Origin of the sequence: Marinobacter sp. AN1, assembly GCF_026013985.1 — a bacterium.
GTDB classification, from domain to species: domain Bacteria; phylum Pseudomonadota; class Gammaproteobacteria; order Pseudomonadales; family Oleiphilaceae; genus Marinobacter; species Marinobacter segnicrescens.
Genome location: NZ_CP110342.1, coordinates 1,380,316 through 1,436,174, shown reverse-complemented (window position 1 = coordinate 1,436,174; position 55,859 = coordinate 1,380,316). Strand labels below are relative to the sequence as shown.

Sequence of the window (55,859 nt, the reverse complement as noted above, 5' to 3'; positions counted from 1 at the left end):
TGCCACACCACGACTGGCGTCGAGCCCGGAAGGTACGTCGACGGCCAGCACCGGACAGCCGCTGGCATTGACCTGGCGAACCACTTCGTCGAACGGTGTCCTAGGTTGACCCCGCACACCGGTTCCCAGCATGGCATCCACCACCACCGGTGATCCGGCGAAAAGCCGGACCCGCTCGTCACCCGCGAGGGCCTGCCACTGACGGATGGCCACGCCAGCCTCTTCCGCATCCCGACAGGCTCGACGGGCATCACCGGACAGTTTTTGCGGGTCCGCAACGGCGATACAGTCAACGGCAAGTCCCTGGCGCAGGGCATTGAGGGCCACCAGGTACCCATCGCCACCATTATTGCCAGCCCCACAAAGCACCAGCACAGACGCTGCACCTGACCAGTGCCGCACCAGTTGTCGGAAAGCGGCACGGGCGGCTTTCTGCATCAGCTCATACCCATCAACACCTTGATCTTCAATAAGAAAGCGATCAATGGCCTGCACACCATCTGCAGTGAAGAGCGATTCTGTTAAGCTGTGGGTTGTCGGCATAACGGGCCAGAACCTGTCAGGTTTCAAGAATCCAGTTTAACTGTTTTTGCCAGCTATCTGTTAAGCATAGCAAAATTCAGGCATAGACCACACTTTAACCAATAGTAACTCCGATCCATGACCTCTGCACTCGAAGATTTCCCTGCCCGTATCCGCGAATGGGCCCGGGAGCTGGGCTTCAGCGATATCGGCATCACCAGGCCGGAAACCGGCGTGCACGCCCAGCGCTTACAGCAATGGCTGGAACAGGGCCTGCAGGGAGAGATGGAATGGATGGGCCACCACGGCGACAAACGCTATACGCCCACCGCACTGGTGCCCGGCACCGAAAGGGTCATCTCGGTTCGCATGGACTACCGCAACGCACCAGATAACCCTCAGCAGGTGCTGCAAGACCCGGAGAAGGCCTACGTCACCCGCTACGCCCTGGGCCGGGATTACCACAAACTGATCCGCAAGCGCCTGACCCACCTGGCCAAACGCATTGACTCGGAATTGCACGGGTACGACTATCGGGCCTTTACCGACAGCGCCCCGGTGATGGAAAAAGCCCTGGCCCAGCGGGCCGGCCTGGGCTGGATCGGCAAGAACACCCTGGTACTGAACCCAAAGGCCGGCTCGTATTTCTTCCTGGGGGAGATATTCACGTCAGCACCGCTGCCGGTTACGCCGGCCTTTGAGAAAGACCATTGCGGCAGCTGCACAGCTTGCCTGGATACCTGCCCCACCAATGCCTTTGCCGGGCCTTACGTGTTGGATGCCCGGCGCTGCATCAGCTATCTGACCATCGAACTGAAAGGCGCCATACCCGAAGATTTGCGTCCATTGATGGGCAACCGGGTATTTGGCTGCGACGACTGCCAGCTGGCTTGCCCCTGGAACCGCTTCAGCAAGCCAACCAGGGAAGAAGACTTCAGCCCCCGGCACAACCTCGACAACAGTACCCTGGCCGAGCTGTTCCGCTGGACCGAAGACGAATTCCTCAAGCGCACCGAGGGCTCTGCCATTCGCCGCACCGGCTACGAAGGCTGGCTACGCAACCTGGCGGTGGGCCTGGGTAATGCGCCGTCCACCATTCCGGTGATTGAGGCATTGAAATCAAGGGTTGACCACCCCTCGGAACTGGTCCGCGAACATGTTCACTGGGCCCTGGCGCGCCACGGCATCGAATAGCCCGGCCATCCGTGGCAAAATCCGCCCCTCACTTCCCGGAATCATCAGCAGGAACATCCGTACCATGGCCATCAAGCACCTGAGAACCGCCTTTGCCAGCCAGTACCAGCCCGGGCAGCCTGCCCGGCTGCAAGCCGGCGACCCCTTGCAGGAACCCGGCGGCGACTACGAGATGCTGCACAAGCAGATGAAACGCCTGTTCAACAGCAAGCCGGGCAAGAAGTACGGCCGCTTCTCCGAAGACATCGGCGAACATCCCTTCAGCGCCTGGCTGAAAGACTATATGGAAGAGAAGCAATCCTTCGCCTCCCTGACCGACCGGCTGTTCGGCCAGTTCAAGGAATTGCTCGACAGCGCCCAGGAGGAGTTCTCCGGCCACCTGATGCTGGTCCACGAGGCGCTGGCCGATGGTGAAGTGGCCTACCTGCTGGTACTGGAGAGTGACAGTGCCATGCGCTTTGACAGCAACCAGGCCCTGGACGCCACTGACGTACTCAGCCTGTCGCGCCTGAACCTGGCGCTGCGCATCGAACTGGACGACTGGCTGGGCGACAACGGCAGCGACAACCACCTGACCCTGGTCCATGGCCGTGGCACGGGCGAAGGCGGTGACCTGTTCATCCGCCTTTGTGGTTTCACCAACCAGGTGGATGTGGAGAAAGAAACCATGACCTTCCTGGACGCGGTGGAAGCTTTCGCCAAGTCCGCGGAACCGGAGAAAGCCGGCGAAGTACGGGCGAAGGCCTACGAATTCTGCAAGGAGCAGCACGCCCTGGGCGAGCCGGTAGAGATTGGCGCCCTGTCCGGCTACCTGGACGAGAGCCAGCCAGAGCGTTTCCGGGAATTCGCCTCGCAGAATGCCGAGGTCCCCGAAAGCGGTGTACTCCACCCGGACCACCGCAAGGTGAAGAAACTGGTGCGCATCGCCGGCTCCGGTGGCGGCATGAGCCTGTCGTTCTCGTCGGACCTGGTCAACCAGGCGGTCTACTACGACCGTGACAGGGACGCCCTGACCATCACCCGCCTGCCCAAGGCCTTGCGGGAGCAGTTGCAGCGGTACCTGGAAGGCCGGGACGGCGAATAATAAAGTCGCTCAGTCCTCCGCCAGCTCCGGATGCCGCTGCTTGCGGACCTGGTTCATCCACCCTACCCCGTCAATCAGCTCCCCGGTTTCCGGATCGATCGGCGGGTACGCCAGGTTACGGTCGTCGCAATAGCGTTTGACCGTGGGCTGGCACCATTGGAACAGCAGGCGCATGTAGTCCTCATCCGGCAGCCGTCGCTGGTCGAACAGGCCCGCCAGTTTTCGCTGCCGCTGGGCCTCGGCCAGAATAATCGCGCAGGCAGAGGACACATTCAGGGACTCCACCATGCCCATCATCGGAATGATGATGTGCTCGTCCGCCTGGTCGGAGGCGTTGGCGCTGACCCCATCCACTTCGTTGCCCATGATCACGGTACAGGGCACGGTATAGTCCACCTCCCGGTAATCCACCGCCCGGTCGGACAGTTGGGCCGCATACAGCCTGTGGCCCCTGGCTTTCAGAGAGGCAACCGCCTCGTCCATGGTCGGGTGGGTATGGGTACGAACCCAGTGATAGCTGCCCCCGGCGGTCTTGCGGAACGCCCTGAAACCCTCTTTCGGCCACACCACGTGCATATTGGCCAGGCCAAAGGCATCGCAGGAGCGGATAATGGCGGACAGGTTGCGGGGCTTGTGGACCTGGTCGGTCAGTACACTGAGATCAGGCTGGCGGGTGTCCAGGATCTGCTTGATACGGGCGAGGCGTTCGGGAGTCATAGTCAGGTCTTCTACTGCGGTCGGAGAGCATCAGGGCCGTAAAAGCCCGGCATTTTACCATAACTGACTACCAACTAACCGAGACAACGGTGGTTGATGAATAGCCACACCGTTATAATACGCGGTCCGATTCTGCCAGCGTCCCGCAGGCGCCGAATTCACCAGGTTAGTTGAGACCCATGGCCAAGAAGCTTTACATCAAGACCCACGGCTGCCAGATGAACGAGTACGACTCCGCCCGCATGGCGGACCTGCTCAAGACCGGCGAAGCGGTGGAAATGACCGACACCCCGGAAGACGCCGACATCCTGTTGCTGAACACCTGTTCCATCCGGGAAAAGGCCCAGGAAAAGGTCTTCCACCAACTCGGCCGCTGGAAGGGTCTCAAAAAGCACAAGCCGGAACTGATCATCGGCGTCGGCGGTTGTGTTGCGAGCCAGGAAGGCCAGGCGATTATCGACCGGGCGCCCTACGTGGACATGGTGTTCGGCCCCCAGACCCTGCACCGCCTGCCGGACATGATCACCGAAATCAGGACCAAGGGTAATGGTGTCGGCGTAGTGGATGTCAGCTTCCCGGAAATTGAGAAGTTCGACAACCTCCCGGAGCCCGGCGCCAATGGCCCCTCCGCCTTCGTGTCGATCATGGAAGGCTGCAGCAAGTACTGCACCTTCTGCGTGGTGCCCTACACCCGTGGCGAAGAAGTCAGCCGACCTGTGGACGACGTCATCGTGGAAGTCGCCCACCTGGCCAGCCAGGGCGTGCGTGAGGTAAACCTGCTGGGCCAGAACGTCAACGCTTACCGGGGCGAAACCCACGACGGCGACACCATGGACCTGGCGGAACTCATCGAAGTGATCGCCACCATCGACGGCATCGATCGCATCCGCTACACCACCTCGCACCCGGTGGAGTTCTCGGACGCGCTGATCGACGTCTACCAACGCGTGCCGGAGTTGGTCAGCCACCTGCACCTGCCGGTGCAGAGCGGCTCCGACCGCATCCTGGCAGCCATGAAACGCGGCCATACGGCGATCGAATACAAATCGAAGCTGCGCCGCCTGCGCAAGATCCGCCCGGACATCAGCTTCTCGTCCGACTTCATCATCGGCTTCCCCGGGGAGACCGACAAGGACTTCGAAGACACCATGAAGCTGATCAATGACATCGGCTTCGACGTGTCCTTCAGCTTCATCTACAGCGCCCGTCCCGGCACCCCGGCCTCCGACCTGCCGGACGATACCCCGATGGACGTCAAGAAACAGCGCCTGGCCATCCTGCAGCAGCGAATCAACCAGCAGGCCATGGACATCAGCCGCAAGATGGTGGGCACCACCCAGCGCATCCTGGTCACTGGCCTGTCCAAAAAAGACCCGGGCGAGTACGCCGGCCGCACCGAGAACAACCGCATCGTGAACTTCCGCCACGACAACCCCGAGGTGGTTGGCCACTTTATCGAAGTGGAAATCAAGGAAGCGTTACCGAATTCCCTTCGCGGCATCCCGGTCAACGCGGAGCTATACTGAGAGGCAGTAAGGCCCAACGTCCGATCGGTCGTGATGCGGAGTTATAAGTGAGATTCGCACTAACGCTGGGAAGGCCGTGGGGTGGGGAGGCTTTTCTGCAGGAAAAAGGTGTCTGAGCGAAGCGAGTTCTTTTTCCGAAAGAAAAGCCTCCCCCGCCCCGCGGCCCAACCCCCAAACCGAAACAGAGGAAAGATTGACTACAACCACCGAAGCAAGACAATTTGATCTGAGCCCGGCCGACCAGCGCCGGCTAACCGTCCTGTGCGGCCAGTTTGACGAACACCTCAAACACATCGAGCGTCGCATGAACGTGCGCATCGGCCGCCGCGGCCACCACTTCCGCATCGAAGGCGCCCCGGAGAACGCCACCGCCGCCACCGAAGTCATTCGCCACCTCTACCGGGAAACCGAAGCCACCGACGACATCAGCCCGGAAACCGTCCACCTGTTCATCCGGGAATCCGGCTTCGAGCGCATGCCCGAAGCCTCCGAGTGGGACGGCAACCAGATCGTCATCAAGACACCCAAGCTCCAGGCCCGGCCCAGAGGCAAGAACCAGCAAAAGTACGTCCATAATATCCGCAGCCACGACGTCAACTTCGGCATTGGCCCGGCCGGTACCGGCAAGACCTGGCTCGCTGTCGCCTGCGCTGTGGAAGCCCTCAAGGACGAACAGGTCAAACGCATACTGCTGGTACGCCCGGCAGTGGAAGCCGGCGAAAAACTCGGCTTCCTGCCCGGCGACCTGGCCCAGAAGGTAGACCCCTACCTGCGCCCTCTTTACGACGCCCTCTACGAAATGCTGGGCTTTGAACAGGTGACCCGCCTGATCGAGAAAAGTGTCATCGAAATCGCACCACTGGCCTTCATGCGCGGACGCACACTGAACAACTCGTTCATCATCCTCGACGAGAGCCAGAACACCACCCGCGAGCAAATGAAGATGTTCCTGACCCGCATCGGCTTTGGCTCCACCGCTGTGATCACCGGTGATACCACCCAGGTGGACCTGCCCCGAGGACAGAACTCCGGGCTTATCCATGCCGCCAGCGTACTCAGTAAGGTTTCAGGCATCGGCTTTACGCGCTTCGAGTCCGCCGACGTGGTCCGCCACCCCCTTGTTCAGCGCATCGTGGAAGCCTACGACAACTTCGGTGACGGCGACCCGGTATGAGCCAGCTGACCGTTGATATCCAGCGGATTATCGAAGACGAGACCCTGCCTGGCGATAACGACCTCATTCGCTGGGCACGGGCCGGCTGGCGGCAGGACCACGATTCAGAAGTCACCGTGCGGCTGGTGGACGAAAATGAGAGCCGGCAACTCAACCACCAGTATCGGGGCAAGGACAAACCCACCAACGTGCTGTCCTTCCCATTTGAAGCGCCACCCGGTATAACAGTGCCTCTGGCCGGTGACCTGGTAATCTGTGCACCCGTGGTGGCGCGGGAAGCCGCCGAACAGAACAAGACTCCCGAAGAACACTGGGCCCATATGATCATCCATGGCATGTTGCACCTTCAGGGTTACGACCATATTGAAGATGCCGACGCCGAGGTCATGGAAGCCCTGGAAATCCGGTTGCTGGCCGAACTTGGCTATAACAACCCCTATGAGACAGAGGAATCGGAACCACACCCATGAGCGACGATCAGTCGAGTCGCGGCCAGGACCGCAAGTCCTGGCTGGAGCGAATATCCCAGGCTTTCTCCAGCGAGCCTGAGTCCGTCGAGGACGTGCTGGAGATCCTTCGCGACGCCGAAGAACACAACATTATCGACACTGATGCCATGAGCATCATCGAAGGCGCCATGCAAGTGATTGACATGCGCGTCGACGAGATCATGATTCCCCGCTCCCAGATGGTGACCGTGAAGGCCTCCCAGGAACCAAAGGCCTTCCTCAAGGAAATCATCGACTCTGCCCACAGCCGCTTCCCCGTGATTGGCGACAGCCAGGATGACGTGATCGGCGTGCTGCTTGCCAAGGACCTGCTGCCTCTGGCCCTGAACAACGAGCTCAACTGGAACCGGATTCGCGAGATCCTGCGTCCGCCCACCTTTGTACCCGAGAGCAAGCGCCTGAACCAGTTGCTCAAGGAATTCAAGGAAACCCGCAACCACATGGCCATTGTGGTGGACGAGTATGGCGGCACTGCCGGCCTGATCACCATCGAGGATGTGCTGGAACAGATTGTTGGCGAGATCGAGGACGAGCACGACTTTGACGAGGAAACCAACATAAAGCCCCACGGAGATGGCTCGTGGGCGGTCAAGGCGGTGACCTCCGTAGAGGACTTCAACGAATTCTTCGGCACGGATATCGACGAACAGGAGTTCGATACCATTGGCGGTGTCGTCCTCAAGGAATTCGGCCATCTGCCCCGCCGGGGTGAAATCATCAGCTTCTACGGTTTTACCTTCACCATTGCCAACGCCGACAACCGGGTCATCCGGTTACTGCAGGTAACCCGGGACGATGTTGAGTAACCCGCTGGCCCGCGCACCCCGCTGGGCCGCGGCGCTGGTGCTGCTGGTTGCCGGTGCGCTGCAGACGCTGACCTTCTCCCCCTGGGAATGGTGGTGGCTGGGGCCGCTATCTGTTGCCCTGATACTTTCCGTTACCCTGTTCCAGACCGGCCGGCAGCTTTTCCTGTCGGGCTGGCTGACTGGTCTTGGCCTGTTTGCATCCGGTGTCACCTGGATCTACGTCAGCATCAGCGAACACGGCAACACATCCATTCCCGTCGCCGCATTGCTGATGACGCTGTTCGTGGCCGGCCTGGCGCTGGTCCACGGCATTGCCTTCTGGGGCTGGGGCAAGCTGGCAAAGGAGAGCCCGGTTCGCCGGCTGATCCTGTTTCCGGCGGTATGGGTGCTGACCGACTGGATCCGCGGCTGGCTGCTCACCGGCTTTCCCTGGCTGTACCTGGGCACCGCCCACGTGGACGGCCCGCTGGCAGGCTGGGCACCACTGGCCGGCGTTCATGCCATCACGCTGATCATTACCGGCACCGGCGCTGCACTCTATGGGCTCTATAGCCTCGCCCGCAGTCGCAGATACGCACCTGCAGCCATTCTGGGTGTTTGCACGCTGGCGCTCTGGCTGGCCGGTCCGGCCCTGAACCGCTTTCCCTGGACCGAAGTCAGCAATAAGCCCCTCACCTTTGCCACCATGCAAGGCAACATCCCCCAGCAGATCAAGTGGGATCCGGATTTTCTCCGGGACCAGCTAATGGTTTACCTGGGCCTGACGGAAGAGGACTGGGACCGGGACATTATACTTTGGCCGGAAACCGCCATCCCCATCACCCAGGACGAAGCCGGGCCCATCATCGAGCATATCCGCTCGAAGCTTGGTGAGGAGAGCGTGCTGATCAGTGGCATCCCCTGGTACACCTACAGTACCAACCGGGAAGACTACACTTACCACAACTCCATACTTGCCATTGGCGACGAAGGCGGCGGTGTTTACCACAAGCAGAAACTGGTGCCATTCGGAGAGTACGTGCCCCTGGAGCAGTGGCTACGGGGTATTATCGGTTTCTTTGACCTGCCCATGTCCAGTTTCAGCCCCGGACCGAAATACCAGGACCCGCTGATAGCCGGGGAGGCCAGGCTAATGCCCGCTATCTGTTATGAGGTGGCCTACCCGGACTTTGTAGCCATGAACGCACGCCGGGGCAACCTGCTGGTGACCATCAGTAATGATGGCTGGTTCGGCGATTCGATCGGCCCTCACCAGCACCTGCAGATGGCAAGGATGCGCGCCCTCGAAACCGGGCGCTATATGTTGCGGGGCACCAACAACGGGGTAACGGCGGTGATCGACAATAAAGGCCAGATACGTGGCGATATTCCCCAGTTCGAGCGGGAAGTGCTCACCGGCGAGCTGCGCACCGTCAGTGGCAATACCCCCTTCATGCTCACCGGTTCCTGGCCGGTACTGACCCTGGCGGCCATCCTGGTCGTCTTCGTGCGGGAGCGGGTGATTCCGAAGAACCGTTGACCACCGAACCGGAACCCGGCTGGTCAGCGGCTAGTGTCCCGTCTGGGTTCCAGGTAATCGATCAGAAGTTGCAGGCTGGTGCGCCCGCGAAAGGTGTTGGCGTCCGGCTTGTACACCACCCGGGCACCGCAACGGGTAAAATCTGGCACTTCCGGGCCGGTGTTGAACGCGATTCCATCTACCGCCACCTGTCCATCCACCGGCTGCAATACCATCTTCAGATGGTTCTCCCCCACAATCCGCTGGCTGATGACCCGGAATTCGCCGTCGAACAGGGGTTCCGGGAAGTGCTGCCCCCATGGACCTGCTTTCTTGAGCAATTGCGCCGTTTCAAGGCTCATTTCCGACGGGCTCAGTGGCCCGTCGGTGACAATGGCTGCCTCCAGGTCTTCCGATGTCAGCGTATCGCGAACGGCCCGGTCAAAGGCCTGGCTAAAGCGCTCCAGCTGGTCCCGCTCGATGGTCATTCCCGCGGCCATGGCGTGACCACCAAACTTTTTCAGCAGGCCAGGATGGCGGGTGTCCACAACCGCCAGGGCGTCCCGGATATGGAGGCCTGGAATAGACCGGGCCGACCCCTTGATATGAATCCCGTCATCATCCGGCGCGAAGGCAATCGTAGGTCGGTGAGTCTGCTCGCGGATCCGCGCAGCAAGGATGCCGATTACCCCCTGGTGCCAGTCCGGATCGAACAGCGCCAGCCCCCAGGGCAGTCCTTCCAGGTCCAGCGACATGGAAGCCAACAGTTCCTGGGCCTGGGCCTTCATTTCCCGCTCGATGGTCCGGCGTTCCCGGTTAAAGCTGTCCAGCTCAGTGGCCAGTCGCCTCGCTTCACCGGGATTGTCCGCCAGCAGGCATGCAATACCGATACTCATATCATCCAGGCGGCCGGCCGCATTCAGGCGGGGACCCACCACAAAGCCAAGGTCGGTGGAGCTGATCGCGGTGTGGTCCCGGCCCGCCACTTCCAGCAGCGCAAGGATGCCCGGCCTTGCCAGGCCCTGGCGGATGCGGCGCAAACCCTGCTCCACGAATATCCGGTTATTGTGATCCAGGGGCACCACATCGGCCACGGTACCCAGGGCCACCAGGTCCAGCAGACTGCCAAGGTTGGGTTCCGGGCTTGGCAGCCGACCCGATTCTCTCAGATATTTTCGCAACGCCGTCAGCACATAGAACATGACGCCCACGCCGGCGGCATTCTTACTCAGGAAAGGACACCCCGGCTGATTGGGGTTAACGATGGCATCGGCGTCGGGCAGGCTGTCCCCGGCGAGGTGGTGGTCCGTGACCACCACCTTCATGCCAGCGGCCCGCGCGGCGGCGATCCCTTCGTGGGCGGAAATGCCGTTATCGACGGTCACCAGAAGGTCGGGAGCCGCGCCCTCCTCCACCAGGCGGTGGATAATACCGGGTGTCAGGCCATAGCCGTCGGCGAAGCGGCTGGGTACGCGGAAATCCACGTCACCCAGGCCGAGCATGGACAGCCCCAGCATGGCAACGGCGGTACTGGTGGCGCCATCGGCGTCGAAATCGCCGAGAATCAACACCGATTGCTGCCCTTCGATGGCCTCAGCCAGCAGGGTGACAGCACGATCGATACCTCTGAGCGACATCGGCGAGGCAAGGTGCTTCAGCGTGTAAGCCAGTTCATCATCCGAGGTAACACCACGAACGGCGTAAAGGCGGCGCAGCAAAGGGGGCAGGTCCCGCCCCCAGTCCGTCACGGTTGACGGACCGGAGCGTCTCAGGATTTTTCTGGGGGTCATAGGAACTCCGGGCGCCCGGAGGGGCGCCCCAAAGACTCAGGTCAGGCATGTTTCCAGTGCTTGGCCATGAAGTCCTGAACGTCGGTCAGGTTGTTGCCCAGCACGGTATAACGCTCTTCCCGCTCGAACAGATCCGCCATATGGGCGGGCAGCTGCGGCTTAACTGTCAGGCCGGCCTCGGCAATCGCATCCGGGAACTTGGCCGGGTGCGCGGTGCCCAGGGTGATCATGGGCACGGCCGGGTCGCGGCGACAGCTACGGGCTGCCTTGACCCCGATGGCGGTGTGGGGATCCAGCAGGTACTCGTTCTCTTCATACACCTGGCGAATTGTCTCGCAGGTGGTCTTGTCATCCACCGCATCACTGTCAAACAGCTTGCGGGCATGGCGCCAGCGGTAGTCCTCGATGCTGACCGGCCCCTTGGCCGCGTTTTCCAGCAGCAGTTTCACAGCCGCACCATCACGACCGTGAAGATCAAACAGCAGGCGCTCGAAGTTACTGGACACCATGATGTCCATACTCGGAGACAAGGTGTGCTCCAACTGATGCTGCTCGTAGCGATTACCACTCATGAACCGATGCAGGATATCGTTACGATTGGTGGCAATTACCAGCTGGGAGACGGGCAGCCCCATCTTCTTCGCCAGGTAACCCGCGAAAATATCCCCGAAGTTACCGGTAGGAACGGAAAACGCCATGGAGCGATCCGGCCCGCCCAGTGCCAGCGATGCCTGGAAGTAGTACACAATCTGGGCCATGATCCGCGCCCAGTTGATGGAGTTCACTGCTGCCAGTCTCGCCTTGCCGCCGAGGAAGGACTGGTCGCCAAAGCTGGCTTTCACCATCCGCTGGCAGTCGTCGAAGTTACCCTCGATGGCCAGGTTATGGATGTTGTCGCCCGGCACCGTCGTCATCTGACGGCGCTGCACCTCCGAGACCCGCTGGTGCGGATGGAGAATGAAGATGTCCACATGCTCGCAGCGACGACAGCCCTCTATCGCCGCCGAACCGGTATCTCCGGAGGTAGCACCCATGATCACCGCGTGCTCATTACGCTTCGCCAGCACATAGTCCAGCAAGCGGCCCAGCAGCTGAAGAGCGAAGTCCTTGAACGCCAGGGTCGGCCCCCGGAACAGTTCCAGCACCCACTCATTGGTATCCAGCTGAACCAGCGGCGCTACCGCCTTGTGGGTAAACACGCCGTAGGTTTCGTCCAGCATTTTCCGGAAATCCTCCTCCGGAATTGCATCGTCAACAAACGGGTACATGATGTTGAATGCCAGTTCGCTGTAGGGCAAACCCCGCCAGCTGCGAATTTCCTCGAGGCCGAAATGAGGAAGGGACTCGGGCACATAGAGCCCGCCGTCAGTGGCCAGGCCGGTCAGCAGGACGTCCTCGAAGCCCAGCGCGGGTGCTTCACCCCGTGTACTGATGTATCTCACGTGCTTACCTGTCAGTTGAAATTTTCTGCGCGGATGCGGACAACCTGGTCATCCACCTCGTCCAGGGCTTCCAGCTCCTCGATGGCCTGGTTGACCTGGCGCTCCTGTACGGTGTGGGTGAGGATGATCACCGGAATCCGGCCATCGTAGACCTCGGATTCCTTCTGCATGATGGATTCAATATTGATGCCGTGTTCACTGAGGATCGACGCCACCTTGGCCAGCACACCCGGACGATCCAGGGCCTGGATACGGAGGTAGTAAGCCGACTGGGTGTACTCCATGGGCAACACTTCCAGGTCCTCAATGGCCTCCGGTGCGAAGCCAAGATAGGGTACCCTCCCCTGGCCTCCAGCCTGGATGGTTCGAGCCACATCAACAATGTCAGCAATCACGGCAGAGGCAGTGGCTTCATCGCCGGCACCCGGGCCGTAGTACATGGTCTGGCCCACGGCATCACCATCCACCAGCACGGCGTTCAGGACACCATCTACCTGGGCGATCAGGTGGCTCTGGGGCACCAGCGTGGGATGGACCCGAAGTTCAATGCCACCTTCACGGCGGCGGGCGATACCAAGGTGCTTGACCCGGTAACCCAGCAGCTCTGCATGGGCAATGTCGTAGGGAGTCAGGCGGGAGATACCTTCGGTGTAGGCGCGATCAAACTGCAGTGGCACACCGAAACTGGCCGAAGCCATGATCGTGAGTTTGTGGGCGGCGTCGACACCCTCCACGTCGAAGGTCGGATCAGCTTCCGCGTAACCCAGGTCCTGGGCCTCCTGCAGCACTTCGTTGAAGGGACGTCCCTTGCGCATCTCGGTCAGGATGTAGTTGCCGGTACCATTGATGATACCTGCCAGCCAGTCGATCCGGTTGGCCGCCATGCCCTCACGGATCGCCTTGATCACCGGAATACCACCGGCCACACCAGCCTCATAGGTAACCGCAACACCAGCCTCGGCGGCCGCTTCAAAGATCTCATTGCCATGGACGGCAATCAGCGCCTTGTTCGCAGTGACCACATGCTTGCCGTTGGCAATGGCGGCGAGGACCAGCTCACGAGCTGTTTCATAACCGCCGATCAGTTCCACGACCACATCCACATCGGGATCGTTGACCACGTCCATGATGTCGGTGCTGAATGGAATATCACCAAGGTCAATGTCATCACGCCAGGTACGTGTAGCCACTCGTACCGTGCGGATAGCGCAACCAGCACGGCCGGCGATCAGACCGGCATTCCTGGCCAGCACATTGAATGTTCCGCCACCGACGGTCCCCAAGCCGCAGATTCCGACCCTGACTTCTTTCAAGCTTCACCTCAATGCCCGATGGATGATAATCGTGGGGCACTAGTATACCGATTAGCCGGGCTCAGAACAGCACCGCCCGGCCAATATCGGGCATGGGCTCAGAGCAGGCCGAGACCCTCTGCCAGCTTGTCTGCCGGTACGTAGCCGCGAATCATGTTGCCATCTTCTGTCAGGATGGCAGGGGTTCCGGTTACACCCACTTCGCGGCCCAGCTGATACTGGTCTGCCACCGGGTTATCACAACTGGCCTGCGACACCTTTTCTCCCGCCTTGGCCCTGTTCATGGCTTCGAGCTGATTGTCAGCGCACCATACTGACTCATACTTGGTGAAGGACGGCGTACCAGGGCCGGAACGGGGAAAGGCATAGTAATTCACGGTGATGCCCAGCTCGTTGAGTCGGTCCATTTCGTCGTGGAGTTTGCGGCAGTATGGGCAGTCAATATCGGTGAATACGTCAATCTCGGCTTTCTGTTCACCAGTGGCCGGATAGGTAATCAGACCCTCATCGCCAAACGCCGCCATGGTGTCTGCACGCTCCCCTGAACGCGCCTTTTCAGTGACGTTGACAACCCCCTGGTCGGTCAGTTGCAGCAGCTCGCCGGCCAGGATGTACTCACCATCCCCGGTAGCGTAGATCATGTCACGGTTGTTCGTCCGCACCTCATACAGGCCAGGCACGGCGGACTCTTTCACCGCATCGACCCGAAGGCCCGGGACCGCCTCGCTCAGTCGCTTGGTAATGGCTTCTTCCGGAGTTTCCGCTACTGCCTGGGGAGCCGCCAGAAACAGGCTCAGCACCAGGGCGGCTACCAGGCCAGTGGACTCGCCACGAACGAAACGGGATAACAGTTGCTTCATGGATAACCCTGCTTTATCAAAAGGGATGGATTAAGGTTTCGGCGCACAGTAGATCAAAGCCCTGCCCCGGGGGCAATTGCTCACTGACTGGTTTGTGACTGACCCGCAGTGAAAAAGTTCAGCCTCGGGGGTGATGGGTTTGATGCAGGTCTTGCAGGCGCTGGCGGGCAACATGGGTATATATCTGGGTTGTCGACAGGTCGGCGTGCCCCAGCAACATCTGCACCACCCTCAGGTCCGCGCCATGGTTCAGCAGGTGGGTCGCGAATGCATGGCGCAGGGTATGGGGTGACAGCTTATTGCTGATACCGGCCCGGCCGGCATAGTGTCGAATGCGGTACCAGAAAGCCTGGCGGCTCATGGCGCTGCCCCGATTGCCGGGAAACAGGTCATCCGAGACCTTTCCGCGCAACAGGTCACCCCGAGCCTCATTCATATACCGAAGCAGCCAGTCGATTGCCTCCTCCCCCATCGGCACCAGTCGCTCCTTGTCGCCCTTGCCGGTAACCCGGATAACACCCTGGCGCAGATTCACCTGGTCCACCCGCAGGGAAACCAGTTCACTCACCCGCAGGCCGCAGCCGTAAAGGATCTCAAGCATGGCCCGGTCTCGCAGCTCCAGTCGCTCGTCCTGTGCCTTTTCGTTCAGCGGCTCGTTGAGCAGGGCCTCGACATCAGCCTCTGTCAGGGTATCTGGTAATCGGCGAGCAAGGCGTGGACTTTCAATGCGCAGGGTGGGATCTTCCGATATCAGCTGCTCCCTCAGGAGATAACGATAGAACCGGCGCAAGCCGGACAGGCGCCTGGCCGCTGTGGCATTCTTGCGCCCCTGAACAAACGCTGAGGATATCCAGTCCAGCAGATGCTGGCGACTTACCCCGTCCAAGGCAGGGGCACCGGGACGCTCAACAAGCCACCGCGAGAGCTGACACAGGTCGCTGCCATAGGCGGATCGGGTTTTCTCCCCCAGCCCGTCCTCCAGCCAGAGCGCATCAAGAAAACGCTGGATGAGACGCTCATCGTCTTCGCGAAGGGCTTGCCTGCGACCTCGCTCTGCCATTCTGGAGCCCCCTAAACGGCGCACTCAAACCCCAAACATGAAAAAGGGCAGCCGAAGCCACCCTTTTTCACTCCTGCAAACAGCATACAACCCTGCCCGCAGTGATACCCGCCAGGCTGATACTCAGCCCAGCTTCTCCTTGATCCGCGCAGCCTTGCCGGACAGTTCACGGAGGTAGTAGAGCTTGGCCTGACGCACGTCACCGCGACGCTTCACGGAGATGCTGTCGATCAGCCTGGAGAACGTCTGGAATGTACGCTCAACGCCAACACCGTAGGAAACCTTGCGTACGGTGAAGGAAGAGTTCATACCACGGTTACGCTTACCGATAACCACGCCTTCAAAGGCCTGCAGACGCTCACGGTTACCCTCGGTTACGCGAACCTGGACAACCACGGTGTCACCCGGTGCAAACTCGGGAATTTCCCGGTTCATCTGCTCCGTTTCAATCTGACTGATGATGTCGTTCTTGCCACTCATCGTTATGTGCTCCTGATACCCAATCTCATAATGCCCTGATTCAATCAGAGGCACCCGGTTCGTTTAAAATCTCGTCCAGCAGCTCACGCTCTTCGTCCGTCAGCACCCGCTGCTCCAGCAGGTCGGGGCGTCGCTCCCGGGTTCGCCTCAGCGACTCTTTGAGTCGCCAGCGCCGGATCTGTTCGTGGTGACCGCCTAACAACACATCCGGCACTACCTGACCCTCGTAGACTTCGGGCCGGGTGTAGTGCGGACAATCCAGCAGACCGTCAGCAAAGGAATCCTGCTCCGCTGACTGCGCATGACCCAGCGCTCCGGGGATGAGGCGTGTAACCGCATCAATGACGGCCATGGCCGCCAGTTCGCCACCGGAAAGAACAAAGTCTCCCAGCGACACTTCCCGATCGACTTCCGTCGAGATCAGGCGCTCGTCCACACCCTCGTAACGACCCGCCACGAGGATCAGACTGTCCTGTGAAGCCAGGGACTCCACCACCTGCTGATCCAGCCTTTCACCCTGGGGTGAGAGGTAAACCACACAGGCGTTCCCCGGTGCCTCCTCGCGAGCGGCGTGGATAGCATCCCGCAGGGGCTGGATTTTCATCAGCATGCCGGGGCCACCGCCGTATGGCCGGTCGTCCACGGTGCGATGCCGGTCATGGGTAAATTCCCGCGGGTTCCAGCTGTGAAAGGTCAGCAGACCTTCACGAACTGCCCTGCCAGTAATGCCATAGTCAGTGACCGCACCAAACATTTCCGGGAACAGACTGACTGCGCCAATCCACACCCTCAGAACTCCGGATCCCAGTCGACAACGAGCTTGTCAGCCGCCAGGTCCACTTCCGTGACCACCTGGCCCGAAAGATAGGGAATCAGCCGCTCACGCTGGTCAATGGAGGCGTCGTCTGCCCGCACAACCAAGACATCGTTGGCACCGGTTTCCATAAGGTGATGCACCCTGCCAAGGCGCTCACCCTCTGTCGTGACCACACTGAGTCCCTCCAGCTGATGCCAGTAGTACTCACCTTCCGGCAGCGGCGGCAGTTCCGATAACGGAACCCGTATTTCGGCCCCGCCGTAGGTCTGCGCCAGGTCACGGTCATCAATACCCTTGAGCTTCACCACAATGCCGGGGCCATGGCGCCGGCCGGTTTCAAGCTCTGCCGGGATTCGCCTGCCTTCGTGGAGCAGTGTCCAGTGCCGGTAGTTTAGAATCCCGTCCACGGGGTCTGTGTAGGAGTAGACTTTCAGCCACCCCTTGACCCCGAAAACCGAGGTAATCCGGCCGATCACAGTTTCCTGTGGATGCTGTGTCATGCCAGGTCCCCGGTGAAACGCTTACTTGGCAGCAGCCTTCAGCAGCTGTGCAACACGCTCGGAAGGCTGCGCACCCTGGTTGATCCAGTACTGCACGCGTTCCTGGTCAACACGCAGACGCTCTTCCTGACCACGAGCTACCGGGTTGAAGAAGCCTACACGCTCGATAAAACGACCATCACGGGCGTTACGGCTGTCGGTTACTGCCAAGTGGTAAAAAGGACGCTTCTTGGCGCCGCCACGAGCCAAACGGATTGTTACCATTTCGACCAATATCCTGTTCAGTTGTACGAACTTTGTACGATGCGTACGGTATGCCTTGGCAGCCGCACGTCGACCCATACTCGAAAGGGGCGCTATTCTATGCTAATTCCCCGGTAAAGAAAACAGGCAACACGTCCCGATTTCTACATACGCCCAAATGGCGGCATACCCCCTCCACCAGGGGGCATCATACCCTTCATTCCGCGCATCATGTTCTGCATGCCGCCCTTCTTGCCGAACTTCTTCATCATCTTCTGCATCTGCTTATGCTGCTTCAACAGGCGATTGATGTCCTGGATCTGGGTGCCAGAGCCAGCCGCAATACGGCGCTTGCGGGAATTATTGATGGTATCCGGGTAACGACGCTCTTTCGGCGTCATGGAACAAATGATGGCTTCCATCTGACCGAAGGTCTTGTCGTTGACCTGGCTCTGGGCCATCTGGGCCATTTGCCCCATGCCCGGCAGCTTGTCCAGCAAACCGGCCATACCACCCATATTCTTCATCTGCTGAAGCTGGTCGCGGAAGTCCTCGAGATCAAAGCCCTTACCCTTCTTGATCTTCTTGGTGAGCTTTTCTGCCTTTTGCTTGTCCAGCTTGCGCTCGGCCTCCTCAATAAGGGAGAGCACATCCCCCATACCGAGGATCCGCGACGCCACCCGATCAGGATGGAATGGCTCCAGGGCGTCAGATTTCTCACCCACACCCATAAACTTGATGGGCTTACCGGTAATATGGCGCACAGACAGGGCGGCACCACCGCGGGCGTCGCCATCCGTCTTGGTAAGCACCACACCGGTGAGCGGCAGGGCGTCACTGAAGGCCTTGGCGGTATTGGCGGCATCCTGGCCGGTCATGGCGTCCACCACGAACAGCGTTTCCGCCGGGTTGACTGCCTTATGGAGGCGGCCAATCTCACCCATCATCTGCTCATCAACGTGGAGCCGGCCGGCAGTATCCAGAATGACCACATCCACATGCTTCTTGCGGGCCGCGTCAATGGCACCCTCGGCGATGGCAACCGGGTCCTGGTCTGCCGAGCTGGGGAAGAAGTCCACACCAACTTCGCCGGCGAGGGTTTCCAGCTGACGGATAGCGGCGGGCCGATAGATGTCGGCACTGACCACCATTACGGACTTCTTCTCACGCTCCCTCAGCAGGCGCGCCAGCTTGGCAACGGTAGTGGTCTTACCGGCACCCTGCAGGCCTGCCATCATGATGACGGCGGGCGGGCGCACGGCGAGGTTCAGCTTTTCATCACCGGACCCCATTACATGCTCCAGCTCCTGCTGGACCACTTTCACAAACACCTGGCCCGGAGTCAGGCTGCGCTGGACCTCCTGCCCAAGAGCCCGCTGCCGAACCCCCTCAACAAAGGATTTGACCACTGGCAGGGCAACGTCGGCCTCAAGCAGGGCCATGCGAACTTCCCGCAGGGTTTCCTTTATATTGTCATCGGTCAGCCTGGCCTGGCCGGAAATTTTCCTGAGACTCCCCGAGAGTCGGTCTGTCAGGTTTTCAAACATGGTGGTATCCGTAGCCCTGAGAATGAATCGCTGAAACGGCAGCGCCCTGTTTGCCGGACACTGGTGACCGGGCAATTCCGTGTAGTTGTGCCGGGACATGACGCCGCACGCAAACCGGTTGATTCCGGTTGCACAATCACGACATTATAACCAGACTAACGCGCTGAAACGACCAGCCCGGTCATTTCGGTATGCCGAAACCCGAAAGCCCGGACCCTATCACATAACCACCAACCAGGAATGCCATGGGAACGCTGATTCTCGCTGTAACCACCCTGTTCCTCTATAGCATTGGCACTGCCCTCCAGGCGCTTGGCTTCAGGGGTCGCATCAGCGTCAACAAGAACATCCTTACCGTCATCGGCGCCCTGGGCCTGGTTGCCCACGGCCTGCTGGTGTGGCGCACCCTGTTTCAGGACGGTGCCCTGAACCTTGGTTTTTTCCAGAGCTCGCTATTGATCTCCTGGCTGATGGTTGCACTGCTGCTAATCATGAACCTGCGAAAGCCCCTCGATGGCCTGTTTCTCGGGGTTTATCCATTGGCCTGCATCACGGTGGTTTTCGCGCTGCTGACCCACGCACCACCCCGTTTTATCCAGCGGGATGATTGGGGCATTCTGTCCCACATTGCGCTCTCGGTCACCGCCTACAGCCTGTTTGCGCTGGCAGCGGGTCAGGCATTGTTACTCTACTTTCAGAACCGCCAACTCAAGCAAAACTACAACAGCCCGCTGGTCCGTAACCTGCCACCCCTTCAAACCATGGAGTCGTTGCTGTTCGAGCTGGTGTGGGCCGGCGTGATCCTGCTGGTACTGGCTATTGTCACCGGCGCAATCTTTGTCAGTGACCTGTTCGCCCAGGACCTGGCCCACAAAACCGTATTCTCCCTTATTTCACTGGCGGTTTTTGCCGCCCTGCTGATCGGGCGCCAGACCCAGGGCTGGCGAGGCATCACGGCAAGCCGCTGGACCCTTGCCGGCTGCGCCCTTTTGGCCCTCGCCTATTACGGCAGCAAGTTCGTGCTCGAGCTGGTCTTCCACCGGGCAGGTTGACACCCGGCTTGCCGGACCCTATTTTTCCCCTTCGTACGCAACACAAGGACCTCCTCTCTTGAACGAGGCATCGCTAACGGCGCTGTTCTTCCTGCTTGCTGGCCTGATCGTTCTATCGGCTTTTTTTTCCAGCTCCGAAACCGGGATGATGTCCCTCAACCGGTACCGCCTCAAGCACATGGCCAAGACCGGCCATCGTGGTGCGCGCCGGGCACAGTCCCTGCTGCAGCGTACCGACCAGTTGATCGGGGTCATCCTGATCGGCAATAACTTTGTCAACATCCTGGCCTCATCCATTGCCACGGTTATTGCGATCCGCCTTTGGGGAGATGCCGGCATTGCCATTGCCACGATAGCCCTGACCATCGTAATCCTGATTTTCGCCGAGGTAACACCGAAGACCCTGGCCGCTCTTTTCCCCGAAAAGATCGCCTTCCCTGCCAGCCACGTGCTCGGCCCCCTGCTGAAGATCCTTTATCCGGTGGTCTGGGCCGTTAACCTGTTTACCGGCCTCATCCTGCGGATGCTCAGAGTGTCTCCTGATGACGCCAACTCTGAACACCTGTCGCGGGAGGAGCTGCGCACCCTGGTAAACGAGGCCGGGGCCCTCATCCCCTCGAAGCACAAGGATATGCTGGTCAGCATCCTTGACCTGGAAAAGGTCACGGTGAACGACATTATCGTGCCCCGCAATGAAATCGTGGGCGTTGACCTGGAAGATGACATCGAAACCATCCTGCGACAGCTACGCACCAGCCAGCATACCCGCCTGCCCATCTACAAGGGCGACATCAACAACATTCAGGGCGTGCTGCACCTGCGTAACGTATCCCGCCTGCTGATGCAGGACAACGTCAACAAGGCCATGCTGATGCAGCTTTCCCGGGAACCCTACTTCATTCCCGAGAGCACCCCGCTAAACACCCAGCTGATCAATTTCCAGAAGGCGAGGCGTCGTTTCGGCATCGTAGTGGACGAATACGGTGACGTACTCGGCATCGCCACCCTGGAAGATATCCTGGAAGAGATTGTCGGTGATTTCACGACGGACTACTCGGAAACCAGTCCGGACATAATCCCCCAGGACGACGGCACCTTCATCATTGACGGCAGTGCTGCAGTGCGCACCATCAACAAGAACCTGAACTGGAAGCTTCCCACCGACGGCCCCAAAACCCTTAACGGACTGATCACCGAGACCCTGGAGTCCATCCCGGAAACCAATGTTTGCCTGGTCATCCACGGCCACCGGGCCGAAGTACTGCAGATCAAGGACAACGTAGTCAAGGCCGCCATCGTGCACCCCATGCCAAGGAAGAAATCCTTCATCCGCAAACGCGCCACCTGATGATATATTCAAACGTTCTAATAATTGACTTTTAACAAGATCATGATTTAAACGATTCCTTGACCGTCATAGCTCCTCTACCCAAAACTGAATCTGTGCGACAGATTGACGCGCAAGCAACTTGCAGGGCGAAGGTTTGCCTCAGCCACTGCAGGTTGCCCGACAACAATAAGAGGAGAAGGTCCATGAGCCTTTCACATACCGTAGGTCTGCTCACTCATCCTGACGAAGAGTGGGAAGCTATTCGTAATGAATCTGAATCTGTTTCGAAGCTCTATTTTGGCCATATTTTGCTATTGGCCCTTATTCCAGCGGCAGCCGCATTCTACGGAACCACCCAGGTCGGCTGGCAGGTTGGAGGCAGCCAGGTCATAAAACTGACAATGGGCAGCGCACTCCAGCTCTGCGCCCTGGCCTATTTCGCAATGCTTGCGGGCATCTACATCATCGGCAAGTTCATCGACTTCTTTGCGGCCACCTACGACGTCAAGGAAACCACTCCCCGGGGCGTAACCCTCGCGGCCTATACCGCCACACCCATCTTCCTGCTCGGCGTTATAGCCGTATATCCCAACATCTGGGTGAACATGGCGGTCGGCATTGCGGCCATCGCCTATGCGGTCTATCTTCTCTATCAAGGCTTGCCAATCCTGATGAAGATCCCGGAAGAGCGTGGCTTCATGTTTGCCTCGTCAGTGCTGACAGTGGGCCTGGTAATGTTCGTAGGCCTGCTCGCCATCAGCGTGGTGATCTGGAGCATGGGCATTGGCCCCCAGTACGTCAGCTGAGCCTGACGGTAATGCGCCAGCAGGACCGAGAGGCCGGCCCGAAAGGGCCGGCCTCTCTGCGCAATAAGCCTGTCCAAGAAAATGCTTATATCGCTTTTCGGGACAGGGCCATATTGTTACTAATAATTAATCGTGTAACCTCGGTATATTTTGCGATAGATTACGCAGATAACTAACGATCTCAGAGTAAGCTCGGTAACGTATCCGGTTGAGGCGTATCAGGAGTCAGCCATGAACAGACAATCCGGCATACATTACCTGCACGACAGACCCAGTGCAGGAGGGCCGGTTACCGTTCCTCCGGAAGTGTCCCGGATTCGGGATACCGTGGTAGCAGGGTTAGGCGACCTTCTGCAGGGCGCATTCGATGCCGTGGATGACTCCCTCTTCGAGCTTGCCAATAACGCCCGCAGCAACAACGAGCAAAACCGCTATTTCGAGGCGATGCGGGAAATCCGCATCAAGCGCAAAGGTGTGGAGAAGCAGTTCCAGCACTCCGTTGGCGCCCTCTTTGATCATCCGCCACTGGCCGATGCGGACCAGAATTCCCAGGACCAACCGCGACAGCAGGACTCCACATCTGCCGACAGCCTCTCGCTGGTACAGGACGATGAACTGGAAGAACAGGTCGCCCTCAGTGCGATGATTTCCAAGGCCCGGGCCTATTTTCAGGGCCCCCTCCTGCAACTCCAGACCCGCTTTACCGTGATATATCCGACAGCGTCGGAGGAGCGTCCCGTCAATCCGATGTTGCCCGATTACATTTGCCGGGCCTTTGCCAACGCTGCAGGCGCATTCGAGATCCAGATCCGGGAACGGCTCATCGTACTCAAGCAGTTCGATCGCTACGTGATAGCCAACCTTGGCATGTTGATGGACGAGGCAAACCGGATCCTCGTACAGGCTGGCGTGGTGCCTAATTTCCGCTACCAGGGCAAGACCCGCCAGGAGCACACGGACACAACCGCTACCGACCCAACCACTCAGGGCCGCGGTCAGGCGGCCGAAACCGCGGGCAACTACCAGGTCAGGGAAGACGACGCCCTGTTCCAGCAAATCCGCCAGTTACTGGCTGAACAGCGAGGCCATCGCAGCTATAGCGCCAGCCATTACGGCGCTGGCCACGGTGGTACAGAGATCCATATTGTAGGCGGGACCGAGCTGCTCCAGATGCTCTCCCAGGCATCGGCCAATACTACGGGACAGAGCGTCCCGCAGAATAACCTCAGTGCCGGTGAACCCGTTACCGTCGACCTGAGGGACCTGGTTGAACACATCCTGGAATCCCGGCAGACCGAGGATGGTAAGCAACCTGCCCTGCAGGAAATGGACGAGGACCTGATCAACCTCGTCTCCATGCTGTTCGAATTCATTCTCGATGATTACAACCTCTCAGCCCCCATCCAGGTACTCATCAGTCGCCTGCAAATCCCGATTCTCAAGGTCGTCATCAAGGACAAGTCGTTTTTCAGCCGCGCCAACCATCCCGCCAGGAAATTACTCAACTCGCTGGCGCGAGCCGGTATCGGCTGGAGCAACGCAGACGAGAAGTCCCGAGACAAGCTCTACGAGCAGATCCACAACATTGTGGCGAGGATTCTCGAGGATTTTGACGGCGATGTTACCCTGTTCGAAACCCTCGGCGACGAATTTGACCAGTTCCTGACCCGGGAAAACCGCAAGGCCTCCCTGGTAGAACAGCGCACACGGGAGTCCGAACGGGGCCGCATCAAATCCCAGAAGGCCCAGGAGACGGTTGACCGCACTCTGCGGGAGAAGCTTGAGCGCCGCCCGGTGCCGCCGGCCATCCACGACATCCTGATGAACGGCTGGAGTCGCGTCATGTTCCTGGCGTATCTGAGGGACGATGTGGAGCACCGCTGGGAGCAATCGGTTCGGGTAGTCGATGACCTGGTGTGGTGCCTGCATCCTCACCTGGACGATGATGAGCGGGATCAGTGGGTGCGGGTGGTGCCGCGGCTGCTCAAGGCCCTTCGTGCGGGGCTGGAAGAGGTATCCTACAACTCATCCCGCCTGGACGATATGATGGCGAAGCTCAAGCACGAGCTCACCGAGGCCTTCCGCAACCTGGCCCTGGCCGAAGCACGGGAGGCTGGCCAGCCGGAGCCGGTGGTACCGCCGCCCGAGGAAGCTGTCGAGGATACTGAGGAGCCCCTGGATGCGGGTATCGCCGAGTTCCTGCCGAAAATTGACGCCATCACTATCGGGCAGTGGGTGGAGTTCCGCCTGGTGAATGGCTCCAGCTTCCGCTGCAAGCTGTCCGCGGTTATCGATGAAGCAGACTGCTTTGTGTTCGTTAACCGAATGGGACTCAAAGTGATTGAGAAAACCCGTATCGACCTGGCCCACGAGATGCACCGCGGCCGCCTCACCATTCTCGAACAGGGCGCCCTGATTGACCGGGCCCTGGATGCGGTTGTTGGCAGCTTGCGCAAACAGGCCTGACCGACCTGCCAGCCATTAAAAAAGCGCCCGGTGGGGCGCTTTTTTATTTTGATTGCAAAGACCCGCCTTTCGGTCAGGCTTCCTGCTGCTTGGCTGCAGATTTGATCATTTCAGCCAACTCACCACTCTCGGAAAGCTCAAGGACGATATCACATCCACCAACAAGCTCACCGTTGACGTAGAGCTGGGGGTAGGTCGGCCAGCTGGAGTAGGCCTTCAGGCCTTCACGCAGTTCCTGGTTATCCAGGATGTTCACAAACGCGAACCGCTCACCGCAGGCCATGACTGCCTGCACGGTGCGGGCAGAAAAACCACACTGTGGTGCCTGGGGAGTGCCTTTCATGTACAGGATTACCGGGTTCTCTTCCAGTTGGCTCTTGATTTGCTCATTGATATCCACAATATCACCTCACGCGTGGGGATTGATCTGGCGTTTATTGTACACGCCAACGCCAATTCCGACCAACATACTCAGGTATCTCCGGGACCCGCCGGGCGTGATACCCGTCAATTGTCATCCCCACGGGAACCCTATAGACTTGGTCTTTTCGTCCCGCAGGGACCCCCGGGAGCCCCTCGGAAAGTCCTGACATTCACTGTCACGATTTTCCCGGGGCTTCCTTAATTTTGGCCGTGCAGCCGGTGCGGGATTCGCATTCCGGCGGTATTCTCGTTTGCTGTCGGCCGGGAAATGATAACGGGCATCGCCATGGCTGTAAGACACTTTCTCACTCTCAACGACCTGAACATCAAGGAACTGAACGCGCTATTGGACCACGCCAGTTTCCTTCGCCGTGAGTGGCAGGCCGGCAAGGTTCGGAGCACCCTGTCAAACCGCGTGCTGGCGATGATTTTCGAAAAGTCCTCCACCCGCACCCGGGTATCCTTCGAGGCGGGCATGGCCCAGCTCGGGGGCAGTGCCATGTTCCTCTCACCCCGGGACACGCAGCTGGGTCGCGGTGAACCTATCGAGGATTCTGCACGGGTTATCTCCAGCATGGTGGATGCGGTAATGATCCGCACCTTCGCCCACGAGACCGTGGACCGCTTTGCCAGTGTTTCCAGGGTACCGGTCATCAATGCCCTGACCGATGACTTCCATCCCTGTCAGTTGCTGGCCGACATGCAGACCTACCGGGAGCACCGGGGTGATATTGCCGGCGCCACCGTGACCTGGGTCGGCGATGGCAATAACATGTGCAACTCCTACATCAACGCTGCCCGCCTGTTCGGTTTCCAGCTGAACGTTGCCTGCCCGGAAGGCTATGCCCCTGACCCTGCCCTGCTTGAGGCCAATGAGGACTGTGTCAGTGTTTTCGAGGATCCCCGTGATGCCGCCCGCGGCAGCCACCTGATCGTCACCGATGTGTGGGCGTCCATGGGCCAGGAAGAAGAAGCAGATGCCCGCAAGAAGGTGTTCGCGCCTTACCAGGTCAACAGCGAACTGATGGCCCTGGCCGCAAGCGACGCGCTGTTCATGCATTGCCTGCCGGCTCACAGGGGCGAGGAGATTTCCGATGGCATGCTGGATCATCCCGGCTCCGTCGTCTGGGATGAGGCTGAAAACCGCCTGCACGCCCAGAAGGCCCTGCTGGAGTTCCTGATCCTCGGCCGGCTGGAACAGTAAGCCGGCCCGCTGCAACCCTTCCACTACGGCTGACCGGAGTCATTGCCCATGCCCCCACATAACCTCACTACCGACACCTGGTTGCTGGATGTCCGGGCGCTGGGCTGCGGATATGGTGACGGCAACGTGGTTTCGGATGTGAGCTTTGCCCTGGGTCACGGGGATATCGGCTGCCTGCTGGGCCCCAGCGGTTGCGGCAAGAGTACTATCCTGCGGGCACTGGCGGGGTTTCTGCCAGTGAGCGAGGGGGAAATTCGCCTCAATGGCCAGGCCATCAGCCTGCCCGGGCGAACCACGCCACCAGAGAAGCGCCGCATCGGAATGGTCTTCCAGGACTATGCGCTGTTCCCCCACCTCACCATTGCCGAGAATGTCGGCTTCGGTCTCAAGGGAATGAAACGGGGCGAAAGACACGCCAAGGTGATGGAACTGCTGCAGCTTGTGCACCTCCAGGACCTTGCCGACCAGTACCCGCACCAGCTGTCCGGTGGGCAGCAGCAACGGGTTGCCCTGGCCCGGGCGCTAGCGCCCGAGCCTACCCTGATCCTGCTGGACGAGCCCTTCTCCAACCTGGATGCCGACCTGCGCCGACGCCTCAGCCTGGACGTGCGGGATATCCTCAAGGACCTCGGGATCAGTGCACTGCTGGTCACCCATGACCAGCAGGAAGCCTTTGCCATGTGTGACCAGGTCGCGGTGCTCAAGGACGGTCGCGTGCAGCAGTGGGATGTGCCCTACAACCTGTACCACGAACCCGCCAACCGCTTTGTCGCAGGCTTTATAGGCCAGGGGGCCTTTATTCCGGGGCGGGCTACCGGGCCGGATACCATCGACTCTGAACTCGGCCACCTGGTAGGTAACCGGGCCTACCGCTGGCAACCCGGCACCCTGCTCGACGTGCTTATCCGGCCGGACGATATTGTCTACGACGAAGAGTCAGAGCTCCAACCCAGGGTAGTCGAGAAAACCTTTGCCGGCACTTCCACGCTTTACCGCTTTCACATGTCCGAGGACACCGAGTTCGAAGCACTTTTCCGCAGCCACCTCGACTTCCGCCTGGGAGAACATGTGCCGGTTCGGGTCGAGGCTGACCACCTGATTGCGTTCGAACGCACCTGAGCCCGGTTTTACAACCCGTACATTACTGTCGGCGTGGCCAAACCAGGCTGAACCTTGCGCCCCCCAGATCGTCGCTACGACTGACAAAGGACTGGCCACCGTGCCAGAACAGGATACGGCGAACAATGGACAAACCCAGCCCGTAGCCCCCGGAATTGCGGGTTCGACTGTCATCAAGGCGCGCGAAGGCGCTGAACACCTTCTCCCACTCCTGCTCCGGGATACCCGGCCCGTCATCTTCCACGTCTACCCGACAGTTTTGTTCATCCAGCAGGCAGCTTACCCTTACCTTGCCAGTTGCATACCGACAGGCATTGCCCACCAGGTTCTGGATCGCCCGATGCAGGTATCGTGGCTCAATATCGCTTTCAGAAAACAGCTCAGACTGTTCCGGAATCACTGCCTCGATAGCCGTTGCCGGGTGCAGGACCCCCTGCTCTTCCACCACCTGGCGGACGATATCGGTCACGCTGGCTGGCCGCAGGCTGAATACTGGCCCGCCCTGTTCCAGCCTGGCGTAGGTGAGAATTTCATCGATCAGTTCGTCCAGCTCCTGGATGTCGTTGTCGATGCCGTCCAGCTGTCGATGCAGGGCTTGTTCATCACGGGCCGTTTCGATCATCTGCACACCGAAACGAATACGGGCCACAGGGGTACGCAGCTCATGGGAAACAGCGTGGATCATTTCCCGCTGAACCTCGACCAGCCGCTGGATCTGTTCCGCCATACCGTTGAAGGACCGGGCAAGGCGCGAAACCAGGCTCCCCTGCCCCAGCTCCACCCTGGCTTCCAGGTCACCCCGGGCGATTCGGACGGCAACCGACTCCACGGACCGGAGGCTGTGCTCAAGATCCCGCATCAGCAGGCGCACAGCAACGAGCAGAACCAGCGCCGCCAGCCCCACCAACAATACCAGGACCGGCAAGGTAAGCGCCCGGAAGCCCCCAGGCATATCCATTCGCATCAGGGTTCCATCATCGAGCCGAAGCAATACGTGGCCCTGCTCCTGGTCGCCATACCAGGCAATATTGCGTTCCCAGACCCGTGTCAGGACTTCCGGTTGGGGTAGCCGACGGGAATCCGCCAGTGCCGAAAGGCGAACACCCAGCGACTCCGCCAGCGGAATGGCCGCAGATTCCCGGTCAGCTGCCGGTATCTCGTTAAGGTGCCACAACAGAACCAGTGCCGTAGCTTCAGCCACGTCCGGATACAGATTACGTAGTCGCATGGAGAGCACGCCACCCGCAGGCCTCGCCACCAGGACCCGGGGGCCCAGCTGGTCCCCCTTTACCAGGGTATGGCCATAGCCCAGACGCTCCAGGGAGACGGCGTCCAGGTTCAGCGCGTCTGCATCTCGGATGCGGAAGTCATAGAGACGTGGTAGCCAGTGGTAATGCTGCCCCGGAGAGGGAGTTCGGGCCAGCCAGGTCATCAGGGGAGTCGCCAACTGCTCCTGCCAGGCCTGGTGGCGAACCGATGACAGCCCCCAGGCAACCAGCGAACAGACAAGCGCGATCAACACCGCAAGGCCGGCGAGACGTGTGAACAGCTTGATGGAAAAAGTTACGGGCATGGGTCAGCCAGGCTGGGGCAGCATAGGGATTTCACGACACTGCCCGGTCCGGGATCAGGCTTCCTTGACGAACAGGTAGCCTTTACTGCGTACCGTCTTGATGCGGCGCGGATGCACCGGATCATCACCGATCTTCGGCCGGATCCGCGACACCCGGACGTCAATGGAACGGTCCTGGCCATCGTACTCAATGCCCCGTAACGCCGTAAAAATCTCTTCACGACTGAGCACCCGCCCGGCACTACGGGCCAACAACCAGAGCAGGTCGAATTCGGCACTGGTAAGGTCGATGCTTTCATTGTTCAGCCAGGCCTCACGCATGGAACGGTCGACCACCAGGTCGTTGAACTGTAGCCGGACCGGTTCGTCGTCAGAACCGCCGGCAGCGGTTTCGCCCTCAGCCCCTGCGGGGCCACCAGCCCGCCGCAGCAGCGCGCGGATCCTGGCCAGCAGTACCCTGGGCTTTACCGGCTTGCCAACGTAGTCATCCGCCCCCATTTCCAGGCCGAGGACCTGGTCAAGGTCGTCGCTGCGAGCCGTCAGCATGATAATCGGCCCCTCGTAGAAGGGACGTACCCGGCGGCAGATGGACAGGCCATCCTCTCCGGGGAGCATCAGGTCAAGCACTACCAGGTCCGGGCGCTCATTACGGATACGCTCCACCGCATTGCCACCATGACTCTCGTGGCTCACCACCAGGCCATTGCTCTCAAGGTACTCACGGGTCAGGTCCGCCAGACGTTCGTCGTCCTCGACAATCAGGATTCGCCAGCCTTCGTTTGTCTGTTCCACGCCATCCATCTCTGCTTTGTGTTGTTATCCGTCAGAGAGCGCCCCGGCTACGGCAGCACCCTTGCGTAATTGCCGGCACCCCTCCGGCCAGCCCTGTTACATATAGCCGATAAAGCGTCATGAATAAACTCAGTCGCTTAGCCGGTTCATGTAACAACGATTATACATACTGACGCGGGAAATACATGATGCCACGCAATGTAACCCCCAGTCACAAAAGATAGCACTCCTGAGCCCCTTCGCCACTGTAGCCATCACCGCAGGGCCCGACATCGTCACAGAGTCGTCACCGGGAGGTCACCGGGCTGTCACAGCGTCTTCATAGCCTGTTCCTGAACGGACAACCAGAGAGCGCCCGATGACCGCATTAACCGCCCGTGCCGATGTTTCCCGTCGACTCAATACCTGTGTGACCCGCGACCCGGTAGAGGTAGAACGTGCCCAGCGGCTGCGCTACCAGGTTTTCTCAACTGAGTATGGCTCTGATCTGGGCGCTGCCACCCCGGGGCTGGACGCCGACCCCTTTGATCGTTGGTGCGATCACCTCATGGTCACTGACGGAGTTACCGGGGAGCCGGTTGCCACTACCCGCATCCTGCGCCAGGATCACAGCCATGAAACCGGGGGCTTCTATTCAGAAAACGAATTCGACCTGAGCCGGCTGCTTGCCCGACCCGGGCGCGTTGCCGAGCTGGGTCGCACCTGCGTCCATCCGGACTACCGTAATGGCGCCACTATCGGCCTGCTCTGGTCCACCCTCGCGGGGTGGCTCACGGAACATCGGGTAGACAGGGTGATCGGTTGTGCCAGCATCAGCATGCAGGACGGTGGACTGAAAGCCTGGCGTGTTGCCCGACATCTCCAGGACCGGTATCTTTCATCAGAAGATGACCGGGTTTGGCCGAAACGCGAGCTACCCCACCTGACCCGGTCAAACCCGGAACGCCCGGTAGAGATACCGGCGCTGATCCGAGCCTACATGCGGCTGGGGGCCCGGGTATGCGGAGAACCTTGCTGGGATCCCGAATTCCGCTGCGCTGACGTTCTGGTGCTGCTGGAAGTCAGTGATCTTTCTGCCCGATACAGCCGCCATTTCATGCGGCGTATCCCGCAAGGAGCATGAGGGGAGCTGATACGGAGAGAACAATGGCGGTAGTTCGCCTGCTGATCAGACTGACCTTTCTGCTGCTGGTATTGGGCGTAATTACCGCCGTTGCGCTGATGCTCCTGATGATGGACCGCCTGACCGGACGTCGTCATAACCGGTCGCCGGTGGCGCGGACCTGCTTTCTGGCCTGCTGCCGCTGTCTGGGTATTCACATTTCCGAATCAGGAACGCCGCCGGCAGAACCGGTATTGCTGCTTAGCAATCACATCTCCTGGACGGATATCCCTGTTCTGGGCGGACTGATGGAGATCCGCTTCCTGTCAAAAGCGGAGGTCGCCAGCTGGCCGTTGGTAGGCTGGCTGGCGCAGCAGGCCGGTACGATGTTTATCCGTCGGGGTGGCGGAGAGGCTGCCCAGCGCCGGCAGGATATCACCCGCACCCTCAAGGCAGGGCAGTCGGTTCTGGTATTCCCTGAAGGCACCACATCCGCAGGCCTTACGGTTCTGCCGTTTTTTCCTCGACTGATCGGTGCCGCCACGGCAGCCGAAGTGCCCATAGTGCCAGTGTCCATCGCCTACCTGCGGGAGGGTGAACCCTGTCATATCGCGCCGTTCACCGGTGACGATGAGTTCCACCATCACCTGCTGCGGCTACTGTCAGCCCCGGCACCGGAAGTTCGGGTGACCTGGCACCCGGCGATTACACCGGTCGCAGGCGTCAGCGCACGGGAACTGAGTGACCAGGTGCGGGAGGTGATCCTTGAAGGCTTACGCCGTAGCCATCAGGAAGCAGGCATAAGCGGCTGCCCGGCGGCCACCTCGTCGTCCGTGGCCTCCCGTACCGAGATGATCTCGAGGTCGAAGTAAAGCGTGAAGCCCGCCAATGGGTGGTTCGCATCCACACGGATCAGGTTTCCGTCGATACCGACCACCTGAACCACCTGGGCTTCTTCACCCGTATTTGTCTGGAACTTCATACCCACCTGCAGGTTCTCCACACCCTCAAATGCTGACCGCGGCACCTTGCGCACCAGCTCCGGGTTATGCTCACCATAGGCGAGTTCAGGGGGTACGGTAACCTCCAGGCAGTCGCCGGGACCACGGCCCCTCACGGCTTTCTGGATACCTTCGATAACATGGCTGGCGCCATCAAGGAAGGTCAGGGGCTCGCCGCCTTCTGAGGTGTCTACCACCTCGGCATTGCGGTTCTTGAGACGATAGTGGACCGTGTAGATCAATGGACGTTGCATCAGTTAACGGTTTCTCCGGATGAATTCAGCGCGCCGGTCTGCTCCAGGGCAACGGTTAGCAGCCGGCGATTGAGTCGGGCCCCTGGCCCCCGCCCGGAGGCCAGGCCCATGCGCTCGAACCAGGGCTGCAATATTTCCTGGCTTACATCAGCCCTGACAGCCCTGGCGAAGGTGCGCAGCTTACCACGGGTGGTTGCCGTTGCCGACTTCAGCGCCTGCAACGCCCTGGCCAGCACCAACTCCTCGTCGGTAAAGTCACAACCGAATGGAAACGCCGGAAACGCGTCACCGTTGCCCACGGACGTCAGGGCCTCCCGGACATGCTCCGGAGTATTTTCCCGCCAGGAGGCGGGCAACTCGAAGTCCTTGCGCACCTTGCCCGCCGCCTTGGCCTCTTTCAGCAACGCTGGCTGAAACCGGGCATCAGCGATGCGGATCAGCGCAAGGTAGACCTCTACATCCGGCTTGCCCCTCAGATCGGCCAGCCCGTATTCAGTAATCACAATATCCCTCAGGTGGCGGGGAATCGTGCAGTGACCATAGCCAAACACGATATTCGAGAGCGTCTCGCCACCACTCTCCCGGGTGCTGCGCAGGGTGATCACCGAGCGGGCCCCGGGCAGGTCGTGGGCCATAGCCACAAAGTTGTACTGCCCCCCGACACCACTGACAACACGGCCATCGTCCAGCCCGTCGGAAACCGCTGCTCCGGCCAGGGTGTGCATCATCGCTGAATTGATGAAGCGGGCATGGCGCCGCTGGGCGACCTTGAGACGCTGGCTACCAAAGCGATGGTCGTAAAGGTCATTGATAAAGTTCACGCTGGTCATGGAGATCCTGGCCCGGCCCTCTTCATCCAGGTCTCGAAGCTGCTGGTAGAAGTCCGCAGGCCCCAGATAGAAGCCGCCATGCATGACCACACCGTCATCGGTCACCGGCTCTCCCCGGTTGGCCCGCTCCTGGGTGTCGGGGTCCTCGTAAACCTGACGCTTCAACACACCGGCCTTCATCAATTGGATAAAGCCATCCACCATCATCTCGCTGCAACCGTACAAACCTTCCCGGAATGGTCCGGTGTCCCCTTCAGCGGAAACGAACGGAAAGCGCGCAGCTACCTTGAGATGGTCGTATAACGCCTGCCACTGCTCATTATGACGGTGGCGGAGAATGGCGCTGTGCACTACCGCAGCGCCCAGGGACCCTATACCTACCTGCAATGTTCCGCCATCCCGGAGCAGCGTGCTGGCGTAAAAGCCGATCAGGTGGTCTGGTGGGCTGATGGACTGCTGCGGCACCGGGAACAGGTCGTAGTCCGACTCTGGCTGTTTGAGTAACACGTCGAAATCGGAGCAAGGGATGGCCGCATGGTGGCCCAGCCAGGGCAGGTTCCGGTTCAGTTCTCCCACCACGGCCACCTTCTGCCCGGCCGTTTCCTGCTGGCGCAGTTGCGGCAGCAAGTCCAGTGTCAGGTCAGGGTTACAGCTCAGGCTAAGCGCCCCGCCCGGCTCCCGGGGTGGCGACACCATCTGGAAGACAACATTGATCCCCTGCGCCAGTAAATCCCGCACCGCATGGGTGTAATTGGTGCAGACGTAGTTGCGCTGCTGCTCTTCATTATCGAGGAAGCTGCCCGCCTTGAAGAAGAACTCGGACACTTTCACATTTGCCGGCAGCCTGCGCTCCATAACATCTCGAGCGTAGCGCAATTCCGGCACTTCGCCATAGAGCCTTGCCACGAAAGGACCGAGAAACCCCTGCTCCAGAGCTGAGCTGCCCTTCGGTGCCAACAGGGAGATTGCGGTTACGATGTGAAGATCAAGGGTCGGGTCATTGCAGGCCCGCTCGTAAAGTGCGTTAGCCAGCCTGACGGGCTTGCCCAGCCCCAGGGGCAGCCCCAGCACAATACGCTTGCCAACCCGCTCAATAACCGCATCCACACAGGCGTCAGCCGTGGGTGCCATGATGTCTTCCGGTATTTCAGACATGGATAGATCACGCCTCCCTGGGTGCAAGCAATGGGAGGATCATCCCATGTCACCAGAAGGCTGACAAATCCGTTGAAGCGAGGTGATGAGCTGGGGCTCAGAAGTTCCAGCGCAGGTTGAGGGCAGCGCCTTCGTTGATCAGGGCGATGGAGTGGTCCGGCTGTGCGGATTCAGAGGCAAAACGGCGACCATGGCGATCGGCAGAGTCCGACAGGCGCCAGCTGAGCAGGCGGGAGCCCAGGTCCAGCAAGGCATCCTCGTCGTCATAGATAAAATCACCTGACATGCGATCCTGGATCTCCGAGGGATTACCATTATAGATTTCGGTGGGCAGAGCCTCTCGTTCACCCGCCTCAGCACGGACGACAAAGGCCACCGTATTCAGGATCAGAAGGGCAACGAAAAGGCGAAGGATCATGGGATTTCTGCCTGCGAAGTCACTTGTAAAATGGATTTAACAATTATGACCAAAGTCTAACGGTTTGCACACAGAACTCTGTGACTGGATGCACAGCAGAAGGGACGTTTCAGAAACAGTTTGTCTTTGAATGTAACAAAATGTATCCACCCCGGAAACAGGTCACAGACGACCTGCGCCGGGGTACTCAACAGGCCATCCTGGCCTGTCGGCAAGGTGGGTTTTCACGGGCAGGGGTAGGTAAATTCCTGGTGCAGTCCTTCCAATGCATCGAGCACCTCATCGCTGAGGCTGATGCTCACCGAATCCATGTTCTCCCGCAGCTGTTCCATGGTAGTGGCCCCAATAATATTGCTGGTTACAAAGCGGCGGCTGTTCACCCAGGCCAGGGCCAGGTGTGCCGGTGTCAGACCATGGGCTCTGGCCAGGTCGCAATACGCGCGGATGGCCTTTTCGGCACGTTCGCCCTGGTAGCGGACGAAGCGTTTGAATAGGGTAATCCGTGCGTTCTCCGGCCGCTGACCGTCCAGGTACTTGCCGGTGAGCATGCCGAACGCCAGCGGCGAATAGGCCAATAGGCCGACATCTTCACGGTGGGCCACTTCCGCCAGGCCCTGCTCGAAAGTCCGGTTCAGCAGGTTATAGGGATTCTGGATGGACACCGGACGGGGCCAGCCATTCTGCTCGGCCAGCTGCAGGTACTTCATGGTGCCCCAGGGCGTTTCATTGGACAGGCCGATGTGGCGGACCTTGCCTTCCTGCACCAGCTCATGGAGGGCGTCCAGGGTTTCCTCGATGGGCGTGAAATCCTCGTCCTCGCGATGACGGTAACCCAGCTTGCCGAAGAAATTGGTATTCCGGTCCGGCCAATGCACCTGGTACAGATCGATGTAGTCCGTCTGCAGTCGTTTGAGGCTGGCATCACAGGCTTCGCGGATGTGTTCCCGGGTCAGGCGCGGGCCGTTACGCAGGTAGGTGAGCCCGTTGCCGGGACCTGCCACCTTCGAGGCTATTACCAGGTCATCCCGGCGTCCCCGACGTGCCAGCCAGTTACCCAGGTATTGTTCGGTCAGACCCTGGGTTTCAGCCTTCGGCGGGACCGGGTACATTTCTGCAGCATCGATGAAGTTGATGCCTTCACCGGTAGCGTAGTCCAGTTGCTCGAAGGCTTCCTGCTCGGTGTTCTGCTCCCCCCAGGTCATGGTGCCCAGGCAGATCAGGCTCACGTCCAGGTCGGTACGGCCCAGTCTTCGCTTTTCCATCCTTCCTCCTACGGCTTGGTTAATCTCACTCTGCACGCCCGGGTCAGTCCTGGCGTGGGTTTCAAGGGAATGTCACAACACTGAAGTCTGACGGTCATATTTGATTTCCATAGTGAGTATATGGAAAACAAGTCAGTTGTCTCGTTAATGGACCAAGAGGTTAACCGCAACCACCCGAATCATCCAGCAAGGTCTCTGAATGAACACAGTCAGTAGTCAGCCCCCTCCTCGCCGGATCACGATCGTCTCGGAAACCTTTGCTCCGGAGATCAACGGGGTGGCCAACACCCTGAAACAGCTGTGCCGGGGGCTGTGTACTCGGGGCCATGAGGTACAGGTGGTACGACCAGCCCAGACCGGGGACAAGGGCGTAGGTGAGCTCCCAGAGCCTGGCATTGTCTTGCACCATGACCTGGTGCGGGTAGCAGGCCTGCCCCTGCCAGGCTACCCGGGCCTGCAAGTCGGGCTGACTCGCCGGCGGCGACTATCTGACCTGTGGCGGCAGAAGCGTCCTGACCTGGTATACGTAGCGACCCAGGGCCCGCTCGGGGTGGTGGCAGTTGCCGCCGCCAGGGAATTGGGCATTCCGGTTTGCTCGGGCTTTCATACCAACTTCCACAGCTACAGCCGGCATTACCATGCGGCCTTCCTCTCACGCCTGCTGGAACGCTACGGGCGCTGGTTTCACAACCGCACCGCCCTCACCCTGGTACCGACCCGGGCCATGGCAGCGCGGATCCAGGCAATGGGAATCCATCCCGTGGGGCTCTGGAGCCGGGGCGTCGACTGCCAGCTGTTCGCTCCCGGCAAACGGGACCCGGGGTTACGTGAGGCCTGGGGGCTGCAGCCACAGGACCGGGCGGTACTCTACGTGGGCAGGCTCGCATCAGAGAAGAACCTGCAGCTGGCCGTCTCCTGTTTCGAGCGGGTACGCGCCCTGCACCCGAAGGCAAGGTTCGTGCTGGTCGGTGACGGGCCGCAACGCAGGCGACTGCAGGCCAGGCATCCCGACTACATTTTCTGCGGTGTCCGCAAGGGGGAAGACCTGGCCCGGCACTATGCCTCCGGCGACCTGTTCCTGTTCCCCAGCAAGACCGACACTTTCGGCAATGTGGTGACAGAAGCCATGGCCAGCGGGCTGGCGGTGGTGGCCTTTGACGATGCGGCGGCCAGTGAGCATATCCGTCACCAGGAGAACGGCATGATCGCCGCCCTGGACGATGATGAGGCCTTTGTAGAACACGCCTTGACCCTGGCCCAGCAGAACACCTTGCTGGGCAACATCCGCCAACAGGCGCGACTGGATGCACTGGACCTTGACTGGGCCAGCCAGGTGGAGCAATTCGAACAACTCACCCTCACCCTCAAGAGGAGGGACCGCTGCCATGCCGTCACCCCGGGTATCCCGCTTCTTTGACCAGGTCGACCAGGCGGAATTTGCCTTCTGCCGGATGATTAACAGCAGCCTGCGCTTTCGGCCGGTCACCATGCTGTTCCAGGTGGTCAGCCGGCTCGGGGACGGTTGGCTCTGGTATGCGCTGATCCTGTCCCTGCCGCTGATGTATCCGGATGAAGGGCTGGCGATTGCGTTGCTGATGACCGGCGCCGGCTCACCTGCACCCTCACCTACAAATGCCTCAAGCGAACCCTGGTGCGGGAGCGACCCTTTATCTCATTCCCGGTTATCCATTGTGGTACACCGCCGCTGGACCGCTACAGCTTTCCCTCGGGCCACACACTTCATGCGGTCTGCTTCACCACCGTACTGGCACTGACCCTGCCGGCGCTGGCCCTTGTGGTACTCCCGTTTACCCTGGCGGTGGCAGCGTCGCGGGTTGTGCTCGGACTGCACTACCCCAGCGATGTCCTGGCCGGCGCGCTGGTTGGTGGCGTGATGGGCGTAGTCTGGGTGGCGCTGGGTGCAGGGCCGCTGCTGGCATGGTTTGGCACAGTCGCGGCAGGTTGAGAGCACTTGCTGGCCGGGCCTATTCGAACAGTCGTAACTGGGTAATCGGCGCGCTGTCTTCCCGGAACCTTACCCCTACGCCGAGCAGACGAACAGGCCGGTGTTCGTCTGTCACCAGTTCATCGAGCAGGGGCAGGAACTCCCCGGCTACCGGCATGGCGTCCGGCCCCGGCTCTCTTACCCGCTCCAGGGTGTGGGTAGAGAAATCGCTGTAGCGGACCTTGATAAACAGTTTGTGCAGGGGCTTGTGACTGCCCTTACGCTCCAGCCGGCGGTGCAAGTCGTCCACGAGGCTTGTCATGACCTGCTGGCAGGCCTCCTTGCCCGGCAGGTCCCGGGAGAAAGTGCGCTCGACACTGACCGACTTGGCCACCCGTGTAACGACCACCGGGCGGTCATCCCGGCCATGGGCCATATGCCAAAGGCGAAGGCCCTGTTTGCCGAACAGCCGGACCAGCTCTGCTTCACCGGCCTCCCTGAGGTCACCGCAGGTCTGCAGGCCCCGGTCATTGAGCTTGCCGGCGGTAACAGGCCCGACTCCGGACAGTTTTTCCACCGGCAATACCTTGACGAAATCATCCACCTGTTCCGGGGTAATCACGAACAGGCCGTCCGGTTTGTTCCAGTCGCTGGCGATCTTGGCCAGGAACTTGTTCGGGGCGACGCCGGCGGACACGGTAATCCCGATACGCTCCCACACCTGCTGGCGAATATGGCGGGCCATCAGGGTGGCGCTGCCCTGGAAGGCCTCCACCTCACTGACATCCAGGAAGGCCTCATCCAGCGACAGGGGTTCCACCAGGTCGGTCAGCTCCCGGAAGATGGCCATCACCTGGCGGGAGACCTCCCGGTAGCGGGGCATGTCCAGGGGCACCATGACCAGCTCCGGGCACAAGCGCCGGGCCTCGCCCCCGGGCATGGCGGAGCGCACACCGAAGGCCCGGGCGCGGTAGTTGCAGGTGGTCACCACGCCGCGTCCACTCTGGCCACCCACGGCAATGGGTACCTCCCGTAATGAGGGATCGTCCCGCATTTCTACCGCGGCATAGAAACAGTCGCAGTCGATGTGGATGATCTTGCGCACCAGGTTACGGCAGCCTCTGTATAAACGTACAGCCTTGTATCTTACGCGCTGTTGCCGAGAATGTCAGACATTTGCAGGCCATTCCCGGCACAGGAACCTGAAACCATGAACAATGAATTTTCCGGCCAGACCCGCACCGAGATCGAGGCGGCGGCCTTCCGCCGGCTGGTCAGCCATCTGCAGACCCATACCGAGGTCCAGAACATCGACCTGATGAACCTGGCCGGCTTCTGCCGCAACTGCCTGTCCAAATGGATGCGATCCGAGGCAGAAGAGCGCGGCATCGCACTGACCGATGCCGAAGCGCGGGAGCATATCTATGGTATGCCCTACGACGACTGGAAAGCCAGGTATCAGCAGGGCCCGAAACAGCCCCATAGCGGAGACCACAGGGAATGAACATCAATGAAGCCGTCCGCATTCACCTCGCATCCCTGGCGGCCGGCCACTCGGACTTCGAGGACACCCTCGCACTGGTTGGCCGGTACTTTGATTACTCGCCCACTGGTTTCCGTAATGGGCCGCTGTACAATGCCGCCGGCGAGAACGAGGGTTCCTGCAAGGTGTTTGCCCTGGCCCAGTTCAGCAACCTGAACGAGGCCCAGGCCCTGGCACTGTTCGGCCGTCACTATCGTGATGTGCTTGACGACCCGGCCGGCAGCAGCCATGGCAATATTCGTCAGTTCATGGCCACCGGTTGGTCCGGTATCGCTTTCGATGGCCCGGCCCTGAGGCCCCAGACCACATCCACAATCCAGGACACGCAAGCATGACCGACGCGCTGCAGGCCAATGACCGGCCCGCCTTCCAGCTCAAGGGCACCACCGTCTCCCTGACCGCCCTCGAGTTGGCCTACTTTGACGAGGAATCCTTCGAAGCAGCCCTGCGGGAGAAAATCCGCCAGGCCCCGGGCTTTTTCCGGAACATTCCCATCCTCATCAGCCTCGATCACTACCAAGGCCCGACCGCCGAGCTGGATTTCTTCAAGCTGTTGGGAATCTGTCGGCGCCACGACATCCATGTAGTGGGTGTACGGGGCGGCGATGAGGACCAGCGCCGGCTGGCGCGTCATGCTGCCATCGCGGTGCTACCAGGCAGCGGCCAGAATGACAGGCCCTCGTCGCCGGAAAAAGGCCCCGAAACCGGTCCGGCAGCAGAGAGTGGAACGGACGCACCCAACGCTGAAAGCACCCCCGCCAACCCGGCGCCGGCCCGCATCGTGTCGCAGCCGGTGCGTTCCGGCCAGCAGGTTTACGCCCCTGAAGGGGATTTAATTATCCTTGCGCCGGTTCAGGCTGGCGCCGAAGTACTGGCGGCAGGTAACATTCATGTATATGGCCCCTTGCGCGGCAGAGCGCTTGCCGGCGTCCATGGCCAGGAAGAGGCACGGGTGTTCTGCCAGTCCCTGGAGGCAGAGCTTGTGTCCATTGCCGGCCACTATAAAATCTCGGAAGATCTGCAGGAGCGCGGCTGGAAAGCCCCGGTGCAGATCCAGCTCAGGGACGACCTGCTGGTGGTCACACCACTTGACCGCTCCCCGGGCTGACCCCCTGACAAAAAATCAATCATCAGCAGACAGGACCGCAACCTTGGCTAGAATCATCGTTGTCACATCAGGAAAAGGCGGGGTCGGCAAGACCACCACCAGTGCTTCCATCAGTACCGGTCTGGCCCGCCGCGGGCACAAGACCGTGGTGATCGATTTTGACGTGGGCCTGCGTAACCTGGACCTGATCATGAACTGTGAGCGTCGGGTGGTGTATGACTTCGTTAACGTCATCCAGGGCGACGCCAGCCTCAACCAGGCCCTTATCCGGGACAAGCGGGTTGATACGCTCTACATCCTGCCCGCCTCCCAGACCCGGGAGAAAGAAGCCCTGACCAAGGAAGGCGTGGAAAAAGTCATCAACGAGCTGTCAGAAACCTTCGACTATATCGTTTGCGACTCCCCCGCCGGCATCGAGCATGGCGCGCTGATGGCGCTGTACTACGCCGACGAGGCAATCGTGGTCACCAACCCCGAGGTATCCTCGGTGCGGGACTCCGACCGCATTCTCGGTATCCTGCAAAGCAAGTCCCGCCGGGCTGAGATGGGGCAGGATCCCGTCAAGGAACACCTGCTGCTGACGCGGTACAACCCCGATCGCGTTGAGAAGGGCGAAATGCTCTCAGTGGCGGATGTGGAGGAGATCCTTGCCATTCCCCTGCTGGGTGTCATCCCCGAGTCCCAGGTGGTTCTCAACGCCTCCAACCAGGGCACGCCTGTCATTCTTGAAGATCAGAGTGATGCCGGCCAGGCCTATGACGACGCCGTTGCACGACTTCTGGGAGAGGAGCGGGAGCACCGCTTCATGAGTTCCCAGAAGAAAGGCTTTTTCGCACGGATGTTCAAGGGGTAAACAGGATGAGCTTCCTAGATTATTTCCGGTCCCGAAAAAACACGGGGTCGGCGAACGTTGCCAAAGAACGGCTTCAGATTATCGTGGCCCATGAACGGGGCAAGCGCGACCAGCCCGATTACCTCCCGGAATTGCAGCGGGAACTGGTTGCGGTTATTCGCAAATACGTCCAGATTGACGATGACCAGGTTCAGGTGGAAGTGGACCGTAACGACGACTGCTCCGTACTGGAGCTGAACGTTACCCTGCCTGAACGCCGCTAAGCCTGGCGGGTTCGTCTCGCCTGAGCGGGCCCGCCAATCGCAAGGAAGGGAGATCCATGACCGTTCTCGCCCGCGACATCATGACGCCCAGCGTCAAGGCTGTTCCCGCATCCTGGACCATGGATCGACTCGCCCGCTTTCTTACCGAAAACGAAATCACCGGCAGCCCGGTGGTGGACGATCATGGCGATATTGTCGGCATTGCCACCCTCAAGGACATTGCCGAGTTCCGCTGGTCCTCCGACCGCAAACCCAGGGCCTGGGCCAGGCTGACGCCGGAAGAGCAGAAAGAAGTGCGCCGTCTGCGCATGGCCATCCTGGAAGAAATGACCCGTTTACCTGTCGAAGTTCGCGATATTATGACCCCACAGGTGTTTTCAGTTGACGAGTCGACTCCGGTGAGAGACATTGCGGATATCATGATGGGAGAACACCTGCATCGCATCTTCGTGACACGGGACAAGAAGATCACCGGCATCATCACCACCTATGACATGCTGAAACTGATATCCGACCAATCCCTGACTCGGCGCTGTGCCGACAGCGAGTGAACTGCGCATTCACTCCCGGGGACCTGGAGACCGCAAGACGCCTGCCAGAGAGGTATCGCGCCCTATGCCCAGAGCACCGCAAGCTCGCCGAAAAATGTACGTTCTCGACACCAACGTCCTGATCCACGACCCCAACGCCCTCCTCAATTTCGAAGAACATGATGTCATCCTGCCGATGACCGTCCTGGAAGAACTCGATAGCCTCAAATCCGGCAAACAGGCGGTTGCTGCTGACTGTCGCCAGGCGATCCGTAACATCGACAAGCTGTTGGGAGACGCAAGCCCCAAGGACATCGAAAAAGGCGTTCCCATCGTGCGGGCCAAGAAGGCGAAGCCCCTGGGCACCCTTTCCATACTGATGAGCACCGGCAACGCCGGCAGCCATTCCCTGCCCGAGCACCTGAACGACAACAAAATCATCAACACCCTGGCGGAACTGCAGTCCCGCTACAAGGCCCGTGACATCATCCTGGTGAGCAAGGATATCAACATGCGGCTGAAAGCCCGCGGGTTTGGTGTCGAAGCCCAGGATTATCACAATGACCAGTTGCTGGATGACATCGACCTGCTGCCCAAGGGCTACCACGAGTTCCCCAACTCCTTCTGGGACAAGATCGAGAAGGTGGAGACGGTGCAGCGGGAAGCGGTAACCGAGCACATTCTGCGACGGGAGGGCGAGCTTTCGAAACTCAACATCAACGAGTTTGTGATCGACCAGCTGGGCTTTATCGGCAAGGTGGTGGCTGTCGACGAGGACACCCTGGTGCTCCAGGACCTGCACCGTCAGGACCTGCTGGACGAGGAGGTCTGGGGATTGGTACCGCGGGATATCTACCAGGCTATGGCCCTGAACCTGCTGCTGGACCCGGAGGTGCACCTGGTGAACCTGACCGGCTCGGCCGGCTCGGGCAAGACCATCCTGGCCCTGGCCGCCTGCATCGAGATGACCGTGGCCAGCAAGATGTACAAGCGCATTATTGCCACCCGGTCCACCCAGGGACTGGACGAGGATATCGGCTTTTTGCCGGGTACCGAGGCTGAAAAGATGGAACCCTGGCTGGGCGCCATCGTGGATAACCTGGAGGCCCTCCATGAGGATGACGAGAACATGACCGCCAGCGTGGACTACATCCTCAGCAAGGTGCCCCTGCACTTCAAGTCGATGAACTATATCCGGGGTCGCAGCTTTCAGCACTCGCTGATCATCATCGACGAGTCCCAGAACCTGACTCCCCACCAGATCAAGACCATCATCACCCGGGCCGGCAATGGCTCCAAGGTGATCTGCCTGGGCAACCTGGCCCAGATCGACACACCCTACCTGAGCGCCCTGAGTTCAGGCCTGACCTACATGACCGAGCGCTTCAAGGGTTTCCGCCATGGCGGCCATATCCACCTGCAGGGTGTGCCCCGGTCAGTACTGGCCGAATACGCGGAAGCCAATTTGTAGAAGGCATCAAAGACCGTATACAGCCACGCGCTTCAGCGGATTACGAATCCGCTGAAGCCGCCACTGGCCGGGCGCGTCTCTGCCCGGACAGCGCTGACCTTCGCCGCGGGCGGCCCTTGCCAGCACCACTCTTCCAGCTCATCCAGTGCCTTCAGGGGACCTTCCGCAACGATTTCCACCCGGCCATCGGTCAGGTTTCGCACATAGCCTTCGAGGCCAAGCTCACTCGCATGCCGTTCGGTGTACGCACGGTAAGACACACCCTGAACATGGCCTTCCACCATCAGGTGTCGCTGCTGGGTATCCATCAGTCGATCTCCTGTGATTCCAGTAACTCCACTCGCCCCCGGGCCAACCGGACCCGGCCGTGACGCTCAAAATCTTTCAGCAGACGGCTGACGACCTCGCGGGCGGTACCCAGCTCCACTGCCAGCTCCTGGTGAGTGATGAGCGCGGGCCGGCCATTAGCATGGGCTCTCAGCCACTCAAGCAGGCGCTGATCCAGCCTGCCAAAAGCGATCTCCTCCACCAGCAGCATCAGGTCATCCAGGCGCCTTCCGTACGACGCCATCACCTGCTGGCGGAATTCAGCGGACTGAGCCATCAGCCGGTCAAAGGCCTGGCGGGGCATCAGCAGGGCTTCCGTGGGTTCTTCCACATGCGCCTCTGCCCGGTAGCCACGGCCAGCCATCAGACAGCCAATGGACAGGGTGCACAGGTCGTCCGGCCCCATACGATAAAGCACGATACCGTGACCGGATGCCCCCAGCATCTGCACCCGGACGGAACCGCTGATCACCAGCGGGAGGCCCCGGCAACTATCGCCGGCACGGAAGACCACGTCGCCAGCGGACAGGTGAACCGGTTGCGCATAACGCTCCGCTTCCATCCGCAGGGGCGGACTGAGGCATTCGAGCAAAGCATGTTGGGCGGCCACTGGCTCTCCCTGTTCAGTTAGTGGTTTGAATGTGACTTTATCACTGAGCACGGCACGCCGTCAGCGTACATTGGCAATGACATAAACCACACGAGGAGTGGCAACATGACCAAGAACATGGGCAGTGCGGATCGGGTGATCCGTGTCATTATCGGGCTGGTTCTACTGAGCCTGGTTTTTGTCGGACCTCAGACTCCCTGGGGCTGGATCGGTATCATTCCGCTGGTAACCGCCGCCATCGGCGTTTGCCCGCTATACTCGATCATAGGCATCAAGACCTGCCCCACAAAGCGTTCGTAGGGCGGGCTTACACCAGATCGGACTTTCCCCGGCCGGGGCCGCCCGGCCGGGCTTCCTTTGGTATTACTCCCTGCCACACCCCGCCGCTTCCAATAAACTGGTAATGGCGCAGGCCGCCTTCGCATCACGATCGCCACTTCCCTGCTCAGGCGACCGGAAACGCTCATCCTCAGGTGCCAGCTTGCCCGCACAGGCAAAGGCCTGGCGAGCCGCCAGGGGACACTGGTTACGCGCCAGGGCAACACCGAAATTGTGCCAGCCCGGCGCAGATCCCGGATGGAAGGTCAATAACCGGCGGAAAGCCTCACCGGCTTCGCCCCATTGCTCCGCTGAAAGCAGGAAATTGGCATGGGCAAATCCGGCAGCGAGGCTGTCAGGCCATGCGTCAACCGCAGCGCGATAGGAGGTTGCCGCGCTTTTAATCTGGCCAACCTCTTCCAGGTCATGGGCGGCCCGCACATAGGTTACCGGTTTTGCCGTCGCGGGAAGTTCACCCGGTGGCAGGATGACCCGCGCCCACCGGTCTGCCCGCCCCCAGGTGTTGTCAAACCCCCGGAACGGCTCCCGGACTTGTTCGTCGGTACCGGAATGAAGGATAAACTCCTGCGCCGGAAGGTCATAGCCAATCACCACGGCAAAGTGCCACTGCGGCCACCAGTCCAGCCGCAGGTTCTGGAAAACCAGCACGGGATTACCCGCATCGACTTCCCGGATTATCGCATCCAGTTCCTTTTCCAGGGGGTACACCAGCATGCCCTCGGCCCGGGCAGCAGCAACCATCTCCACCTGCAGGCTCCCCTTGCGGCCTGGCAGGTACACCCGGTCGACCATTTCGGCTAACGAGACCTCCGCACCCCGATGGTTGAGCCCCATGGCGAGCGCGGCCGGTCCGCACTGGTAGTCTTCCTGTGGATAGAACGGCACGGAATCGATCACGGTGCGGTCAGATACACCACTCTGCTTATAGGTTTCCGGCCCCGGGTAGTGGCCCGGCCCGGCACAGCCAGCGAGCAGGATGACGAGAAGCGAAAGGAGGCCGGCCCGCACCGGGCCGGCTGATGCAACAGGCATGGTGTCAGTTGACGCAGTTGACGAAGCTGTAGATATCTGTCGCACAGAGCATATCAGTGATGATGAACACCAGCAGGAACAGCACGATGATGCCAACCACACTGCCAACACCGGCACCTGCAGGCGATTCATCCAGCGCCTGGTTGAACTCGGACAACTCCTCGGCGGTCAGGCTATCGATGCGCTCCTCGACCTGCCCGGGGTCGACGCCAAGTGATGCGAGCTTCTCCTGCACCTCGCCGGTCGCCAGCATGGCCTTGAGTTCAGCACGGTCCACACGGATTTGCTCCGACTGAAGCACCTCCGCAGTGGAAACCGGTTCCGTAGGCACGGTTCCGCCCTGGGCGAACGCCATACCGGTGGTGGTCAGACTCATCAATACGATCATGAATAACGCCACAGGGCGCCGGAGGGTTTTCCTAACGTCCATAACGGTTTCCTTTTTTGAAGGTTCTGATTTATCGGCAGATTTGTCCCACCGGACATCGGCCATACGCATGCTAATACTGGACCAGCGATGCCGGAATGTATAGCAAGGTGACACAATCGCAATCTTCCAGGCTGACGCAACAGATGTTGACCTGGAAAGGCCATTCGCCTACTTTTCGATAGTCTACTAACAACAACTTCGGTAACCCTCATGAACACCCCCGATCGCCCCCCGATGCCCCTGATGATCGTCACCGGCATGATGTGCACCATCACCCTGGTCGTGTTTGCACGCCTGGCCTATGGCCTGGTGGTTCCGGGCATGCGGGAGGGCATGGGAATCAGCTACGCCCAAGCCGCCAACCTGGGCACGGTCACTGCACTGGGGTATCTGGCCCTGCTGATGGTGGCCGGGGTGTTCGCATCGCGATACGGTGGCAAGCAGGCCATCCTGATCGGTCTGGGTTTCGCGGCTATTGGCTTTACCGGTATGGCGTTGTCCCAGGGCTACGTGTTCAGCATGGCCATGATGGCCTTCCTTGGCTTCGGGACGGCCTTCGGTTATACACCGCTGATTTCCCTGCTGGGCAGCTGGTATCCGGAAAAGCGTGGTGCGGTAATCGGCTTCGCCAACGGCGGTGTGGGGCTGGGACTGTTTATTGCGGGTGTGCTGGTGCCCTGGCTGACCACTGCCTGGCCGGAAAGCGGCTGGCGACTGGTATGGGGCGTTTTCGCGAGTGCGGCAGTGGTGGTCTCGGTGGTGGTTGCCCTGTTCCTGAAGAACCCGCCTGGTGCAGGCGGCAGTGGCGGCCCACAGGATCCGGTACCCGCTGCTCGCTCAGGGGTCTACCGGAACCCCCATGTCATCAACGTCGGCCTGATCTACGGCATCGTCGGCCTGACCTACATCGTACAGACCATCTTCATGTTCAGTTTTGCCCTTGAGTCGGGCGTTCCCGCCCTGACAGCCGGGCGGCTGGCTTCGGTGATGGGCTTGCTGGGCCTGGTAGCCGGGCCTTTCTGGGGCTGGATCTCGGACCGCATCGGACGCTCCAACTCCCTGGTGCTGTGTATGGCCTTCAGTGCCAGCGCCATGGCCCTGCCGGTGCTGTCACCCACCCTGCCGGCCTTTGCTGCACATTTCCTGATCCTGGGCCTGTGCGTTTCAGGGCTGTTTACGTCAGTCCTGGCCGCTTCCACGGAAACCGTCCACCCCCGGCTGGCGCCGGTGGCGGTCAGTTTCGTTACCCTGTTCTTTGCGGTCGGTCAGCTGATCGGTCCTGCCGTTGCCGGGGTGATTATCGAGTCCGCCGGCTTTGCCCGGGTATTTACCATCACATCATCCCTGATGGCGTTTGGCATCCTGCTTTGCTGGTACAGCCGGCACAGCCAGCAGCGCATGACAGCACCAGTCCGGATCTGAAGGCGCAGGCAGCAGTCCCTACGCCTGCGTTGATCACTCCGGGTTCCGGGCCAGGAAACGCTCCCTCACCGGAGCCGACAGCTTTTCGGGGTGTCTGGGGGTTACCTCGGCAAAGCACTGATAGATCTGTTCGAGGTCTGCCGCCAGGTCATCGGTGGCCTCCAGGACCAGCGGGAAACGTAGCTCCCGCCTGCTGTAATCCGCGACAGTCACTATGATGGGCACACCGGCCTCCCGGGCAATCCGGTGAAAGCCTGTCTTCCACTGGCTGGCGTTACTGCGGGTGCCCTCCGGTGTCACAACAAGTATCAGGCGGTCACTTCCCTGTAACTGGCGAACGGCCTGCCCCACCACGCCACCGGCCCTGGCCCGGTTCACAGGGATACCTCCAAGCTTGCGCAGGATCCAGCCCATCGGGCCCCTGAACAGGTCATGCTTGATCAGGAAACGGGCGTGCAATCCCAGGGCCACTGCCCCGCTCAGGCCGATCACTCCGTCCCAGTTGGAGGTATGGGGGCCACCTACGACAATGGCCTTTTCGACGTCCGGGAACGGGGGAACCCGCCAACCAAAGAGGTTGATCAGTTTCATCACCGCACGCTGGGTGAGGATTGGTTTGCGCTGGTCTTCGAAATGCGGCTGGGCCACGGTACTGCCTCCTCTCATGGCGAGGCGTTATTGTAATTGACTGCTCAGACAGCTCAACGAAAGCTCTGTCGCGCTTGACCGGATCTTACCAACGCCCCTGCAGGGTCGCCACGATACGCCGTCCGCCGCCCCGGTTGCGGTGCTCGCAGAGGTAAATGCCCTGCCAGGTACCCAGGGCCAGGTGGCCGCCACTTACGGGTATAGTCAGGCTCGGGCCAATGAGGATACTTTTGATATGCGCCGGCATGTCATCCGGGCCTTCCAGGGTGTGCTCATAGTGAGAAGCGTTTTCCGGCACCATGACGTTGAGGTGGCGCTCTATATCACCCCGTACGTCCGGGTCGGCGTTTTCGTTGATGGCCAGCGAGGCCGACGTGTGCTGGATAAACAGGTGCAGCAGGCCTACCTGGCAGTTGACCAGTTCGGGACCATTGGCGAGCACGTCGTTGGTGATGAGGTGGACACCTCTCGGGTATTCCTTGAGCTGGATGGTTGTCTGGTCCCAGATCATGTTGGCTCCCCTTTCTTGGTCAATTCTGTTCCAGGTTGGGCACGGGGTCAGGGTTTGGGGGCTGGCCGCTGAGGCGGGACAGGTTTTCTCCGCCGCAATTCAGGGGCCGTCCTGGCGCCCGCCTTGCTCCGGGCCATCCATGGCCCTGCTGCGAAAACCTGTCCCGCCACACCGTCCGAGCTAACCTGTAAGTTACCGCTGACATTTACCACCCAGGGTCAGCTCGGGTAACCCGCTTACTTGGGGTCATTGTCCCATGGATGCACCGGCAATACCGCCTCCGTCACCTCTGGGTCGAGGGACGAGCGAAAGTAGTCCATGGCCTTCTCCGCCTCACCCAGTTCGTCGAACCGGGCGACGTGGTAGATGGCTTCACCTTCGTTCACCAGCGGGAGATTGTTGACACAGATAACGATGCCGGAGATGGGCGACACCACGCTTTCCTCGGTCTCGCCGAACGGGTCAGCTACCATGGCCAGGCGCTGGCCCTTGCGCACCTTTTGCCCCAGCTTGGCCACGGGCCGCATGATGCCGTCGATATCGGCCCGCACCCAGGTAGACATGGCAGCGGTTTCTGACCGTTTGCGAGGCGCTTTCGGCCCCTTCTTGCTGGGGATCATTTCCAGCGCCCGCATGACCCGGATTACGCCTTTTACGCCGCTGGTGATGACCACGTCGTCAAACCGCAGCGCCTCACCGCCCTCAAAGGTGATAACCGGAATATCCTGGGAGTCGGCGTATTCCCGCAGGCTACCTTCCCGCAGGCTGGCATTGAGGATGATCGGCGCGCCGAAGGCCTCGGCCATGCGCACGGTCTCCGGGTTTTTCAGCTCCGCACGAATCTGCGGCAGGTTGAAGCGGTGAATGGCGCCGGTGTGCAGGTCGATGATGTGGGTGACCTTCTCCATGATCTGGGTGCGCAACAGATAGGCGATGCGCCCGCCCAGGGAGCCGCTCTCGCTGCCCGGAAAACAACGGTTAAGGTCCCGCCGATCCGGCAGGTAGCGGGTGCGCTGTACGAATCCGAAGATATTGACGATGGGCACGGCGACCAGTGTGCCCCGAAGGTGGCGCAACGCCGAGTTCTTCAGCACCCTGCGGACGATTTCGACACCGTTGATTTCATCGCCATGGATGGCACCGCACACCATTAGCACCGGACCGTCACGCCGGCCATGAACCACCTCCACCGGGATATGCAGGGGTGTGTGGGTATATAGCTTGGCGACAGGCACCTCGACGGTTTGCCGGGTGCCTGCCTTTATTTCAGTGTCCGCAATAATAAAGGGTGCTCGGGCCACAGGTTAACCTCTGCCTTTGGTTCTTGTTTTCCAGGGTTTATGGTTCTTTTCAGTCCAGTTGATGATCATACCCGCTACGTTCTTGCCGGTAGCATTTTCAATGCCTTCCAGGCCAGGGGACGAGTTCACCTCCATTACCAGCGGCCCACGACTGGAGCGCAACAGGTCGACACCGGCCACGTTCAGGCCCATAGCCTTGGCGGCGGTAATGGCCGTACGCCGTTCTTCTGGAGTAATGCGCACCAGCGATGCGGTGCCGCCCCTGTGCAGGTTAGAACGGAACTCCCCTTCTGCGCCCTGGCGCTTCATGGCGGCAATCACCTTGTCACCGATCACAAAGCACCGGATATCCGCACCGCCAGCTTCCTTGATAAATTCCTGCACGAGGATGTCTGCCTTCAGGCCCATAAAGGCCTCGATCACACTCTCCGCCGCCTTGCGGGTCTCCGCCAGCACCACGCCGATGCCCTGGGTACCCTGCAGCAGCTTGATCACCACCGGGGCACCACCCACCATCTTGAGCAGCTCGGGGACGTTATCGGGCTTGTTGGCAAATCCGGTGACTGGCATGCCAACGCCCTTCCGGGCGAGCAGCTGCAACGACCGCAGTTTGTCCCGGGAACGGGTAATGGCCACGGATTCGTTGACCGGAAATACACCCATCATCTCGAACTGGCGCAATACCGCCGTGCCATAGAAGGTCACCGAGGCGCCGATTCGGGGAATCACCACATCAAAGTCTTCCAGGACTTCCTCGTGATAGTGGATTCGGGGGTCGGCAGATGTGATATTCATGGAGCAGTGCAGCGCGTCGATCACCCGCACCTCGTGGCCCCGGTTAATACCCTCTTCCACCAGGCGACGCGTGGAATACAGATGCCTGTTACGGGAGAGAATTGCTATTTTCATTCGACATTCCTCAGTACCGGGTCTCCGGTCAGATAGGAGGCTTCGGGCATTACCGTGCAACGACCAGCCATGGCAGTACGGCCCAGCAGCATACGGAATCGCATGGAATCGCGATTGGTCAGGGTCATCTCGATGGGCCAGCTCTGGTCACCCACCACCACCAGGGTTTCAATCACCAGGCGCATTTCCTTGTGACCGCCGGAATCGGTGACCGGGCGTTCGTCGATAACCGCCGCATCGCACTCCACCACATTGTGGAGATTGTTCTGTTCCGGGTGGACCCAGAACCTGACCCGGCGCTGGCCGTTCTCGGTATAGGGTTCGGTGCGGAACGTGTGCAGGCAGGACGTCCGTGCACCGGTGTCCACCTTGGCCTTGATGCGCTGTATATCCAGCTCGGGCAGGGCCAGCCACTCTCGCCAGCCCAGGCCAATGCGCGCGCTGACACCCTCGCCGGGGGCCTGTTTGGGCGGTGAATTTCCGGGCATTTCCTGGCTCCTTGTATTGTTGTGGGGCCCTACATCCATCGTGAAACTGCGCGCATTAGAAGGGGCAATGCCCCTCCACTCAATACGCACAATTGCCAACGGGGAACTGTCAAAGAATCAATGGGCTACACTCACTATAATCCAGCCGGGGACTTCCGGCGAATAATCCCCTGCCGCTCATTCATTCCGATAGCATCAGGATTGCCTTCATGTCCCACCTGGTCTGGTTCCGTAACGACCTCCGCACCGCCGACAACCCGGCCCTGACGGCCGCCTGCGGCAAGGGCCAGAACGTCCGCGCGCTTTTCATACTCACCCCCGGTCAATGGCAGGACCATGACTGGTCACCGGCCCGCGTCCAGCAGATGCTCGGCCACCTGGATGACCTGGGCAGGGCCCTGGCGAAGCTGGGTATCCCGATGGATATTCTCGAAGCTGACGATTTTTCCGAAAGCATTCGTCTGCTGACGGATTACTGCCACCAGCATGGCACTCGCGTACTGCACTTCAATGAAGAATACGGGGTCAACGAACGCCGGCGGGACAAGCAGGTCCGGGACCAGCTGTCGAAAGAGGAGATCACGGTTAACAAATACCGGGACCAGACCGTGACACCGGTCGGTACCATCCGCACCGGTAAGGATGAACCCTACTCGGTATTTACTCCCTTTTCCCGGCGCTGGCTCCAGTGGATTGAGGACACCACTCCCACGGTATTGCCGGTGCCGAGCCCGGTGGGTGAACCGCTGCCCTGGCGCAACCACGGCCATACCCCGGAAACCCTGGGGTTCACTTCCCCACCCCCCGCGCTGGTGACTGCCTCGGAGAGCGGCGCCCACGACCAGCTTGATTGGTTCCTTGAAGAACGCGGTGGCGATTACAAGGCAAAGCGGGACTTCCCTGCCGTTGATGGCACCAGCCAGCTTTCGCCCTACCTGGCCGTCGGTGCCCTTTCCGGACGTCAGTGCCTGATCGCCGCGAGGGAGGCCCAGTCGCGGGGTGGCAACCAGGAGGGTTTCAGTACCTGGGTCAACGAGATTGCCTGGCGGGATTTCTACATCCATATCCTCTATCACTACCCCCGGGTCAGCATGCACAGGGCCTTCAAACCGGACACGGAAGCCCTTCGCTGGAACGATCCCGGCGAGCACTTCGAAGCCTGGAAGGAGGGACGCACGGGCATCCCGATTGTAGACGCCGGCATGCGCCAGCTACGGGAAACCGGCTGGATGCACAACCGCCTGCGGATGATTACCGCCATGTTCCTGAGCAAGAATCTGTTTATCGACTGGCGCCTTGGCGAGGCGTGGTTCATGCAGAACCTGGTGGATGGTTTCCTGGCGTCCAACAATGGCGGCTGGCAGTGGAGCGCGTCCACCGGCACGGATGCGGCGCCTTATTTCCGGGTGTTCAATCCGGCGACACAGAGTGAGCGCTTTGACCCGAAGGGGGAGTTTATTCGTCGCTGGGTACCCGAGCTGGCCAAACTGGATAACAAGCGGATTCACAACCCTGCCGCGGGGGGTGTGATACCCGGGGGGTATCCTCGCCCTGTAGTGGACCTTAAAGAGAGCCGAAAAGAAGCTATTGCGCGGTTTGAGGCGTTAAAAAGGTAGCTCGCTGAACCTGGAGGCTGGCACCTTGGTATGAAGCGTGTGGTGGGAGACCTTTTTCCGGGACCGTCGAGCGCCAGGGAAGGCGCTCGTCGAGCCCTACATGGACGTACTCGCGGGCGTGTCCCGTAAAAAGGTATCGCTCCACGCGCCACCCCCGCGTTGGCAGGCCAGCCGGGCTGAGATTCACTCCAGTATGTTTATTGCTGTTCCGATGCCTGAAGCCCTACGAGACTGCGACCAGGTGCCGGGCGCGAACGGCGATGACCTTTTCCGGGACACGCCGTGAATCCATCCATGGAGGCTCTTCAAAAACGTCCCTGTTTTTGAAGGTCCCGGAAAAGGTCCTCACCTTACGCGCTGGAACTTTGGTGCTATTCTCGCCGCCAGCCTTGGATAATGTTCTGGCGCTGCGAGGCTGAAGATAACTGTCAACTACAAACGGGACAATCCGGATCCCGGGCCAGTTTCATCTCCCGCCATTCCATCTGCCAGGCATCCAGGATCAGAAGACGGCCAACCAGTGGTCGTCCCTTTCCGGAAATCACCTTGATGGCCTCCATGGCCTGGGTGGCACCGATCATACCCACCAGCGGACCGATCACCCCGGCCTCTGAACAGTTCAGATCCTCATTGCCCTGCTCCGGATACAGGCAGTGATAACAGGGGCTGGCTTCGTCCCTGGAATCGAATACCGACACCTGACCCTCACCGCGAATAGCCGCACCGGAGACCAACGGAACCCGGGACTCAACACAGGCACGATTCAGGGCGAACCGGGTGTTGAAGTTGTCGGTACAATCCAGCACCAAATCCACGCCGGCAACCACTTCCGCCAGAAGCTCGCCTTCCAGCCGTTCCACCCGGGCCGTCACCGAAATCTCCGGGTTGATCGCCCTGACTCGCTCGGCCAGTGCCTCGGCCTTGGATCGGCCAACCGACGCCTGGTCAAAGGCGATCTGCCGCTGGAGATTGGCCAGTTCCACCGCATCGTCGTCCGCCAGCACCAGCTGTCCCACCCCGGCAGCACCAAGGTACAGTGCAACCGGACAGCCGAGACCGCCGCTGCCGACCACCAGTACCCGGGCCTGTTTCAGGGCCAGCTGACCTTCCACGTCAAAGCGTGGAAGCAGCAACTGGCGGCTGTATCGGAGGAGTTCGTTGTCGTCCAGCATTATGAAACCCTTGGTTAGCTAGCGAATCCACGGCCCTTCGAAAGGCTCAGGGCGAGCGGGTAAGACCGGACTTTTTTGAAGGACCGCTTGCCCTGAGCCTGTCGAAGGGCCGTGAATTCGTGGCAAAAAAGCGTCAATCCCACCGCCCCAACGTCAGGCGTTCGTTGTCACCATAATCTTTCCGGGTTTCCACGGCGGAATAACCCGCGCCACGGAACAGTGACCTTACCGCCTCCCCCTGATTGTAGCCATGCTCCAGCACCAGCCAGCCCCCGGGGGTAAGCCAGCGCTGACTCTCGGAGACTAGGTGGCGTATCGCATCCAGCCCGTCAGGGCCGGAGACCAGTGCCGAGTCGGGTTCGTGGCGAACATCTCCTTTGGACAGGTGGCGATCACCTTCCTCTATATAGGGTGGGTTGGAAATAATCAGGTCAAAGTGCTGCGGTTCCACTTCATCGAACCAGTGACTTCGGATCACCCTGAGTGGCAGGCCACATCGCTCGGCATTACGACGGGCGAGTGCGACAGCGTCCGGTACCAGGTCGGTGGCCAACACCTGCCAGTAAGGCCTTTCGCTGAGCAGAGCCAGGGCAATGGCGCCGGTACCCGTGCCCAGGTCGATGACCCGGGCCCGTTCAGGCAGTGGCAGTTCCAGGGCAGCTTCCACCAGGCATTCGGTGTCTGGCCGGGGAATCAGGGTGTCGGGTGTGACTTCCAGGGCCAGCGACCAGAAGTCCTGGTGGCCCAGGATATGGGCTATGGGCTCACCGCTTGAACGTCGTTCAACCAGGTGGCAGAACTGCCTTACCTGGTCATCAGACAGTTCCGTCTCAGGAAATGCCCGGAAGCGGGTGCGGGACCAACCAGTGACGTCGGCCAGCAGCAACTCCGCATCCAGCCGCGGAGACTCGCCCCCGATCCGTCCGCAAGCCTCGGCCAGGACCTGCTCACAAGTCAGTAACGGTTCACTCATCCGACAGGCTGGCCAGCAGATCGGCCTGGTGTTCCTGCTGAAGGGGTACAATCACCGGATTCAGGTCACCGGCAATCACCTCGTCCAGTTTGTACAGGGTGAGGTTGATACGGTGGTCGGTTACCCGGCCCTGGGGGAAGTTGTAGGTGCGGATACGCTCGGAACGGTCGCCACTGCCCACCAGGCTTTTACGGGCAGCAGCCTGGCTCTGTGCCTGCTTTTCCGCCTCCATGTTCTTCAGCCTGGATTGCAGGAAGCTCATAGCCTTGGCCCGGTTCTTGTGCTGGGAGCGCTCTTCCTGACATTCCACCACGATGCCGGTGGGAAGGTGTGTGATGCGAATGGCCGAGTCCGTCTTGTTGACGTGCTGACCGCCGGCGCCGGAGGACCGGAAAGTGTCCACCCTCAGGTCGGCCTTGTTGATCTCGATGGCCTCGGCCTCGTCCGCTTCCGGCATGACAGCCACGGTGCAGGCGGAGGTATGGATACGACCCTGGGA

General features: G+C 60.3%; 59 protein-coding genes (2 of these 59 only partly in view). 27 read left to right on the top strand and 32 right to left on the bottom strand.

Annotated elements, in window-relative coordinates; all coding sequences use genetic code 11:
• Nucleotides 1–543, bottom strand: the start of a protein-coding gene (locus tag LJ360_RS06515) for an NAD(P)H-hydrate dehydratase (protein ID WP_091849158.1). 1,044 nt of this gene lie to the left of the window's left edge; 543 of the gene's 1,587 nt are visible here — the first part of the coding sequence; its start codon is at nt 541–543; the stop codon falls past the left edge of the window.
• Between the two features lie 117 nt (nt 544–660).
• On the opposite strand from LJ360_RS06515, the gene queG reads away from it, so the two are divergent.
• Both queG and LJ360_RS06505 read left to right on the top strand, forming a co-directional pair.
• Nucleotides 661–1,716: a tRNA epoxyqueuosine(34) reductase QueG gene (gene queG, locus LJ360_RS06510; RefSeq protein WP_091849159.1), complete on the top strand. Its 1,056-nt coding sequence runs from the start codon at nt 661–663 to the stop codon at nt 1,714–1,716.
• Nucleotides 1,717–1,780: 64 nt separating this feature from the next.
• Nucleotides 1,781–2,800 carry a nucleoid-associated protein gene (locus tag LJ360_RS06505; RefSeq protein ID WP_091849160.1) on the top strand — a complete coding sequence of 340 codons (1,020 nt, stop codon included), beginning with the start codon at nt 1,781–1,783 and terminating at the stop codon, nt 2,798–2,800.
• A 9-nt stretch (nt 2,801–2,809) separates the two neighbouring features.
• Here the strand turns inward: LJ360_RS06505 and trmH are convergent, their stop codons facing one another.
• Complete coding sequence (gene trmH / locus LJ360_RS06500) at nt 2,810–3,517, bottom strand: tRNA (guanosine(18)-2'-O)-methyltransferase TrmH (RefSeq protein ID WP_091849161.1); 708 nt, start codon at nt 3,515–3,517, stop codon at nt 2,810–2,812.
• A gap of 179 nt (nt 3,518–3,696) precedes the next feature.
• Here trmH and miaB point away from each other — a divergent pair, with 179 nt between their 5' ends.
• The 5 genes from miaB to lnt all read left to right on the top strand — a co-directional run bounded on the left by miaB (nt 3,697) and on the right by lnt (nt 9,051).
• Nucleotides 3,697–5,043: a tRNA (N6-isopentenyl adenosine(37)-C2)-methylthiotransferase MiaB gene (gene miaB, locus LJ360_RS06495; protein WP_091849162.1), complete on the top strand. Its 1,347-nt coding sequence runs from the start codon at nt 3,697–3,699 to the stop codon at nt 5,041–5,043.
• 193 nt (nt 5,044–5,236) lie between these two features.
• Nucleotides 5,237–6,217, top strand: coding sequence for a PhoH family protein (locus LJ360_RS06490; RefSeq protein WP_091849163.1), 981 nt, complete (start codon nt 5,237–5,239; stop codon nt 6,215–6,217).
• The gene (gene ybeY, locus LJ360_RS06485) at nt 6,214–6,687 is read left to right on the top strand and encodes an rRNA maturation RNase YbeY (protein ID WP_091849164.1); all 474 of its coding nucleotides are present in this window, start codon (nt 6,214–6,216) and stop codon (nt 6,685–6,687) included. Before LJ360_RS06490 ends, ybeY begins: the two co-directional genes overlap by 4 nt.
• On the top strand, nt 6,684–7,532 hold the full coding sequence (locus LJ360_RS06480) for an HlyC/CorC family transporter (RefSeq protein WP_091849165.1): 849 nt from the start codon (nt 6,684–6,686) through the stop codon (nt 7,530–7,532). The genes ybeY and LJ360_RS06480 overlap by 4 nt, the downstream gene beginning before the upstream one ends.
• A complete protein-coding gene (lnt, locus tag LJ360_RS06475) occupies nt 7,522–9,051 on the top strand; it encodes an apolipoprotein N-acyltransferase (protein ID WP_264995635.1) in 1,530 nt (509 codons plus the stop codon). The genes LJ360_RS06480 and lnt overlap by 11 nt, the downstream gene beginning before the upstream one ends.
• A gap of 23 nt (nt 9,052–9,074) precedes the next feature.
• Here the strand turns inward: lnt and recJ are convergent, their stop codons facing one another.
• The 10 genes from recJ to ffh form a co-directional block, all read right to left on the bottom strand.
• Nucleotides 9,075–10,820, bottom strand: coding sequence for a single-stranded-DNA-specific exonuclease RecJ (recJ, locus tag LJ360_RS06470; RefSeq protein ID WP_264995634.1), 1,746 nt, complete (start codon nt 10,818–10,820; stop codon nt 9,075–9,077).
• Between the two features lie 41 nt (nt 10,821–10,861).
• The gene (gene thrC, locus LJ360_RS06465; protein WP_264995633.1) at nt 10,862–12,262 is read right to left on the bottom strand and encodes a threonine synthase; all 1,401 of its coding nucleotides are present in this window, start codon (nt 12,260–12,262) and stop codon (nt 10,862–10,864) included.
• Nucleotides 12,263–12,273: 11 nt separating this feature from the next.
• On the bottom strand, nt 12,274–13,575 hold the full coding sequence (locus LJ360_RS06460; protein WP_264995632.1) for a homoserine dehydrogenase: 1,302 nt from the start codon (nt 13,573–13,575) through the stop codon (nt 12,274–12,276).
• Nucleotides 13,576–13,673: 98 nt separating this feature from the next.
• Nucleotides 13,674–14,435 carry a thioredoxin fold domain-containing protein gene (locus LJ360_RS06455; RefSeq protein WP_264995631.1) on the bottom strand — a complete coding sequence of 254 codons (762 nt, stop codon included), beginning with the start codon at nt 14,433–14,435 and terminating at the stop codon, nt 13,674–13,676.
• A 118-nt stretch (nt 14,436–14,553) separates the two neighbouring features.
• Nucleotides 14,554–15,495, bottom strand: a complete 942-nt coding sequence (gene xerD / locus LJ360_RS06450) for a site-specific tyrosine recombinase XerD (RefSeq protein WP_264995629.1) — start codon at nt 15,493–15,495, stop codon at nt 14,554–14,556.
• A 123-nt stretch (nt 15,496–15,618) separates the two neighbouring features.
• Nucleotides 15,619–15,975 carry a 50S ribosomal protein L19 gene (gene rplS, locus LJ360_RS06445; protein ID WP_264995628.1) on the bottom strand — a complete coding sequence of 119 codons (357 nt, stop codon included), beginning with the start codon at nt 15,973–15,975 and terminating at the stop codon, nt 15,619–15,621.
• A 40-nt stretch (nt 15,976–16,015) separates the two neighbouring features.
• The gene (trmD, locus tag LJ360_RS06440) at nt 16,016–16,762 is read right to left on the bottom strand and encodes a tRNA (guanosine(37)-N1)-methyltransferase TrmD (protein WP_091849176.1); all 747 of its coding nucleotides are present in this window, start codon (nt 16,760–16,762) and stop codon (nt 16,016–16,018) included.
• A gap of 2 nt (nt 16,763–16,764) precedes the next feature.
• On the bottom strand, nt 16,765–17,292 hold the full coding sequence (gene rimM / locus LJ360_RS06435; protein ID WP_264995626.1) for a ribosome maturation factor RimM: 528 nt from the start codon (nt 17,290–17,292) through the stop codon (nt 16,765–16,767).
• A 21-nt stretch (nt 17,293–17,313) separates the two neighbouring features.
• Nucleotides 17,314–17,556, bottom strand: coding sequence for a 30S ribosomal protein S16 (gene rpsP / locus LJ360_RS06430; protein WP_091849180.1), 243 nt, complete (start codon nt 17,554–17,556; stop codon nt 17,314–17,316).
• Nucleotides 17,557–17,699: 143 nt separating this feature from the next.
• Nucleotides 17,700–19,082, bottom strand: a complete 1,383-nt coding sequence (ffh, locus tag LJ360_RS06425) for a signal recognition particle protein (protein WP_091849357.1) — start codon at nt 19,080–19,082, stop codon at nt 17,700–17,702.
• Nucleotides 19,083–19,327: 245 nt separating this feature from the next.
• Here ffh and LJ360_RS06420 point away from each other — a divergent pair, with 245 nt between their 5' ends.
• The 4 genes from LJ360_RS06420 (at nt 19,328) to LJ360_RS06405 (ending at nt 24,736) form a co-directional block, all read left to right on the top strand.
• Nucleotides 19,328–20,134, top strand: coding sequence for an inner membrane protein YpjD (locus LJ360_RS06420; protein ID WP_264995624.1), 807 nt, complete (start codon nt 19,328–19,330; stop codon nt 20,132–20,134).
• 58 nt (nt 20,135–20,192) lie between these two features.
• Complete coding sequence (locus tag LJ360_RS06415) at nt 20,193–21,482, top strand: HlyC/CorC family transporter (protein ID WP_264995623.1); 1,290 nt, start codon at nt 20,193–20,195, stop codon at nt 21,480–21,482.
• A 185-nt stretch (nt 21,483–21,667) separates the two neighbouring features.
• Nucleotides 21,668–22,270 carry a Yip1 family protein gene (locus LJ360_RS06410; protein ID WP_091849183.1) on the top strand — a complete coding sequence of 201 codons (603 nt, stop codon included), beginning with the start codon at nt 21,668–21,670 and terminating at the stop codon, nt 22,268–22,270.
• 231 nt (nt 22,271–22,501) lie between these two features.
• Nucleotides 22,502–24,736, top strand: a complete 2,235-nt coding sequence (locus LJ360_RS06405; RefSeq protein WP_091849184.1) for a DUF1631 domain-containing protein — start codon at nt 22,502–22,504, stop codon at nt 24,734–24,736.
• A gap of 73 nt (nt 24,737–24,809) precedes the next feature.
• On the opposite strand, the gene grxD is transcribed toward LJ360_RS06405, so the two are convergent.
• On the bottom strand, nt 24,810–25,136 hold the full coding sequence (grxD, locus tag LJ360_RS06400; protein ID WP_091849185.1) for a Grx4 family monothiol glutaredoxin: 327 nt from the start codon (nt 25,134–25,136) through the stop codon (nt 24,810–24,812).
• Nucleotides 25,137–25,445: 309 nt separating this feature from the next.
• Here grxD and argF point away from each other — a divergent pair, with 309 nt between their 5' ends.
• Both argF and LJ360_RS06390 read left to right on the top strand, forming a co-directional pair.
• Nucleotides 25,446–26,363 carry an ornithine carbamoyltransferase gene (gene argF, locus LJ360_RS06395; protein ID WP_091849364.1) on the top strand — a complete coding sequence of 306 codons (918 nt, stop codon included), beginning with the start codon at nt 25,446–25,448 and terminating at the stop codon, nt 26,361–26,363.
• Between the two features lie 48 nt (nt 26,364–26,411).
• Nucleotides 26,412–27,482, top strand: coding sequence for an ABC transporter ATP-binding protein (locus LJ360_RS06390; RefSeq protein ID WP_091849186.1), 1,071 nt, complete (start codon nt 26,412–26,414; stop codon nt 27,480–27,482).
• Between the two features lie 22 nt (nt 27,483–27,504).
• Here LJ360_RS06390 and LJ360_RS06385 read toward each other — a convergent pair whose 3' ends face one another.
• Entirely contained in the window at nt 27,505–29,055 is a 1,551-nt protein-coding gene (locus tag LJ360_RS06385; RefSeq protein WP_091849188.1) for an ATP-binding protein, read from the bottom strand.
• A 54-nt stretch (nt 29,056–29,109) separates the two neighbouring features.
• Entirely contained in the window at nt 29,110–29,856 is a 747-nt protein-coding gene (locus tag LJ360_RS06380) for a response regulator (RefSeq protein ID WP_091849189.1), read from the bottom strand.
• Between the two features lie 349 nt (nt 29,857–30,205).
• Here LJ360_RS06380 and LJ360_RS06375 point away from each other — a divergent pair, with 349 nt between their 5' ends.
• Together LJ360_RS06375 and LJ360_RS06370 are read left to right on the top strand one after the other, a co-directional pair.
• Nucleotides 30,206–30,970 carry a GNAT family N-acetyltransferase gene (locus tag LJ360_RS06375; protein WP_091849190.1) on the top strand — a complete coding sequence of 255 codons (765 nt, stop codon included), beginning with the start codon at nt 30,206–30,208 and terminating at the stop codon, nt 30,968–30,970.
• 23 nt (nt 30,971–30,993) lie between these two features.
• Nucleotides 30,994–31,821 carry a lysophospholipid acyltransferase family protein gene (locus tag LJ360_RS06370; RefSeq protein ID WP_177185999.1) on the top strand — a complete coding sequence of 276 codons (828 nt, stop codon included), beginning with the start codon at nt 30,994–30,996 and terminating at the stop codon, nt 31,819–31,821.
• On the opposite strand, the gene LJ360_RS06365 is transcribed toward LJ360_RS06370, so the two are convergent.
• The 4 genes from LJ360_RS06365 to LJ360_RS06350 form a co-directional block, all read right to left on the bottom strand.
• On the bottom strand, nt 31,737–32,204 hold the full coding sequence (locus LJ360_RS06365) for an FKBP-type peptidyl-prolyl cis-trans isomerase (RefSeq protein WP_091849200.1): 468 nt from the start codon (nt 32,202–32,204) through the stop codon (nt 31,737–31,739). The two genes, LJ360_RS06370 and LJ360_RS06365, sit on opposite strands and share 85 nt — an antisense overlap.
• Nucleotides 32,204–34,189, bottom strand: a complete 1,986-nt coding sequence (locus tag LJ360_RS06360; RefSeq protein WP_264995619.1) for an acetyl-CoA hydrolase/transferase C-terminal domain-containing protein — start codon at nt 34,187–34,189, stop codon at nt 32,204–32,206. The genes LJ360_RS06365 and LJ360_RS06360 overlap by 1 nt, the downstream gene beginning before the upstream one ends.
• A gap of 97 nt (nt 34,190–34,286) precedes the next feature.
• On the bottom strand, nt 34,287–34,607 hold the full coding sequence (locus tag LJ360_RS06355; RefSeq protein WP_091849201.1) for a hypothetical protein: 321 nt from the start codon (nt 34,605–34,607) through the stop codon (nt 34,287–34,289).
• 224 nt (nt 34,608–34,831) lie between these two features.
• Nucleotides 34,832–35,869 carry an NADP(H)-dependent aldo-keto reductase gene (locus LJ360_RS06350; protein WP_091849202.1) on the bottom strand — a complete coding sequence of 346 codons (1,038 nt, stop codon included), beginning with the start codon at nt 35,867–35,869 and terminating at the stop codon, nt 34,832–34,834.
• A gap of 199 nt (nt 35,870–36,068) precedes the next feature.
• On the opposite strand from LJ360_RS06350, the gene LJ360_RS06345 reads away from it, so the two are divergent.
• Both LJ360_RS06345 and LJ360_RS06340 read left to right on the top strand, forming a co-directional pair.
• Nucleotides 36,069–37,286 (top strand): glycosyltransferase family 4 protein, encoded by a 1,218-nt coding sequence (locus LJ360_RS06345; protein WP_091849203.1) that lies wholly within the window; start codon nt 36,069–36,071, stop codon nt 37,284–37,286.
• A 234-nt stretch (nt 37,287–37,520) separates the two neighbouring features.
• Entirely contained in the window at nt 37,521–37,835 is a 315-nt protein-coding gene (locus tag LJ360_RS06340; protein WP_264995616.1) for a phosphatase PAP2 family protein, read from the top strand.
• 19 nt (nt 37,836–37,854) lie between these two features.
• Here LJ360_RS06340 and dinB read toward each other — a convergent pair whose 3' ends face one another.
• Nucleotides 37,855–38,868 (bottom strand): DNA polymerase IV, encoded by a 1,014-nt coding sequence (gene dinB, locus LJ360_RS06335; protein WP_245742492.1) that lies wholly within the window; start codon nt 38,866–38,868, stop codon nt 37,855–37,857.
• Between the two features lie 156 nt (nt 38,869–39,024).
• Here dinB and LJ360_RS06330 point away from each other — a divergent pair, with 156 nt between their 5' ends.
• From LJ360_RS06330 to LJ360_RS06300, 7 genes are all read left to right on the top strand, one after another.
• Nucleotides 39,025–39,318: a DUF1244 domain-containing protein gene (locus LJ360_RS06330; protein WP_091849206.1), complete on the top strand. Its 294-nt coding sequence runs from the start codon at nt 39,025–39,027 to the stop codon at nt 39,316–39,318.
• The gene (locus LJ360_RS06325; RefSeq protein ID WP_091849214.1) at nt 39,315–39,692 is read left to right on the top strand and encodes a HopJ type III effector protein; all 378 of its coding nucleotides are present in this window, start codon (nt 39,315–39,317) and stop codon (nt 39,690–39,692) included. Before LJ360_RS06330 ends, LJ360_RS06325 begins: the two co-directional genes overlap by 4 nt.
• Nucleotides 39,689–40,465, top strand: a complete 777-nt coding sequence (minC, locus tag LJ360_RS06320) for a septum site-determining protein MinC (RefSeq protein ID WP_091849221.1) — start codon at nt 39,689–39,691, stop codon at nt 40,463–40,465. Before LJ360_RS06325 ends, minC begins: the two co-directional genes overlap by 4 nt.
• Nucleotides 40,466–40,508: 43 nt before the next feature.
• Entirely contained in the window at nt 40,509–41,318 is an 810-nt protein-coding gene (minD, locus tag LJ360_RS06315; RefSeq protein ID WP_091849223.1) for a septum site-determining protein MinD, read from the top strand.
• A gap of 5 nt (nt 41,319–41,323) precedes the next feature.
• Complete coding sequence (gene minE / locus LJ360_RS06310) at nt 41,324–41,581, top strand: cell division topological specificity factor MinE (RefSeq protein ID WP_091849225.1); 258 nt, start codon at nt 41,324–41,326, stop codon at nt 41,579–41,581.
• Nucleotides 41,582–41,637: 56 nt separating this feature from the next.
• Nucleotides 41,638–42,132 carry an HPP family protein gene (locus LJ360_RS06305; RefSeq protein ID WP_091849227.1) on the top strand — a complete coding sequence of 165 codons (495 nt, stop codon included), beginning with the start codon at nt 41,638–41,640 and terminating at the stop codon, nt 42,130–42,132.
• A gap of 64 nt (nt 42,133–42,196) precedes the next feature.
• The gene (locus LJ360_RS06300; protein WP_245742478.1) at nt 42,197–43,582 is read left to right on the top strand and encodes a PhoH family protein; all 1,386 of its coding nucleotides are present in this window, start codon (nt 42,197–42,199) and stop codon (nt 43,580–43,582) included.
• A gap of 32 nt (nt 43,583–43,614) precedes the next feature.
• Here LJ360_RS06300 and LJ360_RS06295 read toward each other — a convergent pair whose 3' ends face one another.
• Entirely contained in the window at nt 43,615–43,890 is a 276-nt protein-coding gene (locus LJ360_RS06295) for an acylphosphatase (RefSeq protein ID WP_091849231.1), read from the bottom strand.
• On the bottom strand, nt 43,890–44,519 hold the full coding sequence (locus LJ360_RS06290) for a Crp/Fnr family transcriptional regulator (protein ID WP_245742480.1): 630 nt from the start codon (nt 44,517–44,519) through the stop codon (nt 43,890–43,892). The genes LJ360_RS06295 and LJ360_RS06290 overlap by 1 nt, the downstream gene beginning before the upstream one ends.
• A gap of 105 nt (nt 44,520–44,624) precedes the next feature.
• Here LJ360_RS06290 and LJ360_RS06285 point away from each other — a divergent pair, with 105 nt between their 5' ends.
• Entirely contained in the window at nt 44,625–44,819 is a 195-nt protein-coding gene (locus tag LJ360_RS06285) for a DUF2892 domain-containing protein (protein WP_091849233.1), read from the top strand.
• Nucleotides 44,820–44,882: 63 nt separating this feature from the next.
• On the opposite strand, the gene LJ360_RS06280 is transcribed toward LJ360_RS06285, so the two are convergent.
• Nucleotides 44,883–45,890: a PA2778 family cysteine peptidase gene (locus LJ360_RS06280; protein WP_091849235.1), complete on the bottom strand. Its 1,008-nt coding sequence runs from the start codon at nt 45,888–45,890 to the stop codon at nt 44,883–44,885.
• A gap of 4 nt (nt 45,891–45,894) precedes the next feature.
• The gene (locus LJ360_RS06275) at nt 45,895–46,266 is read right to left on the bottom strand and encodes a PA2779 family protein (RefSeq protein ID WP_245742494.1); all 372 of its coding nucleotides are present in this window, start codon (nt 46,264–46,266) and stop codon (nt 45,895–45,897) included.
• Nucleotides 46,267–46,530: 264 nt separating this feature from the next.
• Between LJ360_RS06275 and LJ360_RS06270 the strand changes: the two genes are divergently transcribed.
• Entirely contained in the window at nt 46,531–47,742 is a 1,212-nt protein-coding gene (locus tag LJ360_RS06270; RefSeq protein ID WP_091849239.1) for an MFS transporter, read from the top strand.
• Nucleotides 47,743–47,775: 33 nt separating this feature from the next.
• On the opposite strand, the gene LJ360_RS06265 is transcribed toward LJ360_RS06270, so the two are convergent.
• The 5 genes from LJ360_RS06265 to LJ360_RS06245 all read right to left on the bottom strand — a co-directional run bounded on the left by LJ360_RS06265 (nt 47,776) and on the right by LJ360_RS06245 (nt 51,599).
• Nucleotides 47,776–48,390 (bottom strand): 1-acyl-sn-glycerol-3-phosphate acyltransferase, encoded by a 615-nt coding sequence (locus tag LJ360_RS06265; protein ID WP_264995613.1) that lies wholly within the window; start codon nt 48,388–48,390, stop codon nt 47,776–47,778.
• An 85-nt stretch (nt 48,391–48,475) separates the two neighbouring features.
• Complete coding sequence (locus LJ360_RS06260; protein WP_264995612.1) at nt 48,476–48,901, bottom strand: secondary thiamine-phosphate synthase enzyme YjbQ; 426 nt, start codon at nt 48,899–48,901, stop codon at nt 48,476–48,478.
• 236 nt (nt 48,902–49,137) lie between these two features.
• Nucleotides 49,138–50,202 carry a succinylglutamate desuccinylase/aspartoacylase family protein gene (locus LJ360_RS06255; protein WP_091849241.1) on the bottom strand — a complete coding sequence of 355 codons (1,065 nt, stop codon included), beginning with the start codon at nt 50,200–50,202 and terminating at the stop codon, nt 49,138–49,140.
• Between the two features lie 3 nt (nt 50,203–50,205).
• Complete coding sequence (gene rimK / locus LJ360_RS06250; RefSeq protein WP_091849242.1) at nt 50,206–51,111, bottom strand: 30S ribosomal protein S6--L-glutamate ligase; 906 nt, start codon at nt 51,109–51,111, stop codon at nt 50,206–50,208.
• Nucleotides 51,108–51,599, bottom strand: coding sequence for an ATP-dependent zinc protease (locus LJ360_RS06245; RefSeq protein WP_091849243.1), 492 nt, complete (start codon nt 51,597–51,599; stop codon nt 51,108–51,110). Before LJ360_RS06245 ends, rimK begins: the two co-directional genes overlap by 4 nt.
• A gap of 209 nt (nt 51,600–51,808) precedes the next feature.
• Here LJ360_RS06245 and phrB point away from each other — a divergent pair, with 209 nt between their 5' ends.
• Nucleotides 51,809–53,215, top strand: a complete 1,407-nt coding sequence (gene phrB / locus LJ360_RS06240) for a deoxyribodipyrimidine photo-lyase (RefSeq protein WP_264995610.1) — start codon at nt 51,809–51,811, stop codon at nt 53,213–53,215.
• A 428-nt stretch (nt 53,216–53,643) separates the two neighbouring features.
• Here phrB and LJ360_RS06235 read toward each other — a convergent pair whose 3' ends face one another.
• From LJ360_RS06235 to prfA, 3 genes are all read right to left on the bottom strand, one after another.
• Complete coding sequence (locus tag LJ360_RS06235) at nt 53,644–54,387, bottom strand: HesA/MoeB/ThiF family protein (protein WP_091849253.1); 744 nt, start codon at nt 54,385–54,387, stop codon at nt 53,644–53,646.
• Nucleotides 54,388–54,520: 133 nt separating this feature from the next.
• Nucleotides 54,521–55,360, bottom strand: coding sequence for a peptide chain release factor N(5)-glutamine methyltransferase (gene prmC / locus LJ360_RS06230; RefSeq protein ID WP_264995609.1), 840 nt, complete (start codon nt 55,358–55,360; stop codon nt 54,521–54,523).
• A protein-coding gene (gene prfA, locus LJ360_RS06225) for a peptide chain release factor 1 (protein ID WP_091849255.1) crosses the window boundary here: on the bottom strand, nt 55,353–55,859 show its 3' end. Its footprint extends 579 nt past the window's final position; only the last 507 of its 1,086 coding nucleotides appear in the window; its start codon lies beyond the right edge, outside the window; it ends in the stop codon at nt 55,353–55,355. The genes prmC and prfA overlap by 8 nt, the downstream gene beginning before the upstream one ends.

Bases quoted from the DNA above. Each gene is read 5' to 3' on its own strand.
- LJ360_RS06305 (WP_091849227.1), top strand. From the start codon at position 41,638: ATGACCGTTCTCGCCCGCGACATCATGACGCCCAGCGTCAAGGCTGTT.
- argF (WP_091849364.1), top strand. From the start codon at position 25,446: ATGGCTGTAAGACACTTTCTCACTCTCAACGACCTGAACATCAAGGAA.
- LJ360_RS06275 (WP_245742494.1), bottom strand. From the start codon at position 46,266: ATGAGTCTGACCACCACCGGTATGGCGTTCGCCCAGGGCGGAACCGTG.
- LJ360_RS06295 (WP_091849231.1), bottom strand. From the start codon at position 43,890: ATGGATACCCAGCAGCGACACCTGATGGTGGAAGGCCATGTTCAGGGT.
- rimM (WP_264995626.1), bottom strand. From the start codon at position 17,292: ATGACACAGCATCCACAGGAAACTGTGATCGGCCGGATTACCTCGGTT.
- minC (WP_091849221.1), top strand. From the start codon at position 39,689: ATGACCGACGCGCTGCAGGCCAATGACCGGCCCGCCTTCCAGCTCAAG.
- LJ360_RS06325 (WP_091849214.1), top strand. From the start codon at position 39,315: ATGAACATCAATGAAGCCGTCCGCATTCACCTCGCATCCCTGGCGGCC.
- LJ360_RS06410 (WP_091849183.1), top strand. From the start codon at position 21,668: ATGAGCCTTTCACATACCGTAGGTCTGCTCACTCATCCTGACGAAGAG.
- rplS (WP_264995628.1), bottom strand. From the start codon at position 15,975: ATGAGTGGCAAGAACGACATCATCAGTCAGATTGAAACGGAGCAGATG.
- LJ360_RS06390 (WP_091849186.1), top strand. From the start codon at position 26,412: ATGCCCCCACATAACCTCACTACCGACACCTGGTTGCTGGATGTCCGG.
- trmH (WP_091849161.1), bottom strand. From the start codon at position 3,517: ATGACTCCCGAACGCCTCGCCCGTATCAAGCAGATCCTGGACACCCGC.
- phrB (WP_264995610.1), top strand. From the start codon at position 51,809: ATGTCCCACCTGGTCTGGTTCCGTAACGACCTCCGCACCGCCGACAAC.
- recJ (WP_264995634.1), bottom strand. From the start codon at position 10,820: ATGACCCCCAGAAAAATCCTGAGACGCTCCGGTCCGTCAACCGTGACG.
- ybeY (WP_091849164.1), top strand. From the start codon at position 6,214: ATGAGCCAGCTGACCGTTGATATCCAGCGGATTATCGAAGACGAGACC.
- miaB (WP_091849162.1), top strand. From the start codon at position 3,697: ATGGCCAAGAAGCTTTACATCAAGACCCACGGCTGCCAGATGAACGAG.
- minE (WP_091849225.1), top strand. From the start codon at position 41,324: ATGAGCTTCCTAGATTATTTCCGGTCCCGAAAAAACACGGGGTCGGCG.
- LJ360_RS06455 (WP_264995631.1), bottom strand. From the start codon at position 14,435: ATGAAGCAACTGTTATCCCGTTTCGTTCGTGGCGAGTCCACTGGCCTG.
- prmC (WP_264995609.1), bottom strand. From the start codon at position 55,360: ATGAGTGAACCGTTACTGACTTGTGAGCAGGTCCTGGCCGAGGCTTGC.
- queG (WP_091849159.1), top strand. From the start codon at position 661: ATGACCTCTGCACTCGAAGATTTCCCTGCCCGTATCCGCGAATGGGCC.
- LJ360_RS06375 (WP_091849190.1), top strand. From the start codon at position 30,206: ATGACCGCATTAACCGCCCGTGCCGATGTTTCCCGTCGACTCAATACC.
- LJ360_RS06360 (WP_264995619.1), bottom strand. From the start codon at position 34,189: ATGTCTGAAATACCGGAAGACATCATGGCACCCACGGCTGACGCCTGT.
- LJ360_RS06505 (WP_091849160.1), top strand. From the start codon at position 1,781: ATGGCCATCAAGCACCTGAGAACCGCCTTTGCCAGCCAGTACCAGCCC.
- LJ360_RS06355 (WP_091849201.1), bottom strand. From the start codon at position 34,607: ATGATCCTTCGCCTTTTCGTTGCCCTTCTGATCCTGAATACGGTGGCC.
- LJ360_RS06365 (WP_091849200.1), bottom strand. From the start codon at position 32,204: ATGCAACGTCCATTGATCTACACGGTCCACTATCGTCTCAAGAACCGC.
- LJ360_RS06405 (WP_091849184.1), top strand. From the start codon at position 22,502: ATGAACAGACAATCCGGCATACATTACCTGCACGACAGACCCAGTGCA.
- rpsP (WP_091849180.1), bottom strand. From the start codon at position 17,556: ATGGTAACAATCCGTTTGGCTCGTGGCGGCGCCAAGAAGCGTCCTTTT.
- LJ360_RS06350 (WP_091849202.1), bottom strand. From the start codon at position 35,869: ATGGAAAAGCGAAGACTGGGCCGTACCGACCTGGACGTGAGCCTGATC.
- LJ360_RS06480 (WP_091849165.1), top strand. From the start codon at position 6,684: ATGAGCGACGATCAGTCGAGTCGCGGCCAGGACCGCAAGTCCTGGCTG.
- LJ360_RS06260 (WP_264995612.1), bottom strand. From the start codon at position 48,901: ATGATCTGGGACCAGACAACCATCCAGCTCAAGGAATACCCGAGAGGT.
- LJ360_RS06380 (WP_091849189.1), bottom strand. From the start codon at position 29,856: ATGGATGGCGTGGAACAGACAAACGAAGGCTGGCGAATCCTGATTGTC.
- LJ360_RS06270 (WP_091849239.1), top strand. From the start codon at position 46,531: ATGAACACCCCCGATCGCCCCCCGATGCCCCTGATGATCGTCACCGGC.
- xerD (WP_264995629.1), bottom strand. From the start codon at position 15,495: ATGGCAGAGCGAGGTCGCAGGCAAGCCCTTCGCGAAGACGATGAGCGT.
- LJ360_RS06345 (WP_091849203.1), top strand. From the start codon at position 36,069: ATGAACACAGTCAGTAGTCAGCCCCCTCCTCGCCGGATCACGATCGTC.
- LJ360_RS06420 (WP_264995624.1), top strand. From the start codon at position 19,328: ATGGGAACGCTGATTCTCGCTGTAACCACCCTGTTCCTCTATAGCATT.
- LJ360_RS06280 (WP_091849235.1), bottom strand. From the start codon at position 45,890: ATGCCTGTTGCATCAGCCGGCCCGGTGCGGGCCGGCCTCCTTTCGCTT.
- LJ360_RS06330 (WP_091849206.1), top strand. From the start codon at position 39,025: ATGAACAATGAATTTTCCGGCCAGACCCGCACCGAGATCGAGGCGGCG.
- LJ360_RS06300 (WP_245742478.1), top strand. From the start codon at position 42,197: ATGCCCAGAGCACCGCAAGCTCGCCGAAAAATGTACGTTCTCGACACC.
- ffh (WP_091849357.1), bottom strand. From the start codon at position 19,082: ATGTTTGAAAACCTGACAGACCGACTCTCGGGGAGTCTCAGGAAAATT.
- rimK (WP_091849242.1), bottom strand. From the start codon at position 51,111: ATGAAAATAGCAATTCTCTCCCGTAACAGGCATCTGTATTCCACGCGT.
- LJ360_RS06385 (WP_091849188.1), bottom strand. From the start codon at position 29,055: ATGCCCGTAACTTTTTCCATCAAGCTGTTCACACGTCTCGCCGGCCTT.
- lnt (WP_264995635.1), top strand. From the start codon at position 7,522: ATGTTGAGTAACCCGCTGGCCCGCGCACCCCGCTGGGCCGCGGCGCTG.
- LJ360_RS06370 (WP_177185999.1), top strand. From the start codon at position 30,994: ATGGCGGTAGTTCGCCTGCTGATCAGACTGACCTTTCTGCTGCTGGTA.
- LJ360_RS06235 (WP_091849253.1), bottom strand. From the start codon at position 54,387: ATGCTGGACGACAACGAACTCCTCCGATACAGCCGCCAGTTGCTGCTT.
- dinB (WP_245742492.1), bottom strand. From the start codon at position 38,868: ATGCGGGACGATCCCTCATTACGGGAGGTACCCATTGCCGTGGGTGGC.
- LJ360_RS06245 (WP_091849243.1), bottom strand. From the start codon at position 51,599: ATGCCCGGAAATTCACCGCCCAAACAGGCCCCCGGCGAGGGTGTCAGC.
- LJ360_RS06285 (WP_091849233.1), top strand. From the start codon at position 44,625: ATGACCAAGAACATGGGCAGTGCGGATCGGGTGATCCGTGTCATTATC.